60 protein-coding genes and 1 riboswitch are annotated in these 51736 nt (G+C 70.5%); of the genes, 34 read left to right on the forward strand and 26 right to left on the reverse strand.

Features of this window, described 5'->3' with window-relative positions; all coding sequences use genetic code 11:
• Nucleotides 1-83 precede the first annotated feature (83 nt).
• Nucleotides 84-716: a pyridoxamine 5'-phosphate oxidase gene (gene pdxH, locus MFF22_RS23720; RefSeq protein ID WP_283206209.1), complete on the reverse strand. Its 633-nt coding sequence runs from the start codon at nt 714-716 to the stop codon at nt 84-86.
• Nucleotides 717-810: 94 nt separating this feature from the next.
• Here pdxH and MFF22_RS23725 point away from each other — a divergent pair, with 94 nt between their 5' ends.
• Entirely contained in the window at nt 811-1344 is a 534-nt protein-coding gene (locus MFF22_RS23725; RefSeq protein ID WP_238253187.1) for an RT0821/Lpp0805 family surface protein, read from the forward strand.
• Between the two features lie 54 nt (nt 1345-1398).
• On the opposite strand, the gene MFF22_RS23730 is transcribed toward MFF22_RS23725, so the two are convergent.
• Together MFF22_RS23730 and MFF22_RS23735 are read right to left on the reverse strand one after the other, a co-directional pair.
• The gene (locus tag MFF22_RS23730) at nt 1399-1701 is read right to left on the reverse strand and encodes a hypothetical protein (RefSeq protein WP_370877621.1); all 303 of its coding nucleotides are present in this window, start codon (nt 1699-1701) and stop codon (nt 1399-1401) included.
• A gap of 145 nt (nt 1702-1846) precedes the next feature.
• Entirely contained in the window at nt 1847-2692 is an 846-nt protein-coding gene (locus tag MFF22_RS23735) for a C40 family peptidase (protein WP_238253189.1), read from the reverse strand.
• Between the two features lie 341 nt (nt 2693-3033).
• Between MFF22_RS23735 and MFF22_RS23740 the strand changes: the two genes are divergently transcribed.
• A complete protein-coding gene (locus MFF22_RS23740) occupies nt 3034-3366 on the forward strand; it encodes a hypothetical protein (protein WP_238253191.1) in 333 nt (110 codons plus the stop codon).
• Nucleotides 3367-3371: 5 nt separating this feature from the next.
• On the opposite strand, the gene MFF22_RS23745 is transcribed toward MFF22_RS23740, so the two are convergent.
• Nucleotides 3372-4094: an MgtC/SapB family protein gene (locus tag MFF22_RS23745; RefSeq protein WP_238253193.1), complete on the reverse strand. Its 723-nt coding sequence runs from the start codon at nt 4092-4094 to the stop codon at nt 3372-3374.
• A gap of 201 nt (nt 4095-4295) precedes the next feature.
• On the opposite strand from MFF22_RS23745, the gene MFF22_RS23750 reads away from it, so the two are divergent.
• The 10 genes from MFF22_RS23750 to crcB all read left to right on the forward strand — a co-directional run bounded on the left by MFF22_RS23750 (nt 4296) and on the right by crcB (nt 13113).
• Nucleotides 4296-5300, forward strand: a complete 1005-nt coding sequence (locus MFF22_RS23750; protein ID WP_238253195.1) for an AAA family ATPase — start codon at nt 4296-4298, stop codon at nt 5298-5300.
• A 76-nt stretch (nt 5301-5376) separates the two neighbouring features.
• On the forward strand, nt 5377-6231 hold the full coding sequence (locus tag MFF22_RS23755) for a DUF58 domain-containing protein (RefSeq protein ID WP_238253249.1): 855 nt from the start codon (nt 5377-5379) through the stop codon (nt 6229-6231).
• 15 nt (nt 6232-6246) lie between these two features.
• A complete protein-coding gene (locus MFF22_RS23760; protein WP_238253196.1) occupies nt 6247-6711 on the forward strand; it encodes a DUF4381 family protein in 465 nt (154 codons plus the stop codon).
• Nucleotides 6708-7727 (forward strand): VWA domain-containing protein, encoded by a 1020-nt coding sequence (locus MFF22_RS23765; protein ID WP_238253197.1) that lies wholly within the window; start codon nt 6708-6710, stop codon nt 7725-7727. Before MFF22_RS23760 ends, MFF22_RS23765 begins: the two co-directional genes overlap by 4 nt.
• Before the next feature lie 256 nt (nt 7728-7983).
• Nucleotides 7984-8910 carry a vWA domain-containing protein gene (locus MFF22_RS23770; protein ID WP_238253251.1) on the forward strand — a complete coding sequence of 309 codons (927 nt, stop codon included), beginning with the start codon at nt 7984-7986 and terminating at the stop codon, nt 8908-8910.
• Nucleotides 8910-9815, forward strand: a complete 906-nt coding sequence (locus MFF22_RS23775; protein ID WP_238253198.1) for a tetratricopeptide repeat protein — start codon at nt 8910-8912, stop codon at nt 9813-9815. The genes MFF22_RS23770 and MFF22_RS23775 overlap by 1 nt, the downstream gene beginning before the upstream one ends.
• The gene (locus MFF22_RS23780; protein ID WP_370877618.1) at nt 9809-11092 is read left to right on the forward strand and encodes a hypothetical protein; all 1284 of its coding nucleotides are present in this window, start codon (nt 9809-9811) and stop codon (nt 11090-11092) included. The genes MFF22_RS23775 and MFF22_RS23780 overlap by 7 nt, the downstream gene beginning before the upstream one ends.
• A 97-nt stretch (nt 11093-11189) precedes the next feature.
• A complete protein-coding gene (lanM, locus tag MFF22_RS23785) occupies nt 11190-11618 on the forward strand; it encodes a lanmodulin LanM (RefSeq protein ID WP_238253199.1) in 429 nt (142 codons plus the stop codon).
• 200 nt (nt 11619-11818) lie between these two features.
• Nucleotides 11819-12331: a hypothetical protein gene (locus MFF22_RS23790; protein WP_238253200.1), complete on the forward strand. Its 513-nt coding sequence runs from the start codon at nt 11819-11821 to the stop codon at nt 12329-12331.
• A gap of 243 nt (nt 12332-12574) precedes the next feature.
• A riboswitch (Fluoride riboswitch) is annotated at nt 12575-12650 on the forward strand.
• A gap of 73 nt (nt 12651-12723) precedes the next feature.
• On the forward strand, nt 12724-13113 hold the full coding sequence (gene crcB, locus MFF22_RS23795; protein WP_238253201.1) for a fluoride efflux transporter CrcB: 390 nt from the start codon (nt 12724-12726) through the stop codon (nt 13111-13113).
• 19 nt (nt 13114-13132) lie between these two features.
• Here the strand turns inward: crcB and MFF22_RS23800 are convergent, their stop codons facing one another.
• Entirely contained in the window at nt 13133-13963 is an 831-nt protein-coding gene (locus tag MFF22_RS23800; protein ID WP_238253202.1) for a pyruvate, water dikinase regulatory protein, read from the reverse strand.
• A gap of 433 nt (nt 13964-14396) precedes the next feature.
• Here MFF22_RS23800 and MFF22_RS23805 point away from each other — a divergent pair, with 433 nt between their 5' ends.
• The 3 genes from MFF22_RS23805 to MFF22_RS23815 are packed head-to-tail and all read left to right on the forward strand — an operon-like array spanning nt 14397 to nt 16353.
• The gene (locus MFF22_RS23805; protein ID WP_238253204.1) at nt 14397-15521 is read left to right on the forward strand and encodes a uroporphyrinogen decarboxylase; all 1125 of its coding nucleotides are present in this window, start codon (nt 14397-14399) and stop codon (nt 15519-15521) included.
• A 5-nt stretch (nt 15522-15526) separates the two neighbouring features.
• Complete coding sequence (gene hemJ / locus MFF22_RS23810) at nt 15527-15958, forward strand: protoporphyrinogen oxidase HemJ (RefSeq protein WP_238253205.1); 432 nt, start codon at nt 15527-15529, stop codon at nt 15956-15958.
• 47 nt (nt 15959-16005) lie between these two features.
• On the forward strand, nt 16006-16353 hold the full coding sequence (locus MFF22_RS23815; protein ID WP_238253207.1) for a lysozyme inhibitor LprI family protein: 348 nt from the start codon (nt 16006-16008) through the stop codon (nt 16351-16353).
• 114 nt (nt 16354-16467) lie between these two features.
• Here the strand turns inward: MFF22_RS23815 and MFF22_RS23820 are convergent, their stop codons facing one another.
• The 4 genes from MFF22_RS23820 to MFF22_RS23835 are packed head-to-tail and all read right to left on the reverse strand — an operon-like array spanning nt 16468 to nt 19277.
• Nucleotides 16468-16869, reverse strand: a complete 402-nt coding sequence (locus MFF22_RS23820) for a type II toxin-antitoxin system VapC family toxin (protein ID WP_238253208.1) — start codon at nt 16867-16869, stop codon at nt 16468-16470.
• The gene (locus MFF22_RS23825) at nt 16869-17132 is read right to left on the reverse strand and encodes a type II toxin-antitoxin system VapB family antitoxin (protein ID WP_238253209.1); all 264 of its coding nucleotides are present in this window, start codon (nt 17130-17132) and stop codon (nt 16869-16871) included. The genes MFF22_RS23820 and MFF22_RS23825 overlap by 1 nt, the downstream gene beginning before the upstream one ends.
• A gap of 28 nt (nt 17133-17160) precedes the next feature.
• Nucleotides 17161-18141 carry an ATP phosphoribosyltransferase gene (hisG, locus tag MFF22_RS23830; protein ID WP_238253210.1) on the reverse strand — a complete coding sequence of 327 codons (981 nt, stop codon included), beginning with the start codon at nt 18139-18141 and terminating at the stop codon, nt 17161-17163.
• A complete protein-coding gene (locus MFF22_RS23835) occupies nt 18138-19277 on the reverse strand; it encodes an ATP phosphoribosyltransferase regulatory subunit (protein WP_238253211.1) in 1140 nt (379 codons plus the stop codon). The genes hisG and MFF22_RS23835 overlap by 4 nt, the downstream gene beginning before the upstream one ends.
• Nucleotides 19278-19613: 336 nt before the next feature.
• Between MFF22_RS23835 and MFF22_RS23840 the strand changes: the two genes are divergently transcribed.
• The 8 genes from MFF22_RS23840 (at nt 19614) to MFF22_RS23875 (ending at nt 25040) form a co-directional block, all read left to right on the forward strand.
• A complete protein-coding gene (locus MFF22_RS23840; protein WP_238253253.1) occupies nt 19614-20336 on the forward strand; it encodes an SDR family NAD(P)-dependent oxidoreductase in 723 nt (240 codons plus the stop codon).
• On the forward strand, nt 20329-21501 hold the full coding sequence (locus MFF22_RS23845) for a glycoside hydrolase family protein (protein ID WP_238253212.1): 1173 nt from the start codon (nt 20329-20331) through the stop codon (nt 21499-21501). Before MFF22_RS23840 ends, MFF22_RS23845 begins: the two co-directional genes overlap by 8 nt.
• Nucleotides 21498-21953 (forward strand): NUDIX hydrolase, encoded by a 456-nt coding sequence (locus tag MFF22_RS23850; RefSeq protein ID WP_238253213.1) that lies wholly within the window; start codon nt 21498-21500, stop codon nt 21951-21953. Before MFF22_RS23845 ends, MFF22_RS23850 begins: the two co-directional genes overlap by 4 nt.
• Before the next feature lie 86 nt (nt 21954-22039).
• Nucleotides 22040-22468, forward strand: coding sequence for a TIGR02301 family protein (locus MFF22_RS23855; RefSeq protein WP_238253254.1), 429 nt, complete (start codon nt 22040-22042; stop codon nt 22466-22468).
• A gap of 161 nt (nt 22469-22629) precedes the next feature.
• On the forward strand, nt 22630-22884 hold the full coding sequence (locus MFF22_RS23860) for a hypothetical protein (protein WP_238253214.1): 255 nt from the start codon (nt 22630-22632) through the stop codon (nt 22882-22884).
• A gap of 79 nt (nt 22885-22963) precedes the next feature.
• A complete protein-coding gene (gene ygfZ / locus MFF22_RS23865; protein ID WP_238253215.1) occupies nt 22964-23818 on the forward strand; it encodes a CAF17-like 4Fe-4S cluster assembly/insertion protein YgfZ in 855 nt (284 codons plus the stop codon).
• Complete coding sequence (locus MFF22_RS23870) at nt 23818-24438, forward strand: DNA-3-methyladenine glycosylase I (protein ID WP_238253255.1); 621 nt, start codon at nt 23818-23820, stop codon at nt 24436-24438. The genes ygfZ and MFF22_RS23870 overlap by 1 nt, the downstream gene beginning before the upstream one ends.
• Nucleotides 24435-25040, forward strand: a complete 606-nt coding sequence (locus MFF22_RS23875) for an HD domain-containing protein (RefSeq protein WP_238253216.1) — start codon at nt 24435-24437, stop codon at nt 25038-25040. Before MFF22_RS23870 ends, MFF22_RS23875 begins: the two co-directional genes overlap by 4 nt.
• Before the next feature lie 281 nt (nt 25041-25321).
• Here MFF22_RS23875 and MFF22_RS23880 read toward each other — a convergent pair whose 3' ends face one another.
• The 9 genes from MFF22_RS23880 to MFF22_RS23920 all read right to left on the reverse strand — a co-directional run bounded on the left by MFF22_RS23880 (nt 25322) and on the right by MFF22_RS23920 (nt 34738).
• Complete coding sequence (locus tag MFF22_RS23880) at nt 25322-25723, reverse strand: hypothetical protein (RefSeq protein ID WP_238253217.1); 402 nt, start codon at nt 25721-25723, stop codon at nt 25322-25324.
• A gap of 74 nt (nt 25724-25797) precedes the next feature.
• On the reverse strand, nt 25798-28152 hold the full coding sequence (locus tag MFF22_RS23885; RefSeq protein WP_238253218.1) for a xanthine dehydrogenase family protein molybdopterin-binding subunit: 2355 nt from the start codon (nt 28150-28152) through the stop codon (nt 25798-25800).
• The gene (locus MFF22_RS23890) at nt 28149-28625 is read right to left on the reverse strand and encodes a (2Fe-2S)-binding protein (protein WP_238253219.1); all 477 of its coding nucleotides are present in this window, start codon (nt 28623-28625) and stop codon (nt 28149-28151) included. Before MFF22_RS23890 ends, MFF22_RS23885 begins: the two co-directional genes overlap by 4 nt.
• A 210-nt stretch (nt 28626-28835) precedes the next feature.
• Nucleotides 28836-29171 (reverse strand): DUF6968 family protein, encoded by a 336-nt coding sequence (locus tag MFF22_RS23895; protein ID WP_238253220.1) that lies wholly within the window; start codon nt 29169-29171, stop codon nt 28836-28838.
• Nucleotides 29172-29232: 61 nt separating this feature from the next.
• Nucleotides 29233-29604: a type II toxin-antitoxin system VapC family toxin gene (locus tag MFF22_RS23900; RefSeq protein WP_238253221.1), complete on the reverse strand. Its 372-nt coding sequence runs from the start codon at nt 29602-29604 to the stop codon at nt 29233-29235.
• Nucleotides 29604-29873: a type II toxin-antitoxin system VapB family antitoxin gene (locus MFF22_RS23905; protein WP_370877619.1), complete on the reverse strand. Its 270-nt coding sequence runs from the start codon at nt 29871-29873 to the stop codon at nt 29604-29606. The genes MFF22_RS23900 and MFF22_RS23905 overlap by 1 nt, the downstream gene beginning before the upstream one ends.
• A 14-nt stretch (nt 29874-29887) precedes the next feature.
• Entirely contained in the window at nt 29888-31855 is a 1968-nt protein-coding gene (locus tag MFF22_RS23910) for a potassium transporter Kup (protein ID WP_238253222.1), read from the reverse strand.
• Nucleotides 31856-32080: 225 nt separating this feature from the next.
• A complete protein-coding gene (gene ispG, locus MFF22_RS23915; RefSeq protein ID WP_238253223.1) occupies nt 32081-33397 on the reverse strand; it encodes a flavodoxin-dependent (E)-4-hydroxy-3-methylbut-2-enyl-diphosphate synthase in 1317 nt (438 codons plus the stop codon).
• A 372-nt stretch (nt 33398-33769) separates the two neighbouring features.
• Nucleotides 33770-34738 carry a LysR family transcriptional regulator gene (locus MFF22_RS23920; protein ID WP_238253224.1) on the reverse strand — a complete coding sequence of 323 codons (969 nt, stop codon included), beginning with the start codon at nt 34736-34738 and terminating at the stop codon, nt 33770-33772.
• Nucleotides 34739-35023: 285 nt separating this feature from the next.
• On the opposite strand from MFF22_RS23920, the gene MFF22_RS23925 reads away from it, so the two are divergent.
• From MFF22_RS23925 to MFF22_RS23955, 7 genes are all read left to right on the forward strand, one after another.
• Nucleotides 35024-36520: a CoA-acylating methylmalonate-semialdehyde dehydrogenase gene (locus tag MFF22_RS23925; protein ID WP_238253225.1), complete on the forward strand. Its 1497-nt coding sequence runs from the start codon at nt 35024-35026 to the stop codon at nt 36518-36520.
• A 339-nt stretch (nt 36521-36859) separates the two neighbouring features.
• Nucleotides 36860-38002 (forward strand): acyl-CoA dehydrogenase family protein, encoded by a 1143-nt coding sequence (locus MFF22_RS23930; RefSeq protein WP_238253226.1) that lies wholly within the window; start codon nt 36860-36862, stop codon nt 38000-38002.
• On the forward strand, nt 38002-39042 hold the full coding sequence (locus tag MFF22_RS23935) for an enoyl-CoA hydratase/isomerase family protein (RefSeq protein ID WP_238253227.1): 1041 nt from the start codon (nt 38002-38004) through the stop codon (nt 39040-39042). The genes MFF22_RS23930 and MFF22_RS23935 overlap by 1 nt, the downstream gene beginning before the upstream one ends.
• A 235-nt stretch (nt 39043-39277) precedes the next feature.
• Nucleotides 39278-40174: a 3-hydroxyisobutyrate dehydrogenase gene (mmsB, locus tag MFF22_RS23940; RefSeq protein ID WP_238253228.1), complete on the forward strand. Its 897-nt coding sequence runs from the start codon at nt 39278-39280 to the stop codon at nt 40172-40174.
• A 14-nt stretch (nt 40175-40188) separates the two neighbouring features.
• Complete coding sequence (locus MFF22_RS23945) at nt 40189-40962, forward strand: enoyl-CoA hydratase (protein ID WP_238253231.1); 774 nt, start codon at nt 40189-40191, stop codon at nt 40960-40962.
• Between the two features lie 228 nt (nt 40963-41190).
• Complete coding sequence (locus MFF22_RS23950) at nt 41191-42921, forward strand: AMP-binding protein (protein WP_238253232.1); 1731 nt, start codon at nt 41191-41193, stop codon at nt 42919-42921.
• Nucleotides 42922-43144: 223 nt separating this feature from the next.
• Nucleotides 43145-43777, forward strand: a complete 633-nt coding sequence (locus MFF22_RS23955) for a transglutaminase-like cysteine peptidase (protein WP_238253233.1) — start codon at nt 43145-43147, stop codon at nt 43775-43777.
• On the opposite strand, the gene MFF22_RS23960 is transcribed toward MFF22_RS23955, so the two are convergent.
• The gene (locus tag MFF22_RS23960; RefSeq protein WP_238253234.1) at nt 43778-44050 is read right to left on the reverse strand and encodes a hypothetical protein; all 273 of its coding nucleotides are present in this window, start codon (nt 44048-44050) and stop codon (nt 43778-43780) included. It lies immediately after the preceding gene.
• A 329-nt stretch (nt 44051-44379) separates the two neighbouring features.
• Between MFF22_RS23960 and MFF22_RS23965 the strand changes: the two genes are divergently transcribed.
• Nucleotides 44380-45114 (forward strand): transglutaminase-like cysteine peptidase, encoded by a 735-nt coding sequence (locus tag MFF22_RS23965; protein ID WP_370877620.1) that lies wholly within the window; start codon nt 44380-44382, stop codon nt 45112-45114.
• Between the two features lie 18 nt (nt 45115-45132).
• Here MFF22_RS23965 and MFF22_RS23970 read toward each other — a convergent pair whose 3' ends face one another.
• From MFF22_RS23970 to MFF22_RS24000, 7 genes are all read right to left on the reverse strand, one after another.
• Nucleotides 45133-45462 (reverse strand): DUF6949 family protein, encoded by a 330-nt coding sequence (locus MFF22_RS23970; RefSeq protein ID WP_238253235.1) that lies wholly within the window; start codon nt 45460-45462, stop codon nt 45133-45135.
• Nucleotides 45463-45717: 255 nt separating this feature from the next.
• A complete protein-coding gene (locus MFF22_RS23975; RefSeq protein WP_238253236.1) occupies nt 45718-45930 on the reverse strand; it encodes a DUF3126 family protein in 213 nt (70 codons plus the stop codon).
• 102 nt (nt 45931-46032) lie between these two features.
• Nucleotides 46033-46890 carry a serine O-acetyltransferase gene (gene cysE, locus MFF22_RS23980; protein ID WP_238253237.1) on the reverse strand — a complete coding sequence of 286 codons (858 nt, stop codon included), beginning with the start codon at nt 46888-46890 and terminating at the stop codon, nt 46033-46035.
• Nucleotides 46891-47101: 211 nt separating this feature from the next.
• Nucleotides 47102-48022, reverse strand: a complete 921-nt coding sequence (locus tag MFF22_RS23985; protein WP_283206210.1) for a helix-turn-helix transcriptional regulator — start codon at nt 48020-48022, stop codon at nt 47102-47104.
• A gap of 269 nt (nt 48023-48291) precedes the next feature.
• Nucleotides 48292-49248 (reverse strand): lytic transglycosylase domain-containing protein, encoded by a 957-nt coding sequence (locus tag MFF22_RS23990; protein ID WP_238253240.1) that lies wholly within the window; start codon nt 49246-49248, stop codon nt 48292-48294.
• A gap of 171 nt (nt 49249-49419) precedes the next feature.
• Complete coding sequence (locus MFF22_RS23995) at nt 49420-50226, reverse strand: Cof-type HAD-IIB family hydrolase (RefSeq protein WP_238253243.1); 807 nt, start codon at nt 50224-50226, stop codon at nt 49420-49422.
• Nucleotides 50223-50756 carry a gluconokinase gene (locus MFF22_RS24000; protein WP_238253244.1) on the reverse strand — a complete coding sequence of 178 codons (534 nt, stop codon included), beginning with the start codon at nt 50754-50756 and terminating at the stop codon, nt 50223-50225. Before MFF22_RS24000 ends, MFF22_RS23995 begins: the two co-directional genes overlap by 4 nt.
• Before the next feature lie 124 nt (nt 50757-50880).
• Here MFF22_RS24000 and MFF22_RS24005 point away from each other — a divergent pair, with 124 nt between their 5' ends.
• From MFF22_RS24005 to MFF22_RS24015, 3 genes are all read left to right on the forward strand, one after another.
• On the forward strand, nt 50881-51171 hold the full coding sequence (locus MFF22_RS24005; RefSeq protein WP_238253245.1) for a DUF3072 domain-containing protein: 291 nt from the start codon (nt 50881-50883) through the stop codon (nt 51169-51171).
• Nucleotides 51172-51294: 123 nt separating this feature from the next.
• A complete protein-coding gene (locus tag MFF22_RS24010; RefSeq protein ID WP_238253246.1) occupies nt 51295-51519 on the forward strand; it encodes a Flp family type IVb pilin in 225 nt (74 codons plus the stop codon).
• Between the two features lie 24 nt (nt 51520-51543).
• Nucleotides 51544-51736 (forward strand): hypothetical protein (locus tag MFF22_RS24015; RefSeq protein ID WP_238253247.1); only part of this gene is annotated, 193 nt, incomplete at its 3' end.

A 51736-nucleotide genomic window follows, 5' to 3' on the forward strand; every position in this document is an offset into this window, starting at 1 on the left:
GCGGGCGCCTCAGGATGAGGAGGGGGGCAGGGACCCGTGTCCGCTGCCCCTGCGTCGTCGCGGCGATGGCAGCGCGTCTGGCTCTACGGATAGAGGCGCGTCCCCTGCCAGCGCGCGCCGTCCCGGACGAAGCGCACCCGGTCGTGGAGGCGGAAATCGCCGTTCTGCCAGAACTCGATCGACACCGGCAGGATGCGGAAACCCGTCCAGTGCGATGGCCGTGGGACCGGCCCGTCGCCGAGGCGCTCCGTCACGGCGGCGACCTCGCCCATCATGGTCTGCCGATCCGCGAGGGGGCGGGATTGCTGGCTCACGATGGCGCCGATGCGGCTCTCCCGGCGGCGGCTGGCGAAGTAGGCGTCGGCCTCCTCGTCGGTGACCCGCTCGATGGGGCCCCGGGCGCGCACTTGCCTGCGCAGGCTCTTCCAGTGGAGCACCAGGGCCGCCTGCGGGTTCTGCGCCAGCTCCTCGCCCTTGGCGGACTGGGTGTTCGTGTAGAACACGAAGCCGCGCTCATCGAACGCCTTCAGCAGGACCACCCGCACGTCGGGCAGGCCGTCCCGGTCGGCGGTGGCCAGGGCCATGGCGTTGGGATCCTCCGGCTCGGACGCCTCGGCCTCCCGCATCCATGCGGCGAACAGGGCGACGGGGTCCTTGGCGCGGGTGAAATCCTCCGCCGTCGCAGGGGTCGGGGCACCGATCGTTAACTCGTTCAAGGGAACACTCCTGGCCTGCCACGTCCGGGGCCTGAGGGGGCAACGGCGCGTCCGTCGAACGGAAAGACCGCCGTAGGTCAGGTGTGATGGTCTGATGGTCTCGCGTCACTGTAAAGAGCTCCGGACCCTCGTTCCGGCGGGGGCAGCCCTGTGCGTCGTCGGGCTTCTGGCCGGGTGCAGCCAACCGCTTCTCCTGTTCCGGGGTACGCCGGAGCCGGCCGTGACCGCCGAGGAGCCGGTGACGACGGGCAGCATCCAGCCTCGGTCCAAGACCTTCGGAGGCGATCTCACTGGAGAGGATTGGCGCCGGGCGCAGGCGGCCTTGTCGGTGGCCCTGGATCCGCAGGGCAACGGGCGTCCGGTCAAGTGGGACAATCCCGATTCCGGGATGCACGGCTCGGTGAACCCGACCGGGCTCCCCTATGTCGCCGACGATCAGATCTGCCGGAACTTCCTCGCCTCGGTCATCGGCTCCGAGAAGAGCCGCTTCGTGCGCGGCACCGGCTGCAAGCCCTCCGGCGGGGACTGGACCCTGAAGGCGATCCGCACCGCTGCGGCACCGGCCAAGGATTTGGGCAAGGACTCGGCCAAGGACTCGGCCAAGGGTTCCGACAAGGGTGTCGACTGAACGAAAACGGGCGCCCTGCGGCGCCCGTCCTGGTTCATACGAAGGGATCCGCCCTCAGTACGGATAGCCGTAATAGGGCCGCAGGCGCAGCCGCCGGGCCGGCTCGGGCTGCGGGCCGGGCGGGGCTGCGTAGCCATAGGCCGCCTGCGGCGCATAGGTGCGCAGGTAGGGGTCGTAGGCGGGATCGCGGTAATTGCCGTTGTTGATCCCCGCCGAACGGTCGTTGCCGCTGAGGGCCGCGTAGGGCGAGAGACCGCTGCCAGCATCGCCGCCTCCGCCGCCCCGGGCCAGGGCCGCACCCGGCAGAAGCGCCAGCAGGGCGCCGCCGAGGGCGAGACCGATCCGTGTGCCTGTCATCCGGGTCATCGTGAAGTCTCCGGGTTTCCGATCTTGACGATTGAACGGGTGGTGCCGGGCGGGGGTTCCTGGGCTGCGCCCCGGCGCCATGTCTCAGGGCCATGTCTCAGGGCCATGTCTCAAGGCCATGTCTCAAGGCCACGTCTCAGGGCCTCCGGAACGCGGTCACGGCGCCGAAGCTGTGGTTGAGGATACGGGCACGGGCCTCCGCCAGGGGCTCCACGGCCACCGCCATGTGGTGGCCGTTGGCGTGGATGAGGCGGGTCGCGTCGAGCATCATCCCGACATGGCCCCGCCAGAAGACCAGATCCCCCCGCTCCAGGCCGACGGGATCGTCGGGGAGTGCCGTGCCGAGGCCGCGCTCCTGCATATCGGCGTCCCGGGGGCAGTCGCGCCCGGCGAGGTGGAGGCAGAGCTGGACCAGCCCGGAGCAGTCGAGGCCCAGGCTCGTGCGCCCGCCCCAGAGGTAGGGAGTGCCGACGAGGCCCTCGGCCGTGGCGGCGAAGTCGGGGGCGACGAAGCTGGCGTCGCGGCAATGCCCGGCGAAGACGAAGCCTGCCGCCGTCTCGATGTAGTCGCCCGTCCGTCCCGTCGCAGAGAGGCCGGCGCCGAGGCTGAGATGGCCCTGCGGAGGGCGCTTCAGGTCCGGCGCTGGGTAGAGGAAGGTGCGCAGGGCGACGACCACATGGGTCGGCTCCGGGTCCGCCGGCCCGAGGCTCCCGACCGGCAGGTATCCCACATAGCCGTCCCGCTGGAGCTGGACGAAGGCGTGGCCCTCCTCCTCCCCATAATAGGTCACCGCATCGCCGAGGACCGCCTCCGTCTCGGTGCCGGACTCCGGCGAGGGCGTCCGCCGCAGGGGGGCGGAAGGGACGGCGACGCGGCGCGTCTGTCCGTCCACGTAGCGTTCGGCGGAGACGATCCCCCGCAGGCGGGCATCCGCCAGATGGGGCCGGGCGGGCGTGAGACGCGGATCGGGCGTGGTCGTCATCGGCGCAGGATAGGGTTCTCCCGGTTAATGGGAAACGGGAGGTAGAGCTGGGGAGCAGCCCCGGAATTCCGGGGGGCAGCGTGCCCTTTGGCTGGTCGGCTGCCCGCGATTGCGTCATGGTGACGCATCGGGATGCCTGTCCGGCAGGCATTCGTTCATCCACGTGGATGCGGATGCACCGTTTCCGGCGGGATGGCGATCGCTTCCCTGCCGCTTCGGCGATCACCCGATGGATTCACCCTCCCAGGATGTCGCATCCGGGCCATCACCTTCGTTTGATGCACTGCACAACCGGCTTCCGGCGCGCTATGCTTGGAGCCATGAAGACTGCGAGTCGTCCCGTGAAGAAGACCCCCAAGAGCTTCGCCGACCTTCCACCGATCCGCGTGCGCCGGGAGCCGCCGACGATCGTCGAGGCGGTGTCCGCTGCCCAGGACCTCGCCGACGACGTCGAGCAGCAGACCGAGATCGCCGCCGGGCTCATCGGCCTGCCCGTCGAGGAGGTTCGCCCGCATGTGCTCGCGGCCAAGCGGGCCAAGCCGGAGCGGGCACCGGAGCGGATCCTCAGCCATGCCAGCCCGAGCCGGGCGCCGCGCACGGTCATCGTCGAGCGCCGGGTCCGGCCGACCGTCGTCGTGGAACGCCGCGGCCGTCCCCTCGACCCCCGGCGCTGACGCGCTCAATCCGCAGCGGTCTGGCTGGTCCAAGTGGCATGGCGGATGCCGGGGGCCTTCTCGAGGTCGGCCGTTACCGCGTCGAGTTCCTCCGGCTCGACGGCGCTGGCCGTCAGGGTGGCGATGACGTCCACCGCATCCTCGCCCCGCTCCTCGATCTCGATGGCGCTGACGGGGTAGTTCGCCGCCTCCAGGCGCTCGATCAACAGATCCTGGGCCGGACCGCTGGCGCCGGGCGCCGTCGTGACCTGGACCTCGTAGGTCGCCTCCGTCTCGGATTCGCGGATCGGCAGGCGATCGATCAGCTTCACCAGGGGCCGCAGGGCGGTGTTGCAGGCCAGCACCGTCACCGTGACGAAGAAGGCCTCCATGGGCAGGTCCGCCCCGGCGAAGGCACCCACGGAGGCCGAACACCACAGGGTGGCGGCGGTGTTGAGGCCGCGGACGTTCATCCCCTCCTTCATGATCACGCCGGCGCCGAGGAAGCCGATGCCGGAGATCACGTAGGCGACGGTGCGGGTCCCGCCCTCGCCACCGGTGAGGCGCATGCCGAGATCGACGAAGGCCGAGGCGCCCACGGCGACCAGCACGGCGGTGCGCAGGCCGGCGGTGCGCTGCCGGTACTGCCGCTCGGCCCCGATCAGGGTGCCGAGGCAGAAGGCCACGAGGAGCCCCAGGGCGGATTTCGCCGGCTCGGGCAGGTCGGCATAGGCGATCGGAAAGGTCATGACGGCCCCGCTCATCGTGTGCCCTTGTGAAGAAACCGTGACACGATGCCCGCGCAGGGCTTCGGTCGCGCAGGATTGACGGCCACACGCCCTGCGGGCACACCGGCTACGGTTTCGAGGAGCCCGTCGCGAAACGGGACCCGGCCGCGAGGAGACGTGCAGGATGCCGGATTCGGCCGACGTGTCGGGATCGAGCCACCCATGAGCGGCGCCATTCTGGCCGACCGCCCCCAGGCGGGCTCCGCCGCCTCCGACCTCCATGGGCGGGTGCTCTCCCTGAGGGACGGTCTGGAGACCGGCCTCATCGGCGCCTCCGGTCTCGTGGAGCGCCTGCTCATCGGCCTCCTCACCGGGGGCCACCTGCTGATCGAGGGCGCGCCGGGCCTCGCCAAGACCCGGGCGGTCAAGCGCCTTGCCGAGGGGCTGGACGGCTCCTTCGCCCGCATCCAATGCACCCCCGACCTGATGCCGGCCGACCTCACCGGCACCACGGTGTGGCGCCAGGACAGCGGCCATTTCGAGTTCCTGCCCGGCCCCCTGTTCCACGCCCTCGTCCTCGTGGACGAGGTGAACCGTGCCCCGCCGAAGGTGCAGTCGGCCCTGCTGGAATCCATGGCCGAGGGACAGGTGACCGTCTCCGGCGAGACCCACCGCCTGCCCGACCCGTTCATGGTGGTGGCCACCCAGAACCCCATCGAGCACGCGGGCACCTTCCCCCTGCCCGAGGCGCAGCTCGACCGCTTCCTCCTGCATGTCGTGGTGGACATGCCCGACGCCGCCTCCGAGCGGGCGATCCTCGACCTCGTGGAGGGCGAGCTGACCCACCGCATCCCGCCGATGCCGACGCGGCTGACGATGGCGGAGGTGCGGGCGGCCCGGGAGGCGGCGCTCTCCACCTACGTCTCCCCGGCGCTCAAGGACTACCTCGTGCGCCTCGTGGCGGCGACCCGCACCGACGAGGCCGCCCCGGACCTGCGTGGGGCGATCGAGCACCCGGCCTCGCCGCGGGGCACCCTCGCCCTGATGATGGCGGGCAAGGCGCGGGCATGGCTGCGCGGGCGCGACCACGTGATCCCCGAGGACGTGACCGAACTCGCCCGGGACGCCCTGTCCCACCGGATCGGCCTGACATGGCGGGCCTCCGCCGAGGGCAGGACCGCCAGGGGGCTGATCGAGGACCTCGTGCGGCGGGTGAAGGCCCTGTGATGACGGCGGAGGGTACGGCGACCGCGGCCGGCCTCGCCCGGGGGAGCCGGTGATCGCCCTCTCCGGCGAGACCCTGATGGGGTTGCGGCACCTCGCCCGGCGGGGCGCCTCCCCGGTGACGCGCACCCTCGCCGGCCTCCCCGGCGGGATCGTCACCCGGCGCCGGGGGCGCGGCTCCGAGCCGGAGGACGTGCGCCTCTGGGCCGAGGGCGACGACCGCCGCCACATCGACCGCAACGCCACCGCCCGCACCGGGCAGTTGTATGTGCGCACCCACCACGACGAGCGCGACCGGGCGGTGATCCTGCTCGCCGACTTCCGGCCCTCCATGCTGTTCGGCACGAGGCGCACCCTCCGCGCCAACGCGGCGGCGGAGGCCCTGGCCCTCCTCGGCTGGCGGATCGTGGCCGATGGCGGCCGGGTCGGCCTCGTGGTGGCCTCCGCGGCGGGAGAAGCCACGGTGCTGCGCCCGGCCGGCGGCGAGCGGGCCATGACCGCCGTCACCGGGGCGCTGGCCGTCGCCCATGCCAGGGCTTTGGAAACGGCGAAGGACCCCGATCCGCCCCTCGAGCCCCTCCTCGGGGTCGCCGCAAGCCTCCTTCCCTCCGGCGGCCACCTCGTGATCGGCAGCGCCCTGGACAATCCCGGCCCCGATTTCGAGCGCCTGCTTGGGCTCGTGGCCGAGCGCGTCTCCGTGCGCCTCGTGCTGGTGAGCGACGCCTTCGAGCGCGCCCGGCGGCCGGGCTTCTTCCCCTTCGCCCTGTCCGACGGCCGACGGGGCTCCCTCCGGGCCGACGGGACGGGGGAGCGGGCGATCGACGCCCGCCTCGCCGACTATGCCGCCCGGGGCATGGCGGGCCTGCGCCTCGATGTGGAGGCGGGGCCCGAGGCCTATGCGCCGCTGATGGAGCGGCTCGATGCCGTGCTCTGAGTACCGGGGCGCCCCATGAGCCCCGCCGACGCCCCCGCCAGCCTCGACCAGCTCCGCGGCCTGCACCTGCCCGGCGGCGCCAGCGGCCCCGTGCCAGGGGATATCCTGCTCGCCCTGATCCTCGGCTTTTCCGCCGCCCTTCTCATCGGCCTCGTGCGGGTCCTCGTGGGCCGGGCCCGGGCAAGCGTCCGTCGCGCGGCGCTGGCCGACCTCGCCGGCAGCCGCAGCCTCGACCCACCGGACAGGATCCTCGCCCAGGCCCGCCTGCTGCGCCGCCTCGTGCGGACGGTCGATGGCGACGCGGCGGCCTCGGCGCAGGGCGCAGCCTGGGCCGGACGGCTCGACGCCCTGTTGCGAACCGACTTCTTCACCGCCGGGGCTGGCCGGGTGCTGGTGGATGGGCTCTACCGCCGGGAAACGCCCGATGCAGCCCTCCTCGACGCCGAGCTGTCGCGGCTGATCGGGAGGCTCAGGGCATGAACGGCGCTCTGCCCGGTTGGCTTGCGGCCTTCGTCTCCGGTTTCGACCTCGCGGCGCCCTGGCTGCTCGTCGCCCTGCCCCTGCCCTGGCTCGCTGCCCGCCTCCTGCCGCGGGAGCGGATGGAAGGTGGCGCCCTTCTGGTCCCCGGAACCCTGGCCGCCAGCACCGGGACCGGTACGGATGTCGCCGGCCGCGGCCGCCGCCGGGCCGTCCTGGCCTGGGGACTCTGGATTAGCCTCGTCCTCGCCCTGAGCGGCCCGCGGGTCGTGATGCCGGCCGCCGCCCTGCCCGCCTCGGGCCGGGAGATCATGATCGCCATGGACCTGTCCGGGTCCATGGAGCGGCGGGACTTCTCCCTGGACGGCGAGACCGTGAGCCGGCTGGAGGCGGTCAAGCGCGTGGGCTCCGACTTCATCCGCCGCCGGGCGGGGGACCGGATCGGCCTCGTCCTCTTCGCCGACCAAGCCTATGTCGCCGCCGGCCTCACCTTCGACACCGCCTCCGTGGCCCGGTCCCTGGAGGAGGCGACGATCGGCATCTCGGGTCGCTCGACCGGCATCGGCGACGGCCTCGGTCTCGCCCTGCGGCGCCTCGACCCCCGGGACGCCCACATCCCGGAGGGCCGCCCCGCCGCGACCAAGGCAGTGGTGCTCCTCTCCGACGGCGCCAACAATGCCGGCCAGACCGCCCCGAAGGACGTGGCCGACCTCGCCCGGGAGATCGGGGTGAGGGTCTACACCATCGCCCTCGGACCCCGGGATCTCGCCGACGCCGACGGCGAGCAGGACGTGGTCGACAGCGAGACCCTGCGGGTCATGGCCGAGACCAGCGGCGGAAAGTTCTTCCGGGTGCGCACCACCGACGACCTCGTCGCCGTGGCCGGCGCGATCGATTCCCTGGAGGGCAGCCGCACGGGGGCACCGCCATTGCCCCTGCGCCGGGACCTGTGGATCTGGCCGGGCACCCTGGCCCTCGCCTTCGCGGTGGCGCTGCTGGCGGTGAGGAGGGCGGCATGAGGAACGCCCCATCCCTCAAGGACGCGCGGATGCCCCCTTTCCGCTTGAGGGGTGAAGCCCGGTCGCATCCCGTCGTGCCGCCGGAAGGCGGCGGTGAGGGGGCTCACAGGACGAGACTCATCCGGCATTCCCCCTCACCTGCGGCTGCCGCCTCGCTTCGCCCCCGGCAAGGGGGGCTCAGCCCTCTCCCCGCAGGCAGGGAGAGGGGATGCGCCCCTCGACGGCCCGCGAAGCGTCATCCGGGCCGGGCACCGCGATGACCCTTGCCGGCCTCACCCTCCTGCGGCCGTGGTGGCTCGCCGCGCTCCCTGTCGTGGTGGCCCTGGCCCTCTATGCCGTCCGCCGGGCCGCGCCCCTCGGCGACTGGGGCCGGGAGGTCGATCCCGCCCTGATGGACTACCTCTCCCGCTCCGGGGCAGTGCTCGGCGGCCGGCGCGGCGCCAACCTCGCCGCGGGCCTCTGCGCCGGGGGACTCGTCCTGGCGCTCTCCGGACCCGCCGTCGAGCGCCGGGACACGGGCAGCTTCCGCAACCTCGACGAGACGATCCTCGTCCTCGACCTGTCCCGGTCCGTTGCCGAGGGCGGCAACCTGCAGGCCATGCGCGAGGCCGCCGCCGCCGTCGCCGAGGCGGCAGGGACCCGGCCGGTGGCCCTCGTCGTCTATGCCGGCGACGCGTATCTCGCCGTCTCCCCCACCACCGACCGGGACAGCCTCGGCACCACCCTCTTCGCCCTCGACGCGGACACGGTCCCCGACCGGGGCAGCCATCCCGAACGCGGCATCGCCCTGGCCGCGCGGACCCTGGCCGAGTCCGGCGTCATCGCCGCGGATGTGGTGCTGATCAGCGACGGGGATGGGATCGGCGAGGCGGCCCTGCGCGAGGCCGCCGCGATCCGCGCCAGGGGCTGGCGGCTCGACACCCTCTTCGTCCCCGCGACAAAGCCCCTGCCCCCGGGGGCGCCGAAACCCGATCCGGGCCCGCTGCAGCGCCTCGCCGCGGCCGGCGGTGGGACGAGCGCCACCATCACCACGGCCGATCCCGTGATCGCGCAGGTCTCCGCGCCTACGGCCCAGCACCTTGCCGCGGGCGGATACGGCGTCGTCGCCTTCGCCGATCTCGGGCGCTGGCTCCTGGCGCTGGCCGCCCTGCCCGCCCTTCTCCTGTTCCGCCGGAGCGCCTGATGCCGGCCGCCCTCGCCCCAACCCGGATCATCGGCCTTCCCCCCTCCTGGCGGCGGACGGCGCGGATCGCCGGGCTGGTCCTCGTCGCCCTGGGGCTCATAGTGCTCGCGGCCCTGTCCCAGCCCCGCACCGGCTTCGGCCGGCTGCTGATGGGCCTGCACCTGCCCGGCCTCGCCGCGCGGGTCTTCGACGATCCGGCCTGGCGGGGGGCCGCCCTCTACGAGGCGGGCCGGCCGGAGGATGCCGCGGCCCTGTTCCGCAACGGCGGCCGGCGGGCGAGCTACAATCTCGGCAACGCCCTGGCCCGGGCCGGAGACCTGCCCGGCGCCGTCGCCGCCTATGACGAGGCCCTGCGCTTCAACCCCCGGGACGCCGATGCCCAGGCCAACCGCGCCCTGATCGCCCGCATGCTGGAGGAGGCCATCGACCGCGGCCCCGGCGGCGGCATCGCCAACGGTACCGCCCAGTACGGCGCCCGCTACAACAACACCGGCAACCACGACCAGAACAACGACATCAACGCCTCCTCAAGCGGTGAGGGTCTCGCGGGCAACAAGGAATCGAACACCAGCGCCTCCCTGCCCGGCAACAGCGCGGTGTCCCGCCGGGGCCGCTCGGAACAGGCGGCCGTCGATTCCGTGGGCGGCAAGGCCCGGGGTTCGGTGGGCGACGCCGCCGGCCGGGGACGGTCCGGCACCGGTCTCGCCATGGTCGCGGAGGCGCCCGAACGGGAGGTCCGCCGGGTGACGAAGAGCTTCGAGGCCCATGAGATCCGCCCGGACCGGCTGTGGCTCCAGACCCTGCCCGACGATCCCGGCCGCTATCTGAAGCTCCGCCTCAAGGCCGAGCAGGCCCGCCGGGTCGCGGCCGGCACCGCCATGCCCGCCGGGAGCAACCCATGGTGATCGTCTCGAGGATGCCCGCCGTCATCGGGAGGGTGTCCCTCCTGGCCGCCTGGCTGCTGGTGGCCCTGACCCTGCCCGCCCTCGCGGAGGTCGAGCCCGGCGACCTGACTCTCACCGTCACCCCCGAGCTCAACGGCGGGGCGGCGCCCTATGCCCGGGAGATGGTGCTCCTGAAGATCCACGGGGTCTACAAGCAACCGATCCTGCTGGAGGAGGTCATCCAGCCGCCGCTCGCCAACTTCACCTGGACCCAGCTCGGACGCGACCACTGGAGCAAGACCCAGCTCCCCGACGGGCAGAGTGCCATCGCCTTCGACCGGACCGTGGCGATCTTTCCCCACCATGCGGGCGACTTCACCCTCGAACCCTTCGTCCACCGGCTCACCATCAACGACGTGGGCGAGCGCAAGGTGGTCGACGTGCGCTCGCAGCCGATCCCCTTCGTGGTCGCGGCCTGGACGGCGCCCACCGGCGGCCCCGACGCTAAGGACCCCTGGTGGTTGCCCGCCAGGGACGTGAGCATCACCGATTCCTGGAGCCGCGACCCCGAGACCGTGAAGGTCGGCGAGACCGTCCGCCGGACCGTGACCCTCGAAGCGCAGGGCGTGCTCGCCGAAGGCCTGCCGCCCCGGCCAGTGATGCGCACCCGGGGCATCATCACCTTCGCGGGTCCCGTCAGCCGGGAAACGATCATCACCCCCGCCGGCCCGGTCGCCCGGGCGACCTATATCTGGGACGTGAAGCCCGGTGTGCCCGAGGTGATTCCCCTCGACGCCATCGAAATCCCCTGGTTCGACACGGTCTCGCGGACCATGCGGGAGGCCGAGATTCCCGCCCGCCAGATCGGTGGCGGCCTGCCCGACCGGGAGACCGACGGTGGCATCCCCGCCGCGCCGCCCGCCTTCCTCGCCGCCACCGCAGGGGTGATGGCCTTCGGCCTCGGCCTCGCCCTCCTCGGGATCCGCCGCGACAGGGCTACGTTGCGATTACCCACCCCCATCGCCCGCGACCTTCGCCGGGCCGCCGGAGCCGGGGATGCCCCGGGATTCCGGGCGGCCGTGGCGGCGGGGGAGAGGGCGGTTCCGGATCTCGCCCGGCGCTGGCGTGACGAGCCGGCGATCCGCGACGGTCTCGCTGCCCTGGACCGGGCCGTCTACGGCCCGGCAGGCGGAGAGGCGCCGGACCTTCGCGCCCTCGCCCGCGCCCTGGCCCGGAGCCGCGCACCGTCCGGCCAGGCTGCGTCCGGCGGCCTCAAGCCCCTCGACGGGCCGGCCTGAGCGAGGCCCATCTTCGCTTCGTGATGGAACGGAAGGGAACGCTGTCCGCAGATAGGCCTTGGAGGCCCGGTGCCACCCGCTACCGGAGATTCCAGCCATGATCGGACAAACCCGCGCCCCGACCCTTCTCGCCGCCCTCGTCATTGTCGGCTTCGCCCTCCCGGCCGTCCTGCCCCACGCTGCCGCCGCCCGGTCGGGCGGCTCCGCGAACGCCATGAAGGCCATCGACACCGACAACGACGGCACCATCGACCTCACCGAGGCCCAGGCGGCCGGCGGGGCGACCTTCGAGCGCCTCGACAAGGACAAGGACGGCTCCGTGGACACCAAGGAGCTTCAGGGTCGGGTCAGCCGCAAGGAAATGAAGACCATCGATCCCGACGGCGACAACAAGATCGACCGGAAGGAATACGACACCCTCGTCGCCGACCGCTTCAAGGCCGCCGATCCCGATGGCGACGGCAAGCTCGACGCCAAGGAACTCAAGACGAGCGCGGGCAAGAACCTCCTCAAGCTCATCAAATAATCCGCGCCCACCGGGAGGGCCCACGGCCCTCCCGATTTCATTGCCTGATTTTTAGGCAGGCGAATGTTTTCATCAAAAGCTCAAGTCCTGGGCAGGCATCAATATTTTGCAGTATCTTGTTGAAACTGCATTCGCTCCGTAAATCGAGAATCAACGGACAAGACGATCCGGATTTTCGAGATATCCCGGAGGAAGAGATCATGGCCCACGTGAACGAGGTCAAGGACAGGTTCCGCACCCGCCTCGCCGCCGCCGACGCCCGCAGCAACGGTTTCCGTCAGAAGCTCCTCGAGGACGGCACCCGCGCCCTTCAGCCGGTGATCGACGTGCTGCACCTGATGGCGGAGGTCCTCAACGAGGAGCACAACACCCACGGCAGCATCACCGGCGCCGAACTGACCATCGACACTGACAACTTCGTCACCCTCTGCGCCCGCCTGCGCGGGGTGGAGTGCGAGCAGAAGATCAAGGTCAAGTATGGCCCCGAACTCGGCGGCAAGAACTACATCTCGGTCTCGGGCCTGCATCAGCGCTACAACGAGCGCCTCGCTCCCGGTTCCAGCGCCAGCGCGCATATCGGCCGGGTGATCGGCAGCGACATCCATCTCGACGAGCACCGCGGCGCCGACCTCGCGGAGGTGATCCGCGACGTGATCGAGGATTTCTACGTCGCGCAGATCGAGCAGCGCAGCCACTTCCCCGTCGCGGCGTGACGGAGGGGCTTGAGAGGGTTTTCTGTCGTCCTTGGATCACGCCATTTCCACGGTCATTGCGAGCGCAGCGAAGCTACCCAGGGATCCGCCACATCCGGTCAGGTCCCGCTGCCCTGGATTGCTTCGCTGTCGCTCGCAAGGACGGTGGAGCGGGCAATCCAGATCAAACCGAAACCGCTCTCAGGACCGTGAAACGGCGGGCCGGGGACCCTCTGGCGGCCCCGCCACCAACCTGTTAGTTCCCCCTGCGATGGGGATGGAGCTCCCCGATAACCGCCTTGCCGGATGACCGGCCTGGGCTGATGGCTCCTACCGCAAGGGCATGTTCGCCCGCGGTGGGGCCGTGGCCGCATCGCGAGCGGACTGCTCGTCCAAACGGGGACGGGACAGGCATGATCAACACCCTCATCGTTTTCCTCGGGGCCGGGCTCGGCGGCGGGTTTCGCCATGGGCTCAACGTCGCCGTCGCGCGGCTTCTGCCGGGGCTCGGGTTTCCCCTGGCGACCCTCATCATCAACGTGCTCGGCTCGTTCCTGATGGGCGTGCTCGCCGAGGGTTTCGCCCTGCGTGGCGCCGCGGGCCATCCGGCCCGGCTGTTCCTGACCACCGGGGTGCTCGGCGGCTTCACCACCTTCTCGACCTTCTCCCTGGATGCCATTGCCCTCTACGAACGGGGCGAGACGGCGGTCTCGGCGGCCTATGTCCTGGCCTCGGTCGCCGGGGGATTGCTCGGCCTCGTCGCGGGCTTCGCCCTCGTGCGGACCGTGTTGAGTGGGTCGTGACCCCGCGGCAGAGAAAACGTCACTCGGCGATGAATTTCATCCGGTGGTCCCGGTGCAGGTCGAGGATCGCCGCGGCGGTCTCCTCGATGGAGCGCCGGGTCACGTCGATGGTCGGCCAGCGGTTCTTCATGAACAGGCGCCGGGAGGCGGTGATCTCGTCGGACACCGCCTCCCGGTCCACGTAGAGCGAGGTTTCGTCGGCGTTGAGGCTCGACAGCCGGTTCTGCCGGATCTGGATGATCCGCTCGGGCGAGGCGAACAGTCCGACGATGAGCGGCTTGCGGGCCGCCTCGATCGCCGGCGGCATCGGCATGCCCGGGACGAGGGGCAGGTTCGTCGTCTTAAGCCCGCGGTTGGCGAGGTAGATCGAGGTCGGCGTCTTCGACGTGCGGCTGACGCCGAGCAGGATCACGTCCGCCTCCTCCAGATCCTCCGGCAGGTTGCCGTCGTCGTGGGCGAGGGTGAAGTTCATCGCGTCGATGCGCTTGAAGTACTCGGCGTTCAGCATGTGCTGGGCGCCCGGCCGGGCCGCCTTCTGCGTGCCGAGGTAGGATTGCAGAAGGTCGTGGACCGGCTGCAGCACCGAGAGGCAGGGCGAACCCGATTCCCGCGCCGCCATCTCGAGCCGCTGGCCGAGATCGCCCCCCACCAGGGTGTAGAGCACGAGGCCCGGCGCCGCCCGGATCTCCGAGATCACCCGTTCGAGCTGGGAGGCCGAGCGCACCAGCGGGTAGACGTGCTCGATGGCCGAGACGCCTTCGTACTGCGCCGCCGCCGCCCGGCCGACATTGATGAGCGTCTCGCCCGTGGAATCGGAGACGAGATGGAGATGAAAGTAGCTGCGGCTCATGCGCGGCGTCTCCGGCCGGTTCCGGTTATCCAACGGCGAGGCGCCGGGGAGTCGACAAGTGTGGATAGGCAGCCCTGTCGGGCCGGTCCAGTGCCCAGGCGCGGTCGGCTATCGACTCCTGGATGCACAGGCCGTCAAATCGGGGCGGATTCCAGCCGCGAGTCGGGAAAACCCGGACGCCATGGGGCCGATCCGGCACACCGCCCCGGCCAAGGCCTTGAACGGGAACCCTCTTCCATCATCTTCGCGCAAATCCTTTAAAGCCTCGTTAACGCCGCCCCGCCGGGGATCACGTGTGGACACGGTTGCGCTCCCGTGATCCACGCTCCAAGAGAAAAAACAGAGTCTAAGATTCTCTCTTTATCTTTATGAGAGGACCCCTGGGGATCGTCGCGACCGGACCGGTTTGCGAGAAGAGCGGATGCGGGAGCGCATGACGGTTCGGGTGGACAGGACGATGATGCGGGTCCTCTCGGGCGAAGCGGTCTGGCCGCCCCCCGCCTGGATGATGCGTCAGGCGGGGCGCTATCTGCCGGAATACCGGGCCACCCGGGCTACGGCAGGCTCCTTCCTCGACCTGTGCTACACGCCCGACTTCGCCGTGGAGGTGACCCTCCAGCCGATCCGCCGGTTCGGGTTCGACGCCGCGATCCTGTTCTCCGACATCCTCGTCATCCCCCACGCCCTCGGCCAGGACGTCCGCTTCGTGGAGGGCGAAGGGCCACGCCTCGACCCCCTGTCGGACCGGGCCGCCTTCGGGCGCCTTCGGGAATCCGGGGACGGGGCCGTGATGGATCACCTCGCTCCCGTCTTCGAGACCGTCAGGCGCCTGCGCGCCGAGCTTCCGGGAGAGACCACGCTCCTCGGTTTCTGCGGCGCCCCCTGGACGGTGGCGAGCTACATGATCGGCGGCCGGGGTACTCCGGACCTCGCTCCCGCCCGGGCGCTGGCCGAGGGCGACACGGCCCTGGTCGATGAACTGATCGACCGCCTCGTGACGGTGCAGACCGACTACCTCGTCCGCCAGCTCGAGGCCGGCGCCGACGCGGTCCAGATCTTCGAATCCCACGCCGGCACCCTGCCCCGGGCGGTTCCGGCCGCCGGAGGCTCCGTCGAGCCCGTTGGCGACGTGGCGGAGAGCGCCCTTCCCGGCTCGGCCCCGGTCGATGCCCTGACCCGCTGGTCCCTGCGCCCCATCGCCCGGATGATCGCCGGCGTCAGGGCCCGGGTGCCGGGGGCGAAGATCATCGTCTTTGCCCGGGGCTCCGGCCTCGACGGCCATGCCCGTGTGGTTCCCGAGACCGGCGCCGATGCGGTCGGCGTCGATTGGGGCGTGGACCTGAAGGCCCTGCGGGGCCGTGTGCCGGCCTCCACGGTCACGCAGGGCAACCTGCACCCCGAGACCCTGATCGAGGGCGGCGCGGCCCTGGACGGGGCCGTGGATGCCATCCGCGGGGCCGTGGAGGGCCTGCCGCACGTGTTCAACCTCGGCCACGGCATCACGCCGCAGACGCCGGTGGCGCATGTCGAGCGGATGCTCGCCCGGCTGCGGGGCTGACGGGGGTGCTCTACGACTGGCTCAAGGCGGGGCACATCGTGAGCCTCATCGCCTGGATGGCGGCGATGCTCTACCTGCCCCGGCTGTTCGTGTACCATGCGAGCCTGCCGCCGGGTTCGGAGGCGCAATCCGCGACCTTCAAGGTCATGGAGCGGCGCCTGCTCAAGGCGATCATGACGCCCGCCATGATCGCGACCTGGGTGTTCGGCCTGACGCTGGCCTGGATGAGCGGCTACTACGCGGCACCCTGGCTGCAGGCGAAGTTCGCCCTGGTGGTGGCAATGTCGGGGATCCACGGCTGGCTCGCCCGGATGGTGAAGGACTTCGCCGCCGACCGGAACACCCGATCCCACCGGTTCTACCGGGTGATCAACGAGGTGCCGACCCTGCTGATGATTGCCATCGTCGTCCTCGCGACGGTGAAGCCCGGATTCTGATGCGCTCGCCCGAGGGAGCCTCCGGTGGGCCCGGCCGTTTCCGGTCCATGCCGCACGTCCGTTACGCCCTCGCCCTCACCCTCCTGCTGCCTTTCAGCGGAACCGCCCAGGCGGCGAGCTTCCCCTGCGACAAGGCGGAGGCGCCCGACGAGAAGGCGATCTGCGCCCATCTCCCCCTCAACGACCGGGATGTGGAGATGGCGACCCGGTTCGAGATCCTGAAAGCGGTGCTGCCGATGGGTGGCCAGTCGAAGCTGAAGGAAGACCAGGAGACCTGGCTCGTCGAGCGCCGGACCTGTGGCGCCGAGGTCGAATGCCTGCGCACCGCCTACGACGCTCGCCTCAAGGTGCTCCGCGGCGTGCTCGCCGAATTCGCCAAGCAGGGCCCGCAATAAATCCAGGGTTCCCAAAGGACGAGGTCCTTTGGTGGGGTCCAGGGGCGAGGCCCCTGGAAGAGGCAGGGTGCCGCCCTGCACCCGCCAAAGGGCCCGGCCCTTTGGGATCCCCGATCAGGCGGGGTGCAAGTCGATGTCCGTGTGTGGGAAGTCGTCGCCCTTGAACAGGAGCCGTGCCCGGTAGTGGCGGGCACACGCATAGGCGAAGCAGTCGCCGAAATTCAGCGCGGCCGGATGGCGGCTCTTGCCGAAGCGGTCGAAGGCATCGAGCGCCGTGTCACCGACTTCCGGCGGGATGGGCATGACGACGATGCCGGCGAGGGCGAGGTAATCGCCTACCGCTTCGCGCGCCTCGCCGAGGGAAAGGCCGAGCCGCCGGGCGACGGCGACGGTCGTCTCCCAGACCGCTAGCGGCGAGGTCATCCGCCGGCTCGCCCGCTTCAGCCGCCCGACCAGTTCCCGGGCGTCGTCCTCATCCGTCAGGATCGCCGTCAGGGCGGACGCATCCACGAACATCAGTCGCGCTCGTAGAGGCTGTCGATAAACGCCTTGTCGGCCGGCTGCCCGGCTCTGGCCCGGGCGTGCAGCCGCCGGGTGAACGCGAGTGTCCGTTCGACGAGGTCGGTCTCCCCCTTCACCCGCGCGATCTCGTTGCGGAGGGCTTGGCGGACGGCTTCCGTCTTGGTCGATCCCCTGAGCGCCATCAGCTCGTCGGCCAGGGCATCGACCGTCGGGTCCTTCACGTAGAGGGGCATGGTCGCCTCGGTGGAATATCCCATCGGAGAGTAAGGGATATCCCGGTCCGCGTCACGTCCGGAGCCGCGTAAGCAGCCGTTCCGCCAGGGGGTTCTCCGCCGCGAAGGCGTAGTCGATCCGGCGTACACTGACCGCCCGGGCGCCCGCCGCCACGAGGGCATCGGTGAGGTCGAACATCGCGGCCTCGGGGCAGCGCAGGACGATCTCCCCGTCCGGACCGGCCGGGGCGCCATAGGGCAGCTCGGCCTCGTGCAGGCCCGCCAGCGTGGCGAGGTCGATGCCGCCGGATTCCGGCATCGCTGCCCGAACCTCGCGGGTCGTGCGGGCCCGTTCCTCGGCGCTGATCCGCCCGAGGACCGCCCGCAGGGCGTTCCGCTGCCCCTCGCCCCAGGGCGCCTTCAGCGAGGCGACGAGGTTCGCCTCCGAGCGCAGGATGATCCCGTCGTCGAGGATCTTGAGGGCGTTGGCTGCCAGCGTGGCACCCGTGGTGGTGATGTCCACGACGATCTCGGCGGAGCCCGCCGCCGGGGCGCCCTCGGTGGCGCCGAGGCTCTCGACGATCCGGTAGTCCGCCACGCCGGTCTCGGCGAAGAAGCGCCGGGTGAGGTTCACGTACTTCGTCGCCACCCGGAGGCGGCGGCCGTGGCGGGTGCGCATGGTGGCGGCCACCTCGTCGAGGTCGGCCATCACCCGCACGTCGATCCAGGCCTGGGGCACGGCCACCACCACCGTGGCGTTGCCGAAGCCGAGCGGCGTCAGCAACTCCACCTGCCCGCGCACGTCGGGGAGGGTCTCGCGGATCAGGTCCTCGCCGGTCACGCCGAGATGGGCGGCACCGGAGGCGAGCTGGCTCGCGATCTCGGAGGCCGAGAGGTAGCGCACCTCGACGCCGGACACGCCGACGAGCTTGCCCCGGTAGTCCCTGGCGCCCGCGCCCTGGGCGAGCTTGAGGCCGGCGCGGGCGAAGAAGGCGTTGGCGTTTTCCTGGAGGCGCCCCTTCGAGGGCACCGCCAGCACGAGGGACTCGCTCATCGGCCGGCTCCCGTCGCGCGCTCGATCCAGAAGGTGCAGCCCACCGCGGGCAGGGGCACGGGGCTGCCGAGATGGGTGAGGAGGCCGTCGTAGCGGCCGCCGCCGACCAGCACCGGCCCACCGCCTTCGGCGGCCTCGAAGATGAAGCCGGTATAGTAATCGAGGTTGCGGGCGAAGCCGCCCTGGAAGCGGAAGCTCCCGATGGGCAGGCCCCGGGCGGCGATGAAGCCGGTGCGCTCCTCGAACAGGTCGAGGGCGGCCTCCAGGGCCGGGTGGCGGACCCCCGCATCGGCGACCAGCGCCCGCAGGTCCCGGGCCGCCGCATCGGGATCCCCCGAGACCGCCCGGTAGCGGTCGAGAATCGCCCGGTTCTCGGCGTTGAGCCCGGCCCCGCCATTGGCCTGCGCCGCCGCCTTGCCGAGGAAGCGTTCCGCGATCTCGCCCGCGCTGCGTCCGCCCACCGCCGAGATGCCGGCGATGGCCAGCACGTCCTCCACGAAGGCGCGCACGCCCTGGGGGTCCTGGCCCTGGATCGCGGCGAGAAGCCCCGCATGGCGGTCTTCGCCGGGGGTGCCCTCGGCGCCGTTGGTCACCGCATCGAGGGAGCGGCCGGCGGCCAGCGCCCGGAGTGTGCGCCGTTTGGCGGCCGGGGGCACGGAGAGGCCTTCCAGCAGGGCTACGGTCAGGCCCATGTCGCCGAGGCGGACGGAGGGGCTCGACCGCCCGAGCAGGGCCAGCCCTTCGAGGGCGAGCCCCAGCACCTCGGCATCCGCGGCGGGCGTGTCGGTCCGGCCGATCGATTCGATGCCGGCCTGGAAGAACTCGTCCGGCTCCTCGGCGGCCAGCCGGAAGACCGGCCCGCAATAGCTGTAGTCGGCCGTCCGCCCGTCCGCCCGCTGGCGATGGAGACGGCAGACGGGAATGGTGAATTCCGGCCGCAGGCACAGTTCGGCCCCGCCGGCATCCTGCGTGACGAAGATCCGCCGCCGGATATCCTCGCCGGACAGTTCGAGGAAGGGCTCGACCGGCTGCAGCACCGGCGGGCTGACGGGGGCGTAGCCCGCCGCAGCGAGATGGGCGATCAGCCGCGCCTGGGCGGGCTCAGCCGTTTCCGTGTCGGGCTCCGGTCGCGTCATGGTCATCCTCGTGCGCGCGCTCTGTAGCAACCGAAGGCCGGCTTGGCGACACGGTGCACGTCGGGGCCGGAGGCTTGGCCATGCGCGGGACTGCGCAGCCCCATCGCAGCCCCGTCATCGCTTCGCGTGGGACGACGGTGGAGGATTTTCGCGATGGCCGGGCGACGCCTCGGGCGCCAAGCCCCTTGCGCCCGCCGCATGCGGTCCGCCCTGGATTTCCCGCGCCCGTCCGCCTAGACGTTGCAGTGCACCGGCGGGGGCCGCGCCTGCGGAACCCCCCCGCGCGACAGCGAGGCTCCGACCGTGGCCCTCTCCCCCAATGAACGCCGGCGCGTCATGCTGCTCACGGGCGCGAGCCGCGGCATCGGCCACGCCACCGTGAAGCGGTTCTCCGCCGCCGGCTGGCGGGTCATCACCTGCTCGCGCCACCCCTTCCCGGAGAACTGCCCCTGGGAGATGGGTCCCGAGGACCATCTTCAGGTCGATCTCTCCGACGCCGCCGACACGATGCGGGCGATCGAGGAGGTGCGCGGCCGCCTGGAGGCCGAGGGCGGGTTGCTGCATGCCCTGGTCAACAATGCCGGCATCTCGCCGAAGGGACCCGCCGGGGAGCGCCTGGGGGCGCTCGGGACGGATTTTGCGGACTGGCAGCGGGTGTTCCAAGTCAATTTCTTCGCGACGATCCTGCTGGCGCGGGGCCTGCGCGAGGAACTCGCCCAGGCCAGGGGCTCCATCGTCAACGTCACCTCCATCGCCGGCTCGCGGGTCCACCCCTTTGCCGGGGCGGCCTACGGCACGTCGAAGGCGGCGCTGGCCGGCCTGACCCGGGAGATGGCCGCGGATTTCGGACCCATCGGCGTCCGGGTGAACGCCATCTCGCCGGGCGAGATCGACACCTCCATCCTCTCTCCCGGGACGGAGAAGCTGGTGGAACAGATCCCCCAGCGCCGGCTCGGCACCCCCGACGAGGTCGCCAAGGCCATCTACTTCCTGTGCACCGAGGCCTCGTCCTACGTGAACGGCGCCGAGTTGCACATCAACGGCGGTCAGCATGTCTGACTCCCCGGCGCGCATCCGGCGCGCCGTCCGTTCGACCCGCCCCCTCGCCCTGGGGGAACCGGAGTATCGCCGGATCGCAGCGTCCGCCGGGCGGAGCCGGGGCGTGGGCTTCGCCCTGGTTGCGATCCTCCTGGCCGGAGGCGCCGCCTCGGCCGAGCCGGCGATCCGCATCCTCGATCTGCCGTTCAAGGTCCGCGAGATGCGCGGGCCGCGCAGCGAGGTCGCGACGGCGGTGGCGACGTCGGGCCTCCTTCCCATCGTCAGGGCCGGTGACGGTCGCACGGCCTCGCCGCCGATCGCCGTCGTGTGGGGTGAAGATGGCGGGGCGATCCTCACCGTGGAGAACGGCACCGTCGCCGCCAAGCCCATCGGCCGGGAGGCGGTGGAAGATCTCGTAGCCTCCGAGACCCCGCGGGGCGCCCTGCCGGGGACCCGCCGCGCCCTCGACGGACCGCTGAGCGCCTACCTCACGGGCCGCGGCCGAAGCCCGGACGGCGCCCCCGCTGCCACGACGCTGACCCTCCGGGAGCGCCAGCCCCTGGCGGTCAGCACCGATCCCCGGCCCGTCCCCGTGGCCACCGCGTCCGTGCCCGCGGGCGATGGGGCGGTCTTCGCCGCCAGACCGCCGCGGATCGTCCCCCTCGCCGGGCGTCCGGCGGTCCTGGCCGCGACGCTGACCGGGCCCGACTCGGGGAGCCTCGTCCTCGTTACCCGCTCGACCGCCGACCCGGCCGCCTGGGCGGTGAGCGCCCGCACGGCACCCGGACCGCGCCCGGCCGTCGCCGCCCTCGGGGATTTCTCTGGGAAGGGCATCGGGGCCGCGACTGTCGATTCCACCGGGCGGCTGAGGCTCTGGAGTCTCGGTCCCGACCGGATCGAACCTGGTCCCGAAGCCGCGGGCTACACGATCGGGGATGGCGAAACAGACCTCGCCGACACCCTGGCGCGGGACGGGGTGGTGGATCTCGCCCTGCCGGTGGCGGGGATGCCGGCCCTGGCCGTCGTCTCGGGCCGGGACGGATGGCGCGAGCGCCTGCGCGTGACCCTGCCGGCCCCGGCGGGGACCGGTGTCGCCGTCCTCGGGGAGGGACCGGCGGCCCGCCTCGTCGTCGGCCTCGGCGACGGACGCGTCGCGGCCATCGCCCTCGACGGGGGACAACCGTGACCGAAGTTGAGGCCCGCACCTTTCCGACCCGGCCCTTCGTGGGCGCCTCGATCGCGGTGATCCGGGACGGGCGCGTCCTGTTGGCCGCCCGGGCGAACGAGCCGATGCGCGGCGTCTGGACCCTGCCGGGGGGCCTCGTGGAGGCCGGCGAGACCCTGGCTGAGGCGGCCCTTCGCGAACTGTCCGAGGAGGTCGGCCTCACCGCCGAGGTAGTGGGCGTGCTCTCCCCCACCGAGATCATCATGCGCGACGGGGAAGGCCGCGCGCGGCACCATTACGTCGTCCATCCCCACGCTGCCCTCTGGCGGGGCGGAGAGCCCGTGGCGGGGCCGGAGGCCCTGGGCGTGCGCTGGGCGAGCCTCGACGAGATCGCGGGCCTCGAGACCACGCCCGGGCTGCTCGGCACCCTGCGGGAGGCGTTCGCCCGGATCGGGACGCGGGGGCAGGCGTAATGGGGGGTCGCTCCGGTCTTTTGGCCCCCTCCCCTGCGGGCAAGGGGATCGTGCGCACCAGGGGCGGCCGTGGGGCGAAGGCGGCGGTGGTTGTCGCCCTCGCCCTGATCGTCCCCTCCGTCCCGGTCGCGCAGGCGCAGCAGCGGGCCAAGCCCGCCGCCAAGGACGCTCCCAAGGAGCAGCCGAAGGAGGCGCCAGCCCCCGCCGACGTGCCGGCGCCCTACGACCGCGACCTCATGCGCATGGCGGAGGTGATCGGCTCCCTGGCCTTCCTGCGCAGCCTCTGCGCCACGGCGGATGCGGGGGAATGGCCGGCCCGGATGAAGGCCCTGATCGAGGCCGAGGGGATTACCCCCGCCCGGCGGGACAGGCTGGCCGGCGCCTATAACCGCGGCTACCGGAGCTACGCCCTGACCTACCGGGTCTGCACCCCGGCGGCCCACGAAGCAGCGGCCCGGTTTCTCGCAGAAGGCGAACGGCTGTCTCATGCCCTCGCGGGCCGGTTCGGCGGTTGATGCATCCCGGCAACAACGGGGGGTGATCGGGCGATAGGGGCGCATTCGAACGGTCGCGTTAACCGATTCGCAATTACCGGCTAGGCGTCCCGCATTGAGCCGCCTATCATCCATCTTGTCCGCCGGCCTGTCTCAGACCGGTGCAATGGAAGTGTCGGACCATGCAGCCCATCTCGCACACCGCCCCCCTCGAGGCCGATGTCGAGGAGAAGCGTGCCGCTTTGAGCTATGTCTCGGAAGCGTTCGCGGAAGGCTGCCTCGACGGGCTCGACGGTGACTGCATGGCCCAGGCCGCCCTCTTCGCCGCCTTCCAGGAACTCGTGACCACCTATGGCGAAGAGGCCACCGCCCGCTACGCCGAGGGTTTCCCCGAGCGTATCCGCGGCGGCGCCTTCACGACCACCCTGCAGCACTGACCCGCGGTCGGCCACCGGTTGAGGCGCGCCGCGTTCACGCTTACCTCCCGGCCATCCCCGCCGCGTGAGGAACACCCGAATGCCCATCGCCCTGCTGCCGGACCGCGCCCTCGTCACCGTCACGGGGCCGGATGCGACCTCCCTGCTCCAGGGCGTGTTGACCTGCAACGTGGAGACCCTGGGAGCGGATGAGGCGCGGCTCGGCGCCCTCCTGACCCCCCAGGGCAAGATCCTGTTCGACTTCCTCGTCTCGCGTTTGCCGGACGGGTTTCGCCTCGACGTGGCGGCGGACAAGGCTGCCGACCTCGCCAAGCGCCTGACCCTCTACAAACTCCGCGCCAAGGCCGAGATCGCCGCCGACCCGACCGTGGCGGTGGCCGCCGCCTGGGATGGCGCCACCACGGCCGCGGCCACCGCCCGGGTGGTCGATAGCCGGCATCCCGATCTCGGGGCACGGCTCTACGCCGCCGAGGGTGCGTTCTCGGCGGACGCCTCCGAGGGGGATTACCACACCCACCGGATCGCGCTGGCCATCCCCGAGGGTGGCCGCGACTTCGCCTATGGCGACGCCTTCCCCCACGAGGCGCTGATGGACCAGCTCGGCGGGGTGGATTTCCGCAAGGGCTGCTACGTCGGCCAGGAGGTGGTGTCGCGGATGCAGCACCGGGGTACCGCCCGCACCCGCCTCCTCGCCGCGGCGTTTCCGGAGGGGGCGCCCTCGCCGGGGTCCGAGGTCCAGGCCGGGCAGAAGGTGCTGGGCGTGACAGGCAGCACGGCCGGCCAGACCGGCCTCGCCATGCTGCGCCTCGACCGGCTCGGCGACGCCCTGGCGGCGGGTGAGATCCTCCGGGCGGGCGGCAAGCCCCTCGCCGTGGGACGGCCGGCCTACGCGACCTTCCCCATGCCCGATGCCGGCGGCGAGGCGGCGGGTTGATGGAGCCCGCGCTGCCCGAGGGGCTGATCCTGCACCCGGACGGACGGCCCCGCTGCTGGTGGGCGGGGCTCGATCCCCTCTACGTGGCCTATCACGACACCGAGTGGGGCGTGCCTGAATTCGATGGCCGTGCCCTCTACGAGAAGCTGATCCTCGACGGGTTCCAGGCCGGCCTGTCCTGGCTCACCATCCTGCGGCGGCGCGAGGGATTCCGGGCGGCCTTCGATGGCTTCTCGCCCGAGGCGATTGCCCGCTACACCGAGGCCGACGTCGCCCGGCTGATGGCGGATACGGGCATCATCCGCAACCGGGCGAAGATCCTCGGTACTATCGCCGGGGCCAGGGCCTGGCTCCGGATCGAGGAGAGCGGACCCGGATTCTCCCGCTTCCTCTGGGATTTCTGCGAGGGGCAGCCCATCCAGGCGAACCCGCACAGCCGGGCCGACATCGCCACGGAGACGGAGGTGTCCCGGCGCATCGCCAAGGCTTTGAAGGCCGAGGGTTTCTCCTTCTGCGGGCCGACCATCGTCCACGCCTTCATGCAGGCGGTCGGGATGGTGAACGACCACCTCACGGACTGCCACCGTCACGGGGCCTGCGCCGCCCTCGCACGGGCATGAGCGCTTCGCCAGCAAAGGAGCCGCCGCGGGCGTGGCAGCGGATGCTATCCGGCCGCCGCCTCGACCTCCTGGACCCCTCGTCCCTCGACATCGACATCGCCGACATCGCCCACGGCCTCGCCCGGGTCGCCCGCTGGAACGGGCAGACGGCGGGCCCGCACGTCTTCTCGGTGGCGCAGCACAGCCTGCTGGTCGAAGGAATCGGTCGGCATCTCGCCCCCGCCTCCACCGGGGTCGAGGGGCTCGAACTGCTCCTGCACGATGCGCCGGAATACGTCGTGGGGGATATCATCTCGCCCCTGAAGGCGGCGATCGGCGATGCCTATCGGGGGGTGGAGCAGCGGCTGCTCACCGCCGTACGCCAGCGTTTCGGCCTGCCCGCCCCGACGCCTGCCCTCAGCCGGCTCGTGAAGCGGGCGGACCGGGTCGCGGCCCATGTGGAGGCGGTGCGGCTTGCCGGTTTCTCCGAGGAGGAAGCCGCCCGGTATTTCGGCCCGACGCTTGCCCTGCCGGACCCCATCCTCGCCCTCGCCGAGCCGTGGCCCACGGGGGACGCGCAGGCGCGGTTCCTGGCACGGTTCGGGGAGTTGGTGGGGCAGTAGGGGGGCTGCCTCTCCCCCATCTCGGGGGCATCGGTGCGTATTTGGGGCTGACCGGCCCATCCCACCCCCATCCCTCATCCTGAGGTGCGGCGACAGCCGCCTCGAAGGAGGGCTCCAGGGATCGTGGAGCCTTCTGGAGCCCTCCTTCGAGGCCCGCTGACGCAGTCACCTCAGGATGAGGCCTTCGAGGCCCGCTTGCAGCGGGCGCCTCAGGATGAGGATGAGGGATGGATCGATCTCGCCCCGATCCCCGCGGGCAGAGAGAGGTCGTCTTCCCTGCCTTACGGCGCCTTGCTGAGCTGCGACTTCGCCCGCTCCACGGCCGCCTCGCAGCCCTTGGTGTCGCCCTTGGCGTCGGCGGCGCGGGCCTCGTCCAGGGCGACCTTCGCCTGCTGGGCGGCGTCGGCACCCTTGCCGGCCTCGGCGGATTTCTCCGGCGGCGCCTCGGGGGCTTCGTCCGCCCGCTTGCCCTCGGTGCCGGTCATCCCCTCGCCGCCGCGCTTGGCGGCGGTGCCCTGGCCGCTCGTATTCGCCGAGATGGCGTCGCGCGTTTCCGCCTTCACCTTGCCCGACAGCCCGTCGATCTGCTGCGTGCAGGGCGAGGCCAGGGCGGCGCCGTGACCGAGTGAAACAAGGCCGCCGGCCACGATGAGCGCGGCGACGGCAGGGACGGGACGCAGCATGATTTGACTTTCCTCGGTCGCGAATCCGGTGCGGAGAACGCTCGTGCGCCCAACGCACCGGATCGCGGCCGGGTTCAGGCTCCGGCGGCCTGGTCGCGGATCGGCAGTTGCCGGATCCGGCGGCCCGTCGCGGCAAAGACCGCGTTGGCGATGGCCGGCGCCACCGGCGGAACGCCGGGCTCGCCGACACCGCCGAGGGGCCCGTCATAGGACCCCGTCGGCACCAGATGGACGCGAACAACCTTCGGGGCGGCGTCGATCCGGATGATCTCGTAGCCGTCGAAGTTGTTCTGCTGGGCACGGCCCTGCTTGAAGGTGATCTCGGAGGTGAGGGCGAGCCCCATCCCCATGACCACCGCGCCCTCCATCTGCGAGCGGATGCGCTCCGGGTTCACCTGAGGCCCGCAATCGACGGCGATGTCGATCGCCTGGACCTTCACCTGGCCCTTCTCATCCACCTCTACCTCGGCGGCGACCGCCGTGTAGGTGACGAAGCTGTAGTGCCCGGCGATGCCCAGACCCCGGCCCTTGGGCATCTCACGACCCCAGCCGGCGCCCTTGGCGGCGGCCTCGATCACGCCCCGCAAGCGGCCCGTGTCGATGGGATAGCGGGACGGATCCTCGCCGTAGTTCCAGACGTCGCCGATGGAGGTCGGGTCGATCGTCCGGGCCGGGCCGATGAGATCCAGCAGGTAGTCCTTCGGGTCCCGCCCTGCCTCGTGGGCCAGCTCCGAGACGAAGGACTGGATCGCGAAGGCGTGGGGGATGTTCGAGACCGACCGGAACCAGCCGATCCGCACATGCGCTGCCGCCTCCGGGTTCTCCATCCGCATGTTGGGGATGGCGAAGGGGGTGTTCACGAGGCCCATGCCGAGTTCGAACGGCAGCTCGTGCTTCGGATCCGGCGCGAAGATCGAGCCGATCGTCGGCGCGCAGGAGCGGTGCAGCCACGCCACCGGCATGCCCTTGTCGTCCAGCCCGGCCTCGATCCGCTCGGCCGAGATGGTGTGGTAGAAGCCGTGGTGGATGTCGTCGTCGCGGGTCCAGGCGAGCTTGACCGGCGCCCCGTCGACCTCCCGGCTGCAGAGCGCCGCCTCGACCACGTAATCGGGCTTGGACTTGCGCCCGAAGCCGCCGCCGAGCAGCGTCACATGCACCGTGACCTTGTCGTCGGGGAGGTTGAGGGCCTTCATCAGCCGGTCGTTGGCCGCCTGAGGACCCTGCGTGCAGGCCCAGGCCTCGCAGACGCCGTCCTTCACCCGCGCCACGGCGGCCGGGGGCTCCATCGGTGCCTGGACGAGGTGGGGGACGAAGTACTCGGCGACCACCTTCTTGTTGGCCTTGGCCAGGGCGGCGTCCACGTCACCCTGGGTCCGCACCACCTTGCCGGGCTTGCGCGCCGCCGCCTCCAGCTCCTTGCGGAAGACATCGGTGTCGTAGGAGGCGTTCGGACCGTCGTCCCAGGTGATCTTGAGGGCCTCGCGGGCCTTCAGGGCCGCCCAGGTGTTCTTGGCCACCACGGCGACGCCGCCGAGCGGCATGAACTCGGAGGGGATCGGCGTAGCGGCGATCTTGAAGATCTTCACGACGCCCGCGACCTTCTTGGCCGCGCTGTCATCGAACGACTTCACCGTGCCGCCGTAGACCGGCGGGCGGGCGATAGCCGCGTAGAGCATCCCGTCGAGCTTGGTGTCGGCACCGTAGATGGCCCGGCCGGTGGTGATGTCGACGTTGTCGATCAGCCCGACCTTGCCGGTGCCGATATAGCGGAAATCCTTCGGGTCCTTGAGCTTGACGTCGGTGGGCACCGGCAACGCGGACGCCGCCTGTGCCACCGCGCCGTAATCGAGGGTCCTGCCGGACTTCGCGTGGGTGAGGGTGTGGTTCGTGGCCGTGACCTCGGCGGCCGGCACGCCCCATTGCGTGGCGGCGGCCTGGATGAGCATGGCCCGCATCGCCGCGCCGGCATGGCGGAAGTGCTGGAAGAAGTGGCGGAGCGAGCGCGAGCCGTCCGTGTCCTGGTTGCCGAAGCGGGTCTCGTCGCCCCAGGCCTGGACCACCTTCACCTTCGGCCAGGCGGCTTCCAGCTCGTCGGCCACGGTGAAGGCCACGGAGGTGCGCACACCCTGGCCCATGTCGGAGCGGTGGTTCGTCACCGTCACGGTGCCGTCGGGGGCGATGGCGATGAATACCTTCGGGTCGTCGCGCCAGCCATGCGGCATGCCGTCGGCGCCGTACTTGTGCTCCTTCTGCTCCTTGGTCTGGGTCTCGTCGGCCCGGGCCGGGGAGCGCAGCGACAGGGCGAGCACCAGGGCCCCCGCGCCGCCGAGAATGCCCCGGCGGCTGACATTGGCGAGCACCGGACGGGTCGCGGACCCGGCGGCGGTCGTGGCCTCTTGCTCGGCCATCAACTTGAGTTCGTGGATCACAGGCGCTCTCCCTGCGGGGCCGGGCTCTGGCCGGCGGCCTGGTGGATGGCGGCGCGGATGCGCGGATAGGTGCCGCAGCGGCAGATGTTGCCGCTCATGGCGTCGTCGATCTGCGCGTCGGTGGGCTTGGGCGTGTCCTTGAGCAGCGAGGCGGCCTGCATGATCTGGCCGCACTGGCAGTAGCCGCACTGGGCGACGTTCTGGTCGCGCCACGCCACCTGCACGGGGTGGTTCCCGTCCGGTGACAGGCCCTCGATCGTCACGACTTCCTGCCCCTCGGCCGCCGAGACCGGGGTGATGCAGGAGCGCACGGCGGTGCCGCCGAGGTGGATGGTGCAGGCGCCGCAGAGCGCCGCGCCGCAACCGAACTTCGAGCCGGTGAGCCCGACCTCGTCCCGCAGGTACCAGAGGAGCGGCATGTCGGGATCGCCGTCGAAGCTGCGGGCAGCCCCGTTCACGGTGAGCTTGATCATCGATGTCCCTCGCATTTCGACCGCTTGCAGGGGCGGTCCAGGGGGTCGGCGGCCGAGGGCGCACCTTCCCGGAAGCGGGAATGCAGCGGATGCATTCAATTAGAACGGGTTTAAGGAGGCCGCGGTTCGGCCGCAATGCACTGCAACCGCTCAGGTGCGCTGGCGCACGTGGAGCCCCCTGGCTCCCGGCGCGGTGACGGGACGTTGGGATCAGCCCTCGAACGTCTTGTCGTGGCCGATCAGCATAGCGCGCACATTCTTCGGAACGGGAAACCCGTAACCGGTACCGGGCTCCTCGAAGAAGAGTGTGCCGGACTTGTGATGGGCGCTGGCGTAGAGGCGACATCCAATCATTTTCAACGCCAGGTCCAGAGCCTGAAAGGCGTCCACCCCCGCACCGAATCTCTCTTCCGTCCCTTCGGGCCAGCCGATCGTGTAGCGGCAGATCCACATGCCGTCGTCATTCTCCGGTGCGTGCAGCACGATGGGAACGCCCTGTTCCACCGGTCCGGATCGTAGGGTGAGGGACCGTTCTGCGATGACCATGAGCGCGCCTCCGCGAATCAGCCGCGCTTATGGGACCGTGTCCAGGTCGGTCCTCCGGAACTCATCCGCCGTGGCGAGGATCGGGACACCGAAAGACCGTGCGGCGGCGTAGGGCAGGCAATCGCCGGAGAGTGAGCCCGTGGCGGCCTGCGCGAAAACGATGCGCGGCGGAGAGGGTCAGAGCCGTCGTCTCTCCGGCCGGCGGCAGGTCGCGGATCGCGATCCGCCGGGCTTCCAGGAATTCCGGGACGATCGGCTGCACAGCCTCGACCGTCAGATTGAACTTGTCGGGCCGGGCCAGCGCCAAGATCGCCTCCAGGACCACGACTGGTGAGGTCATGCAGTCGCTTGCGCCGGTCAGCGCCGCCGAGACACGTCCTGCCTCCGGTTCATCCGCCAGGAGGGCGACGATCGCAGAGGCATCGCCGAACATCAGCGGCCTTCCCACATCTCGTCATAGGCTTCGGAGGGAAGCGGTCGGCGGGCCGTCTTGATGAGCCGGATTCCGTGCCTCTCCCGCAGCCGCGCGCCGGTCTCCTGCGGAGTTTCCTGGCAATGTCGGCGTGCGATCGCCTCGGTGATGCCGACCCCTGCCATCGTGGCAAAGCGGCGGGTCAGCGCTTCGGCCTCGGGATTGTTGACGTTAATGGGCACAGCGATTTCCTCGACGGAGGGAGGAGATAAACCCTTCCGCCGATCCACCCCAGGGAACCCTGTTACACCGTCACCTGCGTCCCGACCTCGACCACGCGGCCCGTGGGGATCTGGAAGAAGTCCGTCGCGTCGTTGGCGTTCTTCGCGAGGGTAATGAAAATACGGTCCTGCCAGAGGGGCATGCCGGAATGGGCCGCCGGGCGGATCGAGCGGCGGGACAGGAAGAACGACGTCGCCATGATGTCGAACTTGAAGCCCTGGCGGCGCAGCAGGGTCAGGGTCTTGGGGATGTTCGGCGTCTCCATGTAGCCGAACTTCATCACCACCCGGTAGAAATGCGGGCCCACGGGGTCGATACGCACCTTGTCGGCCTCCCGCGAGCGGGGGGTGTCCACGGTCTCGACCGTGAGCACCACGTTCTTCTCGTGCAGCACCTTGTTGTGCTTGAGGTTGTGCAGGAGGGCCGCCGGGGCGATCTCCGGGTCGCTCGTGAGGAACACCGCGGTGCCGCGGACATGGTGGGGCGGGCTCTTCTCCAGCATCGCCACCAGCTCGGTCAGCGGCACGTCGGTCTTGCGGGTCTTATTGAACAGGATCGTCACGCCCCGCACCCAGGTCCACATCAGGATGATGAGGGCGCCGGCCAGCAGCAGGGGCACGTAGCCGCCCTCCACCACCTTGATGAGGTTCGAGAGCAGGAACAGGAACTCGATGGCGATGAAGGGTAGCATCGCCGCCGCCGCGGCGACCGGCGACCACTTCCACATCCGCCACATCACGAGGAACGTGAGGGAGGCGGTGAGCAGCATCGTCCCCGTCACGGCGATGCCGTAGGCCGAGGCCAGCGACGACGAGGTCTTGAACAGGACCGCCAGCAGCACGACCCCCACCATCAGCAGGGTGTTGATCTGCGGCAGGTAGATCTGCCCCGCATGGGATTCGGAGGTGTGGCGGATCTCGAGCCGCGGCAGCAGCCCGAGCTGGATCGCCTGCCTGGACAGGGAGAACGCCCCGGTGATCACCGCCTGGCTCGCCACCACGGTGGCCAGGGTGGCCAGCACCACCATCGGCAGCAGGCCCCAGGCCGGCACCATCTGGAAGAACGGGTCGGAGGTGTCGGGCTTCTCCAGCACCAGAGCGGCCTGGCCGAGGTAGTTGAGGGCCAGCGACGGGAAGACGAGGCCGATCCAGGCCAGCTGGATCGGCTTGCGCCCGAAATGGCCGAGGTCGGCGAACAGGGCCTCAGCCCCGGTCACCGCCAGGAACACGGCGCCCAGCGCCACCAGGGCCCCGGTGCCGTGGCCCAGCAGGTAGTTCACCGCGTGCCAGGGATTGACCGCCCGGAACACCTCCGGATGAAGGTGGATGTGCGGCAGCGCCACCGCCGCCATGGCGACGAACCAGACGATGGTCATCGGCCCGAAGAAGGCCGCGACCTTGGCCGTGCCACGGTTTTGCACCAGGAACAGGGCGAGGATGATCGCCACGGTGATCGGCAGGACGTAGTCGTCCAGGGTGGGGGTGACGAGCTTCAGGCCCTCCACCGCCGAGAGCACCGAGATGGCGGGGGTGATCACCGCGTCGCCGTAGAACAAGGCCGCGCCCATCAACCCGAGCATGAAGACGATGCGGGAGCCGCCCAGCGCCTTGCGGGCGAGCGCCATGAGCGAGAGGATGCCCCCCTCCCCGTTGTTGTCCATGCGCAGCAGGATCGCGACGTATTTCACGGTCACGATCAGGAACAGCGCCCACAGGATGAGGGAGACGGTGCCGAGCACCTCCTCCGGCAGGAGGATGCTGTCGGCCCGGGCCGGTCCCAGGGCCTCGCGGAAGGCGTAGAGCGGGCTGGTGCCGATGTCGCCGTAGACGACGCCGACCGACCCCACGAGCAGCGTCCAGAACCCGGCCTTCCCATGCCGGGTCTCGGCCCGCTCGGGCGAGTCGAGGGCGCCGGAGGGCGCGGGCCCGTCCGTCTCCGCGGGCGCTGCATCAGGCTGGGCGGAGGGGCCCGGTACGGCAGTCTGGGTCATGTGGGGTGTCGAAATTGTCCGGTCGGACGGCGGCGCGCGGTGCGGCTCTTCGCGATCCGGATCATGGGGGCATCGGGGCGCGAAAGATCCGCCGGGCTAGGCGGCCCTCGGGTTCGTGGCGCCTGAGTATCACGACCCCGTGCAAGCGGGAACCAGGGGCCGAGGCGATCAGCTACGCAGCGTGGCCGTGGAGCCCTCCCCTCCCCCCGCTGCGCTGCGCGAGCCTTACTCTGCCGCGCTGCGCGAGCCTTGGCCGAACCGGCGCTCGATGTAGTCGATGACGATGCCCTCGAAATCCTTGGCCAGCGTTGCACCGCGGAGCGTCATCGCCTTCTTGCCGTCGATGAAGACCGGGGCGGTGGGGGTCTCGCCGGTGCCGGGGAGCGAGATGCCGATATCGGCGTGCTTCGATTCGCCCGGGCCGTTCACGATGCAGCCCATCACCGCGACGTTCAGCCCCTCGACGCCGGGATAGGTCTTCTTCCACTCCGGCATGGAGGTGGTGATCCAGTTCTGGATGTCCCGGGCGAGCTCCTGGAACGTCGTCGAGGTGGTGCGCCCGCAGCCGGGGCAGGCCGCGACCAGGGGCACGAAGGTGCGGAAGCCCATGGTCTGCAGCAGTTCCTGCGCGACCTTCACCTCCACCGTCCGGTCGCCGCCCGGCTCGGGGGTCAGCGAGTAACGGATCGTGTCGCCGATGCCCTCCTGCAGCAGCACGCCGATGGCCGCGGAGGCCGCGACGATGCCCTTCGAGCCCATGCCCGCCTCGGTCAGGCCAAGGTGGATCGCATAGTCCGACCGGCGGGCGACCTCCCGGTAGACCGCGATCAGGTCCTGCACCGCCGAGACCTTGGCCGACAGGATGATCTTGTCCTTGCCGAGGCCCAACTCCTCGGCGCGCTTGGCGGAGCCCAGCGCGGAGCGGACCATCGCCTCGCGCATGACGGCGCGGGCATCGATCGGGCGCGCGGATTTCGCGTTCTCGTCCATCAGGTGGGTGAGGAGTTCACCGTCCAGCGAGCCCCAGTTGGCGCCGATCCGCACGGTCTTCCCGTACTTGATCGCCTGCTCGATGATGGTCGAGAACTGGGTGTCCTTCTTCTCCTTGAAGCCGACATTGCCGGGGTTGATCCGGTACTTGGCCAGCGCCTCGGCGCAAGCCGGATGGTCGGACAGGAGCTTGTGGCCGATGTAGTGGAAGTCGCCGACGAGCGGGACGTGGACGCCGATCCGGTCCAGGCGCTCGCGGATCTTCGGCACGGCGGCGGCGGCCTCGTCCCGGTCCACGGTGATTCGCACCAGCTCCGACCCGGCCCGGGCGAGCTGCGAGACCTGCGCCACGGTGCCGTCGATATCGGCCGTGTCGGTGTTGGTCATCGACTGCACGACGATGGGGGCACCGCCGCCCACCACGACCGAGCCCTCGCCTTCGCCGACCCTGACGCCGACCGTGCGGTGGCGCGGGGTGGGACCGGCGATCTCCGGGCCGAGGCCGGAGAGAGAGCCGGTGAAGAGGTTCTCGCTGTCGCTGCGGGCTTCCATGACTTCCGCTTTCCTGACTTCCACCGGGTCTTGCGCATGCGATGCCGGGACCGCGCAGCGCGAAAACTGACCTGTGCAGCATCTTAGCTGCGAACGGCGCGGCGCGGAATCAAGTCGGCCCGGTCCATGCCGGCTTCGGGTGCCTCATGTCCCATCCCCGGGGCGATGTCGAGGTTGGTGGGGCGATTTGCGCCATCTGTGACCTGGGCGCGACGGGGATCTGCAGCGCTCGATGCGGGATGCGGTGTCCTTCAAAACGCTGATCCCGTTCTCCCCCTCATCCTGAGGTGCGGCGAAGCCGCCTCGAAGGAGGTCTCCAGCCAGTCGCGCGATCCCTGGAGCCCTCCTTCGAGGCCCGCTGACGCGGGCACCTCAGGATGAGGAAGAGGGAGGGATCACTGTCGCCACGATCCCCCCTGAGGAGGCCGGGATACCCGTCCCCGCGAACAGCTCCCGCGCCGCCTCGACCTCGCCCGCGATTAAGGCTGCGACCGCGCGGATATGGGCCGCCTGCCGGTGGTCTTCGTGGATGTGCATGTGGAACGCCCGGGTGAGCGAGACCGCCTCCGGCAGGACCGCGCGAAGCCCCGGATGGGCGGCGGCGATGAAGGCGGGCAGGATGCACAGGCCGGCTCCTGCCAGCGTCGCATGCACCTGCGCCAGCAGGTTCGTCGAGCGCAACCGGGCCGCCACCGCCGGCCCCAGGGCGCCGAGGTAGTTCAGCTCCCGCGTGAACAGCATGTCCTCGATGTAGCCGACAAAGGGATGCCCTTCGAGGTCGGCCTGACTGCGGATCGGCGGCCTGTCGGCGAGGTACGAGTCGGCGCCGTAGACGAACAGCCGGTAATCGGTGAGCCGCCGGGCCACCACCCGCGCCTGCTGCGGCGGCGACAGGCTGACCACGATGTCGGCCTCCCGCTTCGACAGGCTGAAGATCCGGGCGGTAGCCATGATCTCCACCTCCAGCCCCGGATGCCGGACCGTGAGCTTGTGCATCCGCGCCGCCAGGAACACGCTGCCGAACCCGTCCGGGGCGCCGATCCGCACCGTGCCGGAGACGGTGTGGGCCGCCTCCGCCGCGGCGCTGGCCGACAGGAAGGCGCTCTCCATCCCCTCGGCGGCGGGAAGCAACTCCTCGCCCGCCTCCGTCAGGGCGTAGCCGACATTGCTCCGGTGGAAGAGCCTGGTGTCCAGCGTTTCTTCGAGGGCGCGGATACGGCGGCCGACGGTGGTGTGCTCGGTGCCCGTCTGAGCGGCGGCGGCGCTGAGTGTTCCCGTGCGGGCCACTGCCAGGAAGAAGCGCAGGTCGTCCCAGCTTCCGGCGGTTTTTCGGGCGACCATAGAGGCCTCTCAGGGGCATTGCCTCCCGCTCACCTCCTCATCCTGAGGAGCGGCGAAGCCGCCTCGAAGGAGGGCTCCAGTCAGCACCGGGCTTTCTGGAGCCCTCCTTCGAGGCCGCCGCTGCGCGCCGGCACCTCAGGATGAGGGGGTTGGCGAGAGGGTGCATCGATCCGGCACCGTGCATCGATGCACGACGGATGCGAGCCGGTCCAGCTTTATCGCTCAGCCGGTCCTGTTAGTGTCCCGGCAAAAGCCGATACGGCTCGAATCACAGGGAGATACGCCATGCGCAATGTCGGGCATTTCATCGGCGGCCGGACCGTGAACGGCGAGAGCGGCCGCACGGCGGACGTGTTCCATCCCTCGACCGGCGAGGTCCAGGCTAAGGTCGCGCTCGCCAGCAAGGCCGAGATGCGCGCCGCCATCGAGAACGCCAAGGCGGCCCAGCCGGCCTGGGCGGCGACCAACCCCCAGAAGCGCGCCCGGGTGATGATGCGCTTTCTGGAGCTGATCCGCGGCTACAATCAGGAACTCGCCGAGCTTCTGGCCTCCGAGCACGGCAAGACCGTCCCCGATGCCAAGGGAGACATCCAGCGCGGCGTCGAGGTGGTGGAGTTCGCCTGCGGCATCCCGCACCTGCTGAAGGGCGAGTACACCGAAGGCGCCGGCCCCGGCATCGACGTCTATTCCCTGCGTCAGCCGCTCGGCGTGGTGGCTGGCATCACGCCGTTCAACTTCCCGGCGATGATCCCCCTCTGGAAATGCGCCCCGGCCATCGCCTGCGGCAACGCCTTCATCCTCAAGCCGTCCGAGCGCGATCCGGGCGTGCCCATGCGCATCGCCGAAATCTTCCTGGAGGCCGGGCTGCCGCCGGGCATCCTCAACGTCGTGAACGGCGACAAGGAAGCCGTGGATGCGATCCTCGACGACGAGGACATCGCCGCCGTCGGCTTCGTCGGCTCGTCCTCCATCGCCGAGTACATCTATGTCCGCGCCGCGCAGACGGGGAAGCGCGCCCAGTGCTTCGGCGGCGCCAAGAACCACATGATCGTCATGCCCGACGCCAACATGGACCAAGCGGTCGATGCCCTGATCGGCGCCGGCTACGGTTCGGCCGGTGAGCGCTGCATGGCGATCTCGGTGGCGGTGCCGGTGGGCGAGAAGACCGCCGACCGGCTGATGGAGCGGCTGATCCCCCGGGTAGAGAGCCTGAAGATCGGCCCGTCCCATGACGAGGCGGCGGATTACGGCCCCCTCGTCACCCGCGAGGCGGTGGAGAAGGTCCGCGGCTACATCGAGACGGGCGTGCGCGAAGGCGCGCAGCTGGCCGTCGACGGCCGCGGCTTCAGGCTCCAGGGTTACGAGAACGGCTTCTACCTCGGCGGCTCGCTGTTCGACCGGGTGACGCCGGACATGACGATCTACAAGGAGGAGATCTTCGGGCCGGTGCTCTCGGTGGTCCGGGCCAAGGATTACGAGGAGGCGCTGGCCCTGCCCTCGACCCACCAGTACGGCAACGGTGTCGCGATCTTCACCCAGGACGGCGACGCCGCCCGGGACTTCACCACCCGCGTGAACACCCGCATGGTCGGCGTGAACGTGCCGATCCCGGTCCCGATCGCCTACCACACCTTCGGCGGCTGGAAGCGCTCCGGCTTCGGCGACCTGAACCAGCACGGGCCGGACTCGATCCGCTTCTACACCAAGACCAAGACCGTGACCCAGCGCTGGCCCTCCGGCATCAAGAGCGGCGCGGAGTTCTCGATCCCGACGATGCGGTAGGACGCAGCATCGGGGGCCGGGGTTGATCCCACCCTGGCCCTTATCCTGAGAGGCTGTCTGGAAAGTCGATTCCTTCCCTCACTCCCCCTCATCCTGAGGTGCCGCGGAGCGGCCTCGAAGGAGGGCTTCAGACTGCGCTGCGATCCCTGGAGCCCTCCTTCGAGGCCTCCGCTGCGCTCCGGCACCTCAGGATGAGGGCGAGGGTGAAAGAACCGCCTGCTTCTTGGTCAAACACTCAGGATGAGGATGAGGGCGAGGGTTGGGGGCGATGATGCAGCCGCCCCCTGCTTGCGGAGAAGGGCGAACCCGCGCTTGGTTCCGGGACGGGGAGGACCACCCATGCCATTCGGCCTCGACGAGGACCACACCGCGATCCGCGACATGGCCGCCGCCTTCGCGGCCGACCATATCGCCCCCCACGCCCTCGCATGGGACGAGACCAAGACGTTTCCCGTCGAGACCCTGCGCGAAGCAGCCGGGCTCGGCATGGCGGCGATCTATGTCCGCGAGGACTCCGGCGGCACCGGGCTCGGGCGGATCGAGGCGGCGCTGATCTTCGAGGCCCTGGCGATGGGCTGCCCGACGGTGGCGGCCTTCCTGTCGATCCACAACATGTGCGCCTGGATGGTCGACGCCTACGGCTCCGACGCGCAGCGCGCCCGCTTCCTCCCCGGCCTGACGGCCATGGACACCATCGCGAGCTACTGCCTCACCGAGCCGGGCTCCGGCTCCGACGCGGCGGCGCTCCGCACCCGCGCTGAGCGGGACGGCGACCATTACGTGCTCCACGGGGAGAAGCAGTTCATCTCCGGCGCCGGCGCCGCCGACCTCTACCTCTGCATGGTCCGCACCGGCGGCCCCGGGCCGAAGGGCGTCTCGGCCGTGCTGGTCGAGAAGGACACGCCCGGTCTCTCCTTCGGCGCCAACGAGCGCAAGATGGGCTGGAACGCCCAGCCCACCCGCGCCGTCCGCTTCGACGGCTGCCGGGTGCCGGTGGCCAACCGCCTCGGCGCCGAGGGCGAAGGTTTTCGGATCGCCATGAGCGGGCTCGACGGGGGCCGCATCAACATCGCCGCCTGTTCCCTCGGCGGGGCGCAATCGGCGCTCGACAAGGCGCTCGCCTATATGGGTGACCGCCGGGCCTTCGGGGCGAAGCTCACCGACTTCCAGGCCCTGCAGTTCCGGCTCGCCGACATGCAGACGGCGCTCACCGTCTCGCGGACCTTCCTGCACCATGCCGCGCGGGCGCTGGACGCCAAGGCCCCCGAGGCGACGCAGCTCTGCGCCATGGCCAAGCGCTACGTCACCGATGCCGCGTTCGAGGTGGCCAACCAAGCGCTGCAGCTGCATGGCGGCTACGGCTACCTCGCCGAGTACGGCATCGAAAAAATCGTCCGGGACCTGCGGGTGCACCAAATCCTGGAGGGGACCAACGAGATCATGCGGGTGATCGTCGCCCGCGCCCTGATCGGGGACCGCTGATGGACGAGGTGATCGTCGATGTCGAAGGCCATCTGGGGCGCATCCGCCTCAACCGGCCGAAGGCGCTGAATGCCCTGAACCATCCGATGGTCGGGCTGATCGACAGGGCCCTGGACTGGTTCGCGGCCGACCCGGCCGTGACGGCGGTTCTCCTGACCGGCGAGGGCGAGCGCGCCCTCTGCGCGGGGGGCGATCTGCGTTCCCTCTACGAGAACGAGACCGCCTTCGCCGAGGACTTCTGGCGGGACGAGTACCGCCTCGATTCGCGCATCAGCCGATACGAAAAACCCTTCGTGGCGGTGATGGACGGCATCACCATGGGCGGTGGCGTCGGACTTTCCGGGCACGCCGCCCACCGGATCGTCACCGAGCGCTCCCGTGTCGCCATGCCCGAGACCGGCATCGGCTACTTTCCCGATGTCGGCGGGACGTGGCTGCTGCCCCGGGCGCCCGGCGAGCTCGGCACCTATCTCGGCCTGACCGGCGCACAGATCGGCGCCGCCGACGCCATCCTCTGCGGCATGGCCGATGCGTTCATGCCCTGCGCCGCCGTGCCGGACCTCGCGGCCGCTCTGACCGCCGGCGAGGACGTGCCGTCGGCCATCGCCCGCTTGAGGCAGGATCCCGGCCCGGCGCCGCTGTCCGCCCACCGCCCGGTGATCGACCGCTGCTTCGCCTACGATGGGGTGGACGAGATCCTCACCGCCCTCGCCGCGGACGGCTCGGACTTCGCCGCGGAGACCAGGACGGTGCTCCTCACCAAGGCGCCGTCGAGCCTCGTGCTGACCCTCTGCCTGCTGCGCCTCGGCCGGGTGGCGCCGAGCCTGGAAGCCTGCCTGGAGCGGGAGTTCCATGCCTCCCTGGCGCTGCTCGCGGAGGGCGATTTTCGTGAGGGCATCCGCGCGGCGGTGATCGACAAGGACAAGACCCCCCGCTGGAACCCGGCGAGTCTCGCCGCGGTCGATCCCGCCCGGATCGCCCGGTGGCTGGAGACCCGGGCGGAGCCGGTGTTCACCAAGGACCGGACCGGGCCGGTGTGAGGTAGGCATCCCCTCTCCCCGCTTGCGGGGAGAGGGCTTCGGCGACCTCGTCGTCGCCGAAGCGAGGCGGCAGCCGGGGGTGAGGGGGGTGCCGAACGCGCCCGATCCGGTGAGCCCCCTCACCGCCGCTCCGGCTTCGCCTTTCGCTTTCCGCCGACACGACAAGGTGTCAGCGGGCCTCTCCCCGCAGGCGGGGAGTGGGGAAGAACCGAGAGAAAAACGGGAGGACATCACCATGGCACGGACGATCGGCTTCGTCGGGCTCGGCAACATGGGCGGGCCGATGGCCGCCAACCTCGTGAAGGCGGGGCACAGCGTGCGCGGCTTCGACCTCGCCCCGGCCTCCCTCGACGCCGCCCGGGATGCGGGCATCGCGGTGGCCGCCTCGGCCCTGGAGGCCGTCGAGGGGGCCGACGCGGTGGTGACCATGCTCCCCGCCGGCCGGCACGTCATCGACGTCTGGACGCAACTCGCCGGTGCGCTTCCCGCCGGCACGCTGCTCATCGATTCCTCCACCATCGACGTGGAGAGCGCCCGCAAGGCCCACGCCCTCGCGAACGCACGGGGCTGCCTCTCCGTCGACGCTCCGGTCTCCGGCGGGACCGGGGGTGCCAGGGCCGGCACGCTCACCTTCATGGCCGGGGGAAGCGGCGACGCCTTCGCCGCGGCCGAGCCCCTGTTGAAGGTCATGGGCAAGAACGTGTTCCACTGCGGTGAGGCGGGGGCCGGTCAGGCGGCCAAGATCTGCAACAACATGATCCTCGGCATCTCGATGATCGGCGTCTGCGAGGCCTTCGCGCTCGGCGAGAAGCTCGGCCTGTCGCATGAGGCCCTCTACGACGTCGCCTCCGTCTCGTCCGGGCAGTGCTGGTCGCTCACCACCTATTGCCCGGTGCCCGGCCCGGTGCCGACCTCCCCGGCCAACACCGGCTACAAGCCGGGCTTCGCCGCCGCGCTGATGCTGAAGGACCTGCGCCTCGCCCAGGCCGCGGCCATCGCCGCCGGAGCCTCCACGCCCCTGGGCGCGGAGGCCGCACAGATCTACGGCCTGTTCGACGGCCTCGGCCACGGGGGTGAGGACTTTTCCGCCATCATCCATATGCTCCGGGGGCAAGGGCAAGGGCAGCAATAAGGGGAGGAGGCGTGATGGCCTACGAGACGATTCTCACCGAAACCCGGGGGCGGGTGCGCCTCGTCACCCTCAACCGGCCGAAGGCGCTCAACGCCATCAACGCTCAGCTCACCGCCGAGTTGATCGCGGCGGTGACGGAGGCCGATGTCGATGACGGGATCGGCTGCATCGTGATCACCGGCTCTGAGCGGGCCTTCGCCGCCGGCGCCGACATCAAGGAGATGCAGCACCTTTCCTACGCCGAGGTCTACGGCAAGGACCGCTTCTCCGACTGGGACCGGTTCAACGCGGTGCGCACGCCGGTGATCGCGGCGGTGGCGGGCTATGCGCTGGGTGGCGGCTGCGAGCTCGCCATGATGTGCGACTTCATCCTTGCCGCCGACACGGCGCAGTTCGGGCAGCCGGAGATCAAGCTGGGCGTCATGCCCGGCATGGGCGGCAGCCAGCGCCTCGCGCGCTTCATCGGCAAGGCCAAGGCCATGGAGATGTGCCTGACCGGGCGCATGATGGACGCCGCCGAGGCCGAGCGCTGCGGCCTCGCCTCGCGGATCGTCCCGGCGGCGGAACTGGTCGAGGAGGCGGTGAAGACGGCCGCCACCATCGCTGGCATGTCGAAGCCCGGGGCGATGATGACCAAGGAGGCGGTGAACCGCGCCTACGAGACCACCCTCGCCGAGGGCCTGCGCTTCGAGCGGCGGGTGTTCCACGCCATGTTCGCCACCGAGGACCAGAAGGAAGGCATGGCCGCCTTCGTGGAGAAGCGCCCGGCGACGTTTTCACATCGGTGACGGGGCCGCTCCATTCCCGGCCGGACATCCCGCCCTCCCCCTCATCCTGAGGTGCCCGCCGCAGGCGGGCCTCGAAGGAGGGCTCCAGGGATCGCCGAGCCCTCTGGATGTCTCCTTCGAGGCCGCTGACGCGGCACCTCAGGATGAGGGACAAGGGTGGGATGAACGGGCCTCCCACCGGGGGAGGAGATCAGGTCACATTCGACGATCACGAAGGGGAGGATACACATGCCGAGCTTCAGGGAGGCCCGCGACCTGCTGCTGGCCCGCCGCACGGATTACGCCGCGGCGATCGCGGAGTTTGCGTGGCCCGAGCCCGTGCCGTTCAACTGGGCGCTGGACTGGTTCGATGCCGGCCTCGCCGCCGAGTTCCCCGACCGGCCGGCGCTCCGCATCGTCGAGGCGGCCACGGGGGCCGAGCTGTCCCTGACCTTCGGCGAGCTGAGCCGCCGCTCCAACCAAGTCGCCAACCGCCTCGCCCGCCTCGGGCTGAAGCGCGGCGACCACCTGCTCCTGCTGCTCGGCAACGTCCCGGCCCTGTGGGAGACCTTCCTGGCCGCCATGAAGCTCGGCATCGTGGTGATCCCCGCGACCACCCTGCTCACCGCCGAGGAACTCGCCGACCGGCTCGAGCGCGGCCGGGCCAGGGCCATCGTTGCGGGGCCGGAGCAGCTGCCGCGATTCGCCGGGCTCGACACGGGGGGCATCGTCCGCATCGTCACCGGACCGGCGGCGGAGGGCTGGCTCGCCCATGACGACGCCTTCGCCGAGGTGGACACCTTCACCCCCGATGCGCCGACGGGGCCTGAGGACCCGCTGATCCTCTATTTCACCTCCGGCACCACGGCGAAGCCGAAGCTGGTGCGCCACAGCCACCGGTCCTATCCGGTGGGGGCCCTGTCCACCATGTACTGGCTCGGGCTCCAGCCCGGCGACCAGCATTGCAACGTGTCCTCGCCGGGCTGGGCCAAGCACGCATGGTCCTCGTTCTTCGCCCCCTGGAACGCGGGGGCGACGATCCTCGTGATTAACCAAGCTCCGTTCAACGCGGGCGTCCTCCTGAACCAACTGGAAAAGACCGGGGCGACGACCCTCTGCGCCCCGCCCACCGTCTGGCGCATGGTGATCCAGGAGCGGCTCGACGGCCGCGACCTGACCTTGCGCGAGGTTTGCGCCGCCGGGGAGCCCCTGAACCCTGAGGTGATCGAGCGGGTGAAATCCGCCTGGGGCCTCACCATCCGCGATGGCTACGGCCAGACCGAGACGACGGCGCTAATGGCCAACACGCCGGGCCAGCCGGTGGTGCCCGGCGCCCTCGGGCGGCCGCTGCCCGGCTACCGGGTGCGGGTGCTCGATGCCGACGGCGAGCCGGCGCGCGAGGGCGAGGTCTGCCTCGAACTCGGCGCCCACCGCCCCGCCGGCCTGATGCAGGGCTACGACGACGGGCGCGGCCACCTCTCCGGGGCCGATGGCGACCTGTACCGCACCGGCGACGTCGCCTTCGTGGACGGGAATGGCTGCTACACCTTCGTCGGCCGGGCCGACGACGTGTTCAAATCCTCGGGCTACCGGATCAGCCCCTTCGAATTGGAGAGCGTGCTGATCGAGCACCCCCTCGTCGCTGAGGCGGCGATCGTGCCGGTGCCCGACCCCCTCCGCTACCTGATCCCCAAGGCCTACGTGCTGCTCACCGCCGCCGGGACGCCGGGGCCCGAGGCGGCCCTCGACATCTTCCGCTTCACCAACGCCAAGCTCGCGGGCTTCAAGCGCCTGCGCGCCCTGGAATTCGTGGCGGAACTGCCCAAGACCATCTCCGGCAAGATCCGCCGGGTGCAGCTGCGCCGCCTGGAGCACGACGGCGTGACCGACGACCCCTACCGCGGGATGGCCTTCACCCAGGCCGATTTCCCGGAACTGAAGGGCGAGGCCGAGAGAAAACCAGACCAGACGGCGGGCTGACGCCCCCTCACCTTGGCGGTGATGGGCGAGCGCAGGAACCGTCAAGGTTTCCGGGCCCCTTCCGCATTACGAAGGAATTAGCCGATCCGGCGAGGTCCGCATCGACCTTGCCCCGCGGAGGGTGCGGGCGGGCGGCCGATCCGTAAAATTGTCCGCATTCGCTTCAGGGCGATGGAGGCGGGAAGGCGCAATCCTGGGTTCACGGAGCACGGGATTGCACGCGATGAGCGCCGGTTTTCTGAGGGCCTTGCGGGGAACGGTGATCGCCGCGCTGGCGCTTGCGGCCTCCGCCGCGGGCGCGCAGGCCCAGGTTCTGGCGAGCCTGCCCGCCGAGCCCGGGATCGTCCCGAAGGCCGAGGCGCGGCCCATCGCGGCCTGGGTGACGTTCTGCGAGAGCTACGCCGCCGAATGCGCCGTGGACCGGAACGAGCCGGCGCGGATCGCCCTCACCCCCGCCGTGTGGGCCATGATCGTCTCGGTAAACCGCCGGATCAACAAGTCGGTCGAACCCATGACCGACATGGAGCATCTCCACGTCGCCGACCGGTGGGACCTCGCCGAGGACGGCATCGGCGACTGCGAGGATTACCAGCTTCTCAAGCGCCACCTGCTGGCCGAAGCCGGGCTGCCCCGCCGGGCCATGCGCATGACGGTCGTCATCGACGAGAAGGGCGAGGGCCACGCGGTCCTGACGCTGATCACCGACCGGGGCGACCTCGTCCTCGACAACAAGACCGACACGATTCTGCCGTGGCACCGCACGGGCTACGTTTTCATCAAGCGCGAGAGCCAGGATACCGTGGCCTGGGTGTCCCTGGGGGGCGCCACCTCCCCGGTGACGACCGCCAACCGCTGATCACGCGGCGCGTGGCAGGTCCGACCGGGACAGATCCACTGTCGTGAGGCCGGCAACGTAAGTCTCGACCCGGCCGATGAACCCAGCCAGATGCGGCGCGACTCCGCGCAGGGAGGCGAGGTCGCGAATCAGGATGTCCCGGGAGAGGGTCCGGTCCCCCGCCGTCGGGGCGCCTTCGAGATAGGCGTTCACCGCGTGCTCCGCGATCCCGAGGGCTCCGGCCCGTCCATCCTCGGCGAGGGCTCTGATCACCTGCTGGATGGCGGGCTGCATGGGGGTGTCCTCGGTTCCTCGGGCACGGTGCCGTCCCGTGGCCGCATTCTTGCGACGATGGTCGATGGAGCGATGCAGCGAGGCCTTGGCCCGCAGCGCGTCTCAAGCCGGCAAAGGACGGTAAGGCCAAGGGATCGAACGAGTTATCGGCTAGGCCGCAACGCCGGTATTACCGCAACGCATGGCTGTGTCCGGAAGCCTGATTCAAAAACATATCTATGACTGGAACTCCTTGTCCGTGCCGGGGGTTATTTCGCGTTCATTTTTCAGTTGTGTGCGCAACTGGAGCGTGCAAGCTTTCCCCGTCGTCATGCGACACGGGGTCTGGCATGGGCGAAGGAGCGGTCGTCCCAGGGTTTCCCTTCGGCGGTTGGACCACCGGCCGATGGCACGGCGGCGCCCTCCGCGACCGGGGTCGCCAAACGGCGAGCTTCGCCATGGTCGGCCTTCTCCTGACGCTGGGTAGCGCCACGACCCATGCCCACCGCGGGCGCGATCTGCCGGATGGCGTCGCCGCCGCCACGGGGGGCGAACCGACCCGGAGCATCGCCGGCTGGACGGATTTCTGCCGCCGGATGCCGGAGGAATGCGCCGTCGATCCCGGCGAGCCGAGGGCGATTCCCCTGACGCTCGCGGTCTGGCGGACCCTGCGCAGCGTGAATACCCGGGTGAACGCCCGAATCAGGCCGATGACCGATCTGGCCCATTGGGGTGTGACCGACCGCTGGGATTTCCCCGATGACGGGTTCGGCGATTGCGAGGACTACCAGCTCCTCAAGCGGCGCATGCTCGTTGAGCGCGGCCTGCCCCGGCGGGCGCTGCTGATGACCGTGGTGATCGACGAGATCAACGAGGGCCATGCCGTGCTCACCGTCCGCACGGACCGGGGCGACTTCATCCTCGACAACAAGACCGACGAGATCCGCCCGTGGAAGAGGGTGCCCTATACCTTCATCAAGCGGGCCGGCCAGGAGGGGCCGGCCTGGGTCTCCCTGGAGGAGACGGACAAGGACAGGAACCGGCGTCCCAGCATGGATGCGAAGGTCGCCACCGCCGAACCCTGACCGGCGAATCCTACTCCATCACACCCCGACGATCATCGAAGCCAAGTTCAGGGCCACGCGCCCGGAGACGAGGCCCCAGCCGCAGGCGACCATCGTCGCCAGCATCACGAAGGGGAAGGGGCGCCCCTCGATGCGCCGGCCGCGTACGGTGTTGCGCAGGATGATGAACGGAGCCGAGAAGGCCAGCAGAGGCAGGGCCGCCACCGCGGAGAAGCCGCCCCGCTCCAACAGGGTGAAGCTTGCCCGCCGGGCGGCGAAGAGCTCGAAGGAACTCGCCAGCAGCCCCGACAGGGCGAGGCCGATGCACAGGGTGCGCAGCGAGTCGACGGCAGCGGGGCTGAGGGGCATGGCACGCGGTCCCGGAATGACCCGCGCACTGTGCCGCATCGTTTATCAAACGTTAAGCGGAGAGTTTACTTAGCGTTAACTGTTCACAGGCCGCTCGAGCCTGCCTCAGCAGAACTGCCAAGCTTGGTCCGGCCGCCTTGCCGCCATCTATGAAGTTCATCGCGCTGCACGGTGGGGGCAGCGCGGTGGCCCCGATGGACGGGTCCACCGGGGCTCTGGCGGACCCGTCCGCAGAAGCGGGCGAACCGCTGTGTTTCAGACGTCCTCGAGATCGATGTCGAGGATCGCCATGCGGAACACGAAGGAATCGTCGCCGTCTTCCTTGTCGTCCGCGATCACGCCGATCGATTCCTCGCCGATGAAGACTTCGGCGGTGTCGCCGGTCTTCATGGCCGTGAGGCGAATGTTGGTGTTCGCGAAGGTGCGGCGCATGTAGGCTTGCAGCTTCGCGATCTCAGATTTCGTCACGCTGTCAATTCTCCGCTGGCGGCGAGGAGCGAGGGGGCAGCGCTTGCCACGGCGGGCCCCCCGCCGCAAGCGTCGCCCGACGCGGAACCGCCCGTCAGGCCCTCAGATCCCTTCGCCGACATGGATGAAGGCGTCGATCGCCACAAGCTGGTCCATCGCCCGGGCCGGATCGTCGCAACCGGCCGTGCCGACGACGCGGGCGGGCACGCCCACCACCGTGGTGTTCGCCGGGACCGGCCGCAGCACCACCGAGCCGGCGGCGACCCGGGCGCAGGCCCCGACCTCGATGTTGCCGAGGATCTTGGCCCCGGCCCCGATCATGACGCCCCGGCGGATCTTCGGATGCCGGTCGCCCCGCTGCTTGCCGGTGCCCCCGAGGGTGACCGCGTGCAGGATCGACACGTCGTCCTCGATCACCGCCGTGGAGCCGACCACGAGGCCGGTGGCATGGTCGAGGAACACGCCCCGGCCGATCCGCGCCGCGGGGTGGATGTCGCACTGGAACACCTCCGAGACGCGGCTCTGGAGGTAGAGGGCGAGGTCCCGCCGCCCCCGGGTCCACACGTGGTGGGCGAGGCGGTGGGCCTGCAGGGCATGGAAGCCTTTGAAGTACAGCACCGGCTCCAGGGCGCGCAGGGTCGCCGGGTCCCGGTCGATCACCGCGCCGATATCGGCGCGGAAGGCGGCGCCGATGGACGGATCCGCCTGGATCGCCTCGTGGAAGGCGTGGGCGATCAGCTCCGCCGGCAGGGACGGGTGCCCGAGCCGAGCGGCGACCCTGTGGGAGACCGCCCCCTCCAGGGTCGGATGGTTGAGGATGGTGGCGACCATTAGCGAGGCGAGCTGCGGCTCTGTCTGCAGCACCTCCTCGGCCTCGCCGCGGACCCGCGACCAGACGGGATCGCACACGGAGAGGTCCCTGGACTGGCCCGTCGCGGTGAAGGCTGGACTTGCGCTCATGGTCCCGCGCCCGTGTTGCTCGAAAATCAGGGTTCCCAAGGGCCGGGCCCTTTGGCGGGTGCAGGGCGGTGCCCTGCGGTTCCCAGGGGCCTTGCCCCTGGACCCCACCAAAGGGCCCGGCCCTTTGGGAACCCGGGACTTTAGCGTGGGGCGCTGCTACGCCCCGATCAAGGGTGCGGACTCCGCAGGGCTGGTGCGCGGCGGCGTCCTGTCACCCCGCCTTGGCGAGACCGAAGCGGGTCTCGATCGCCGCCGTCAGGCGGTCGAGCATCACCGGCACCGGGATGTCGGACGTGTCGACCTGGGCGGCGGCCCGGGCATAGAGCGGCTCGCGGCTCGCCAGGACGGCACGCAGTTCCTGCATCGCGGAGGCATGGTCCCCCGTCGTCGGCAGGTGGCCCTGCTCCCGTACGCGGTTCATGTGCTCCTCCGGCCGGGCGCGCAGCCAGACCGTGTAGAACGCCTGAAGCAGCAGATCGTAGGTCAGCGGCTCGGCGACGATGCCGCCGCTCGTCGCCAGGATGAGCGGGCCGGGATGCTCGGTGAGCCGGCGCAGGGCGGCCTGCTCCAGCCGGCGGTACCCTTCCTGGCCGTAGATCGCGAAGATCTCCCGCACCGACAGGGCGTTCTCCCGCTCGATCTCCGCGTTCAGCTCCACGAAGGTCCAGCCGAGCCGTTCCGCCGCGAGCTTGCCCAGGGTGGACTTGCCGGCGCCCCGCAGGCCGATCAGGGCGACGCGCGCCCCTCCCGCCGATTCGTTGCGGTTGCCGCCGGACAGGATGTCCTTGGCCGCCGTGATCTGAGCCGGATTCGCGTGGGACAGCAGGTCCCGGATCACCGGCCAGTCGGAGTGGGCATCGTCCCCGGTGATGAGGTCGTCGAGGCGCACGCCCATCGCGTTGGCCACCCGCCGCAGCAGGATGATCGAGACGTTGCCCTGACCACCCTCGAGCTGGGCGATGTATCGCTCGGACAACCCCGACAGCTGCGACAGCACCTTCCGCGAGAGGCCCCGGACCGTGCGCGCATGGCGCACCCTGCGGCCGAGATCCGCGAGGAAGAGTGTCTCCTGTTCGATCACGCCGGCCATAGCGCCGTTCGCTTTCCTGCCGTTTCGGGAACGCCGCCCCACCCGGATATGCGCCGCAGGCCGGCCCCCCGGCAAGGAAGGGCAGGCCCGCAACGGATCATCCGAGCGAAGACCAGCGTAACCCTACCCCGATAAATTCGATGTTGTCGCCGCCGCCCCTGAGAGGCGCAGGAGGCTCTGTGGCCCCGATACCGGCGTCGTGTCTATGTGTTGCGGAACGTCCCGATGGTCAAGCCTCGCGGCAAGTCTCGGCGGGGAAAGGATTGGCGGGGACAGGAGCGGAGCCCCATGCGGAGAATGCTGGCAGCGGACTATTGTGCCGGAAGGGCGACGGCTTCCCGGACGAGACCGGCACCGGCGGCGGGCCGGGGCATGGCCGCCAGGGCCAAAAGCTTCGCGGAGGGCCGCTGGGGCGGGAGCGGAACGGCGATGGCCTCCGCCTGAGCGGACGCTGCCTCGGCCGTCGCGGCGGCGGGCGCGGAGAGGTCGGTCGTGGCGGAGGCCGGGGACGACAGGCGCAGCTCGGTGAAGGCGGCGGGGGTGGACGCGGCGGCCAGCCCATCGGGCCGGCGGGGCGGCAGGGGCACCTCGACCGATTCGACGGCGGCCTGCATCGCGGCCTGCGGGGCGGCGCCGGTGGACCGGATGTCGGTCGTCAGGCTCGCGTACTGGACCTGCGCATCCCCGGCGAGGGCGGCAGGGCGGCGGGGCGGCAGGGGCACCTCGACGGAAGCGGCCGGCGGCTCCGCGGCGGCATAGGCCAGGGCGCCCGGGACGCCCGCGGCATCCGACGGGGTCGGCGTGCCGGTGAAGAAGCTGGCCAGGGCGCTGGCGGAGGCTGCGACCGGCGCCATCGTGGAGGCGACCACCGTCGGCACGCCCTGCCGCTTGGCGGCGTAATAGTAGCCCCGGTTATAGTACTGATAGGCTTGGTGGATGTTGCCCTGCGCGGTGCGGTAGGCCCCTGCGAGATAGGCGACGCCGTAGCGGAGGTTGGTCTCGGGGTCGTACAGCCCCGCCGGATCGCCGGTATAGCCCAGCGCCCTGGCGGTGGCGTGCTTGATCTGCATGAGGCCAAGCGCGCTGCCGCCCTTGGCGTTGGGGTTGTAGTTGCTCTCGCGCTTCACGACGGCATGCACGAAGCTTGCCGGCACTCCGTTGGCCTTGGCCTGCTGCTCGATCAGCGCGTCGATGTTGTCGCGCGCCGTCTGGGCAAAGGCGGTCGCTGGGGCGACCGCGATGGCGGCAGCAAGGAAGAGGCGGTGCATTCCGAGACCCGGTCTTGCTTGTTCTATGGTCAAGCTAGGTCACCGGAAAATGAGGCCGGAAAACGGCCCCGAGCCGGCGGTGAGGGGGCGGAAGAGGGGTCGGACACCCGCCATCCCGCCTTATCGGCCGCCAGCCCACCCCTGTGCCCGGTAGGCCACAGGCTTCCTGCCTCAGGGCAGGATGAACGCCTCGACCCCGTGGGCGAACCCGTCCGAATCGTTGTCCCGGGTGACGGCGCGGGCGGCGGCCTTCACCGCCTCGTCGGCATTGCCCATCGCGACGGAGAAGCCGCTCCGGGCGAACATCGGCCGGTCGTTGGCGGCGTCGCCGAAGGTGGCGATGCGCTCCGACGGGATCGCGAGATGCCGGCTCAGCCACGCGACGAACTGGCCCTTGTCGAGGCCGGGCGGGGTCACGTCGAGGTAGTAGGCCTGCGACCGGTGGATCGTAGCCCGCTCGCCCAGCGCCCCCTGCAGCCGGCCTTCGCAGGCGGCCAGCAGGGCGTGGTCGCGGCTGACGCCCACGATCTTCGAGGCTTCGTCCAGGAGACCGGCCAGATCCTCCGTTACCCGCGGTTCCGCATCGAGGGTGCGGCGTTCCAGATCCGCGTAGGGCCCCTGCGGGTCGCGCAGGTACCATGCGCCCCGGGCGAAGACCCAGACATCCAGCCCCTCCGCCGACAGGCGCTCCATCGCCTCGCGGCCCACGGGGGCGGGCAGGCGCCGCTCCTCGATCACCGCGAGGTCCGGGCCGACGACGGTGGCCCCGTTATAGGCGCCCATCGGCAGGTCGAGGCCCAATGTCGCCACGAGGTTGCGCAGGCCGATGGGCGGCCTCGCCGAGGCGATGGTGAAGCCGATCCCCGCCGCCCGCAGGCGCCCCACCGCCGCCACGGTGGCCGCCGTGAAGGTCTTGTCGGAAGTGGCGAGGGTACCGTCGACGTCGGAGACGACGAGTTGGATGCCGTCCGCCTTCATGCCGAGACTCCTCCGGTTTCGTTAAGGCGGGCGAGGACGTGCTCGGCCACCGCCTCGGGCGGTGCGAGGATGCCCACGGTGATCGGGTGCTCGTCGGGCCCGGGGGGTTCGAGGACTGCGAACTGGCTGTCGAGGAGGCCCGGCGGCATGAAGTGCCCGTGCCGGTGGGCGAGACGGCGGGCGATCACCTCCCGGTCCCCCTCGAGGTAGACGATCCGGACCCGGCGGCTGCCGCCGGTGAGGATGTCGCGATAGGTCCGGCGCAGGGCCGAGCAGACGATGACCCCCGATTCGTCCGCCTCCAGGCGCTGGCGGATCCAGGTGGCGATCCGGGCAAGCCACGGGGCACGGTCCTCGTCGTCGAGGGCTTGGCCGGCATGCATCTTGGCGATGTGCTCGGGGGTATGGAAACTGTCGCCGTCCACGAAGATCCAGCCCAGCCGTTCGGCCACCAAGGCGGCGACCGTGCTCTTGCCGGACCCGGACACGCCCATCACCACGAGGACCTGAGCCGCCTTCATCCCGTCCATCGGTCCTCCGACGCGCCACCGTCCCTTTATTAGGGTGGGGATGACGCCCCGGCATCCCGGATCCGGAAGGAACCGCGCCGCTCGCCCCGCGTTCACCAGAACATTTCAGGAACGAGTGAGCCCTATGGCCAATACCGCCTCCAAGAACGCTGCTTCCAAGAGCACCGCCGGGACCGACGACAAGGGCGAAGCCCATGCGGAGAACCCCAAGATCGATCCCAAGGACAGCTCGAACCAGATCAAGGACCCCGACCAGTGGACCACCGGCGGTGAGCCCATGACCGGGGCTCAGGCGTCCTACCTGAAGACCCTCTCCGAGGAGGCCAAGGAGCCCGACGCCTTCGACGACGGCCTGGACAAGGCCGAGGCCTCCAAGCGCATCGACGCCCTGCGTCATAAGGCCGGCCACGCTTGAGGGGCAGCCGCGTCCCTTGGCGATCCCGTTAAGCCGACGGAAATTCCTATGGGTTAGCAACGGGTCTCATCGCCCGGCCCCCGGATCGACCGGGGGCCGGGCGGGTGAACGGATTCACGGACGATGAGCGAGCCGATCACGGACGCAGCCAGACCCTCCCCGCGCCTTAGCTTCGCGCGTGCGGCGTTCCGGCGTTTCAAGGACGATGCCGGCGGGGCAACGGCCCTGGAATATGCGATGATCGGTGGCCTGATTTTCGCCGTGATCGCTGGGTCCCTCAAGCTCTACGGCTCGAAGCTGGACGGGGTCTACGGCCAGATCGGCAGCACCATGGCCCAGGTCTACTGAGCGCACCTCTCTCGAGCGCATCCCATGGCCTTCGCAGGCCGGGAAAGCGTGGGGAGCGGGGATGAAACACCCCAGCCCCGCGTGCAACCGCCGGTGTGGCAGGCCCGCTACGGACACTCCGCTGCCCATGCGGTAGGCACGGCAACGGCCAGACCCATGGACATCGTCCGGATGCGAACCACCCCGATCATGCTTCTCGCCGCGACGGCGCTGTCGG

The organism is Methylobacterium persicinum (assembly GCF_022179525.1).
Taxonomy (GTDB): domain Bacteria; phylum Pseudomonadota; class Alphaproteobacteria; order Rhizobiales; family Beijerinckiaceae; genus Methylobacterium; species Methylobacterium persicinum.

What these genes read in the sequence shown, in the direction of transcription:
- MFF22_RS23860 (WP_238253214.1), top strand. Translation starts at nt 22,630, where the DNA reads ATGCAGCCCATCTCGCACACCGCCCCCCTCGAGGCCGATGTCGAGGAG.
- MFF22_RS23910 (WP_238253222.1), bottom strand. Translation starts at nt 31,855, where the DNA reads ATGACCCAGACTGCCGTACCGGGCCCCTCCGCCCAGCCTGATGCAGCG.
- crcB (WP_238253201.1), top strand. Translation starts at nt 12,724, where the DNA reads ATGATCAACACCCTCATCGTTTTCCTCGGGGCCGGGCTCGGCGGCGGG.
- MFF22_RS23805 (WP_238253204.1), top strand. Translation starts at nt 14,397, where the DNA reads ATGACGGTTCGGGTGGACAGGACGATGATGCGGGTCCTCTCGGGCGAA.
- MFF22_RS23730 (WP_370877621.1), bottom strand. Translation starts at nt 1,701, where the DNA reads ATGACAGGCACACGGATCGGTCTCGCCCTCGGCGGCGCCCTGCTGGCG.
- MFF22_RS23815 (WP_238253207.1), top strand. Translation starts at nt 16,006, where the DNA reads ATGCCGCACGTCCGTTACGCCCTCGCCCTCACCCTCCTGCTGCCTTTC.
- MFF22_RS23950 (WP_238253232.1), top strand. Translation starts at nt 41,191, where the DNA reads ATGCCGAGCTTCAGGGAGGCCCGCGACCTGCTGCTGGCCCGCCGCACG.
- MFF22_RS24005 (WP_238253245.1), top strand. Translation starts at nt 50,881, where the DNA reads ATGGCCAATACCGCCTCCAAGAACGCTGCTTCCAAGAGCACCGCCGGG.
- MFF22_RS23820 (WP_238253208.1), bottom strand. Translation starts at nt 16,869, where the DNA reads ATGTTCGTGGATGCGTCCGCCCTGACGGCGATCCTGACGGATGAGGAC.
- MFF22_RS23825 (WP_238253209.1), bottom strand. Translation starts at nt 17,132, where the DNA reads ATGGGATATTCCACCGAGGCGACCATGCCCCTCTACGTGAAGGACCCG.
- MFF22_RS23925 (WP_238253225.1), top strand. Translation starts at nt 35,024, where the DNA reads ATGCGCAATGTCGGGCATTTCATCGGCGGCCGGACCGTGAACGGCGAG.
- MFF22_RS23900 (WP_238253221.1), bottom strand. Translation starts at nt 29,604, where the DNA reads ATGTTCGGCGATGCCTCTGCGATCGTCGCCCTCCTGGCGGATGAACCG.
- MFF22_RS24010 (WP_238253246.1), top strand. Translation starts at nt 51,295, where the DNA reads ATGAGCGAGCCGATCACGGACGCAGCCAGACCCTCCCCGCGCCTTAGC.
- lanM (WP_238253199.1), top strand. Translation starts at nt 11,190, where the DNA reads ATGATCGGACAAACCCGCGCCCCGACCCTTCTCGCCGCCCTCGTCATT.
- MFF22_RS23895 (WP_238253220.1), bottom strand. Translation starts at nt 29,171, where the DNA reads ATGGTCATCGCAGAACGGTCCCTCACCCTACGATCCGGACCGGTGGAA.
- MFF22_RS23735 (WP_238253189.1), bottom strand. Translation starts at nt 2,692, where the DNA reads ATGACGACCACGCCCGATCCGCGTCTCACGCCCGCCCGGCCCCATCTG.
- MFF22_RS23765 (WP_238253197.1), top strand. Translation starts at nt 6,708, where the DNA reads ATGAACGGCGCTCTGCCCGGTTGGCTTGCGGCCTTCGTCTCCGGTTTC.
- MFF22_RS23890 (WP_238253219.1), bottom strand. Translation starts at nt 28,625, where the DNA reads ATGATCAAGCTCACCGTGAACGGGGCTGCCCGCAGCTTCGACGGCGAT.
- MFF22_RS23995 (WP_238253243.1), bottom strand. Translation starts at nt 50,226, where the DNA reads ATGAAGGCGGACGGCATCCAACTCGTCGTCTCCGACGTCGACGGTACC.
- MFF22_RS23835 (WP_238253211.1), bottom strand. Translation starts at nt 19,277, where the DNA reads ATGACGCGACCGGAGCCCGACACGGAAACGGCTGAGCCCGCCCAGGCG.
- MFF22_RS23955 (WP_238253233.1), top strand. Translation starts at nt 43,145, where the DNA reads ATGAGCGCCGGTTTTCTGAGGGCCTTGCGGGGAACGGTGATCGCCGCG.
- MFF22_RS23990 (WP_238253240.1), bottom strand. Translation starts at nt 49,248, where the DNA reads ATGCACCGCCTCTTCCTTGCTGCCGCCATCGCGGTCGCCCCAGCGACC.
- MFF22_RS23775 (WP_238253198.1), top strand. Translation starts at nt 8,910, where the DNA reads ATGCCGGCCGCCCTCGCCCCAACCCGGATCATCGGCCTTCCCCCCTCC.
- MFF22_RS23970 (WP_238253235.1), bottom strand. Translation starts at nt 45,462, where the DNA reads ATGCCCCTCAGCCCCGCTGCCGTCGACTCGCTGCGCACCCTGTGCATC.
- MFF22_RS23920 (WP_238253224.1), bottom strand. Translation starts at nt 34,738, where the DNA reads ATGGTCGCCCGAAAAACCGCCGGAAGCTGGGACGACCTGCGCTTCTTC.
- MFF22_RS23760 (WP_238253196.1), top strand. Translation starts at nt 6,247, where the DNA reads ATGAGCCCCGCCGACGCCCCCGCCAGCCTCGACCAGCTCCGCGGCCTG.
- MFF22_RS23755 (WP_238253249.1), top strand. Translation starts at nt 5,377, where the DNA reads ATGGGGTTGCGGCACCTCGCCCGGCGGGGCGCCTCCCCGGTGACGCGC.
- MFF22_RS23960 (WP_238253234.1), bottom strand. Translation starts at nt 44,050, where the DNA reads ATGCAGCCCGCCATCCAGCAGGTGATCAGAGCCCTCGCCGAGGATGGA.
- MFF22_RS23780 (WP_370877618.1), top strand. Translation starts at nt 9,809, where the DNA reads ATGGTGATCGTCTCGAGGATGCCCGCCGTCATCGGGAGGGTGTCCCTC.
- MFF22_RS23770 (WP_238253251.1), top strand. Translation starts at nt 7,984, where the DNA reads ATGACCCTTGCCGGCCTCACCCTCCTGCGGCCGTGGTGGCTCGCCGCG.
- mmsB (WP_238253228.1), top strand. Translation starts at nt 39,278, where the DNA reads ATGGCACGGACGATCGGCTTCGTCGGGCTCGGCAACATGGGCGGGCCG.
- MFF22_RS23935 (WP_238253227.1), top strand. Translation starts at nt 38,002, where the DNA reads ATGGACGAGGTGATCGTCGATGTCGAAGGCCATCTGGGGCGCATCCGC.
- MFF22_RS23875 (WP_238253216.1), top strand. Translation starts at nt 24,435, where the DNA reads ATGAGCGCTTCGCCAGCAAAGGAGCCGCCGCGGGCGTGGCAGCGGATG.
- MFF22_RS23945 (WP_238253231.1), top strand. Translation starts at nt 40,189, where the DNA reads ATGGCCTACGAGACGATTCTCACCGAAACCCGGGGGCGGGTGCGCCTC.
- MFF22_RS23790 (WP_238253200.1), top strand. Translation starts at nt 11,819, where the DNA reads ATGGCCCACGTGAACGAGGTCAAGGACAGGTTCCGCACCCGCCTCGCC.
- ispG (WP_238253223.1), bottom strand. Translation starts at nt 33,397, where the DNA reads ATGGAAGCCCGCAGCGACAGCGAGAACCTCTTCACCGGCTCTCTCTCC.
- MFF22_RS23965 (WP_370877620.1), top strand. Translation starts at nt 44,380, where the DNA reads ATGGGCGAAGGAGCGGTCGTCCCAGGGTTTCCCTTCGGCGGTTGGACC.
- MFF22_RS23840 (WP_238253253.1), top strand. Translation starts at nt 19,614, where the DNA reads ATGCTGCTCACGGGCGCGAGCCGCGGCATCGGCCACGCCACCGTGAAG.
- MFF22_RS23845 (WP_238253212.1), top strand. Translation starts at nt 20,329, where the DNA reads ATGTCTGACTCCCCGGCGCGCATCCGGCGCGCCGTCCGTTCGACCCGC.
- ygfZ (WP_238253215.1), top strand. Translation starts at nt 22,964, where the DNA reads ATGCCCATCGCCCTGCTGCCGGACCGCGCCCTCGTCACCGTCACGGGG.
- cysE (WP_238253237.1), bottom strand. Translation starts at nt 46,890, where the DNA reads ATGAGCGCAAGTCCAGCCTTCACCGCGACGGGCCAGTCCAGGGACCTC.
- MFF22_RS23745 (WP_238253193.1), bottom strand. Translation starts at nt 4,094, where the DNA reads ATGACCTTTCCGATCGCCTATGCCGACCTGCCCGAGCCGGCGAAATCC.
- MFF22_RS23870 (WP_238253255.1), top strand. Translation starts at nt 23,818, where the DNA reads ATGGAGCCCGCGCTGCCCGAGGGGCTGATCCTGCACCCGGACGGACGG.
- hisG (WP_238253210.1), bottom strand. Translation starts at nt 18,141, where the DNA reads ATGAGCGAGTCCCTCGTGCTGGCGGTGCCCTCGAAGGGGCGCCTCCAG.
- MFF22_RS23725 (WP_238253187.1), top strand. Translation starts at nt 811, where the DNA reads ATGGTCTCGCGTCACTGTAAAGAGCTCCGGACCCTCGTTCCGGCGGGG.
- MFF22_RS23930 (WP_238253226.1), top strand. Translation starts at nt 36,860, where the DNA reads ATGCCATTCGGCCTCGACGAGGACCACACCGCGATCCGCGACATGGCC.
- MFF22_RS24000 (WP_238253244.1), bottom strand. Translation starts at nt 50,756, where the DNA reads ATGGACGGGATGAAGGCGGCTCAGGTCCTCGTGGTGATGGGCGTGTCC.
- MFF22_RS23800 (WP_238253202.1), bottom strand. Translation starts at nt 13,963, where the DNA reads ATGAGCCGCAGCTACTTTCATCTCCATCTCGTCTCCGATTCCACGGGC.
- MFF22_RS23750 (WP_238253195.1), top strand. Translation starts at nt 4,296, where the DNA reads ATGAGCGGCGCCATTCTGGCCGACCGCCCCCAGGCGGGCTCCGCCGCC.
- MFF22_RS23880 (WP_238253217.1), bottom strand. Translation starts at nt 25,723, where the DNA reads ATGCTGCGTCCCGTCCCTGCCGTCGCCGCGCTCATCGTGGCCGGCGGC.